Raw genomic sequence first — 54,524 nt, forward strand, 5'->3', positions numbered from 1 at the left:
GCTAAAACTATTATCGTTGGACACACTGTTCGAAACAAAGTGAATACCTCTTTTAACAGAAAAGTTATAGGTATAGATGTACAACATCCTAAAGATTACCATAAAAACTGGCCAAGTAAATCTTCTGAAGGTTTACTTATTGAAAATAACACTTATTATCGTGTTTTAGCAAGTGGTGAGAGAAAGGAAATCTAACAAGTAGATACTGGCTTTAGATAAACTAGACTAAAATCTTAATATTAGCATAGCTATTCTCTAAAGCCTTTTGAGTTTTCTTGTCGTCTAACCATTTTACTTTGGTGATACCCTCGCTTTTTTCCGGAGAAAGTTTCCCTTCAAAATCTGTTTTCATTTCATACCAATAGGTAACTTTTATTTTGTGCTTACCATTACGCTTAAAAATATGGTAAGTGGTAGATAATGGTTTTGTGATTTTTAGACCTTTAACACCAGTTTCCTCTTCTACTTCTCGTATAGCAGTTTCTTCAATCGATTCTTTACTTTCTGCCTTTCCCTTTGGTAAATCCCATTTATCATTTCTATAAATAAAGAGAATTTCGTTTTTAGAATTATAGACTTTTCCTCCACCAGCGACCACATTAGGTAAGAGTTTCAAAAACTTTTTCAGTAATTTATCTGGGTTTTTATCAATTAAATGCACACCTTCTAAGTCTGTCTTATTAAGTGTTTTAATAACTTTACCGATGTTTACAGATTTTAAAAGAAAAGATTTAAAATCGGTTTCTCTTTCAACCTCAGTAGTTAAAATAATAGGTTTATCACCTACATATATGGTGTACATAGATTAGATATGTTTCAACTTTACAGATGTAAAAGTATTATTTTTTATGACATCTGGTAAAAGTTGAAAAATTTAATTAAAATTAAAATTTATCAACTATCAAAAATCATTAATTTTGCAGCATGATCTTTAATAAGGAAACCGCTAAAAAAACTGCAGAAGTTTTATTGCAAATCAATGCGATAAAACTACAACCAAATGAACCATTTACTTGGGCTTCTGGCTGGAAATCACCGATTTATTGCGATAATCGTATTGTACTCTCTTATCCACTTATTAGAAATTATGTAAGAGAAACTATGGCACGAGAAATTGAGGAACTTTATGGTAAACCAGACGTTATTGCCGGCGTTGCTACTGGAGCAATTGGCATTGGTGCTTTAGTTGCAGACTACCTTAATCTCCCTTTTGTATATGTTAGACCCGAAGCAAAAAAACATGGTCGTCAAAACCAAGTAGAAGGATATATTGAAAAAGGACAAACTGTTGTGGTTGTTGAAGACCTTATTAGTACCGGTAAAAGTAGTCTTAATGCGGTAAAAACTCTTAACCAAGCCGAAGTCAATGTAAAAGGTATGGTTGCAATTTTTTCTTATGGATTTGATGTTGCTAAAAAGAATTTTGAAGATGCCAAAGTAGAATTACATACACTGGGTAATTACGAAAATCTTTTAGAACAAGCATTAGACACCAACTATATTACAGAAAAGCAACAAGACATATTAGCAAGATGGAATGCCAATCCTAGTGAATGGAACGCTAATTGATATACACATTTTATAAACAAAAAAATTATGAATTTAGAATCACCAAAGGTTACCTTAGATAAATCAGCAGAAGAAACATTCAACTTCTTATCTGATGTGAAAAATTTTGAAAGTTTAATGCCTGAAAATATAAGCAAGTTTGAAGTTTTAGAAAACGACAAATTTCTATTCGCATTAAAAGGTATGCCAGAAATTATCTTAAAAAAGAAAGAAGCCGCTCCAAATAGTAAAATTGTGTTAGGTGCAGCAGGCGGAAAATTAGATTTTTCTCTAACAGCAAATATTACTGAAGTCGAAACCAACAAAAGTGAAGTGAAATTAACTTTTGATGGCGAATTCAATGCCATGATGGCAATGATGATAAAAGGTCCTATTAGCAAATTTATTGAGACCCTTGCTACAAATATGAAAACTGTGGTTTAATACAGTAAAGTAACTTCTTTAAGATCGAAGGTTTTTATAATTTCATCTTCTGTCCAAACTTTTAATTTTCCTTTTTTAGTAACCCCTTGTATAATACCAGAAAAAGTAGCTAAATCATTGGTTTTAAATGTAGAAGGTCTATCTATTCTAAATAGAAGACTCTCGTATTCTGATTTAATTTCTGAAAACCGTTCAGCCTCTAACAATTCAAAATAAATTTCAAGATGTTTTAAGATTTCAGAGAGGACTTCATCTTTGTTATATATTATGCCTGTTAGTAAACTCATTGATGACGCTTGTGGTAAATCTTCAAAGTATTTTTGATTTACATTAAGTCCAAAGCCAACTATAGAACCTTGTACTTTGTTGCTTTTAACAATATTCTCTATTAGAATTCCACATATCTTTAATTTTGCTGACAAAATGTCGTTAGGCCATTTTATAACTAATTGAGGAATTTTAAATGCTTTTAACGCTTTGCAGATAGCTAAAGAAACTACCATACTTATATAAAACTGGTTTTCTAACTCAAACCCAGAAAGTTCTTTAAATACACTAACCGTCAAGTTTTTACCTCGTTCTGCTTGCCAATTTGTTCCCATTTGCCCGCGTCCATTAGTCTGTGATTCTGCAATAACTACGGTAAAATCTTTAGGTAATTTAGTAGCACACACCTCCTTTAAATACGAGTTTGTAGAGTCAATGGCATCAAGTTTGATTATATACATTGAAAAGGGAATTTTATTTTATAGTTTTCTTATGACAATTAGGACTTACAAGAACTAAAAAAATAATAACTTTGCATAAAATTAATTCAATTTAATGACGAAAGAAAAAACCAATGCGGACCAACTCATAACTACTATTATCGGAGGTATAGAGGAAGTCAAAGGAAAAGAGATTACAATTTTAGATTTAAGAGATATAGAAAATACAGTTTGTGATTATTTTATAGTTTGTGAAGGAACTTCAAATACTCAGGTTAACGCAATCGTCAATTCCATACAAAAACAAGTTAGCAAAACCCTTAAAGATAAGCCCTGGCATGTTGAAGGTACAGAAAATGCTGAGTGGATTTTACTAGATTATGTTAATGTTGTAGTACATGTTTTTCAAAAACATATAAGAGAATACTACGATATTGAAAGTCTTTGGGGAGATGCAAAAACAACCGTAATAGAAACAAGTTACTAAAAAGAGAAAAGCTACTAATGGCAAAAGACAATAAAAATTTAAATAAAAAACCTAAAGTAAATCCATATTGGATTTACGGAGTTATCATTGCTGTATTCTTATCAATACAGTTATTCTCTGGAGGTTTTGGAGACTCTTCTGGAAGTAAAACAACACCAACCGAATTTTTTAACTACTTGCAAAATGGTGATGTTAAAGAAGTTGAGATCATTAACAACCGTATTGCGAGAGTTTATTTGACAAAAGAAGCTCAAGAACAAGAAATTCATAAAAAGTCAAAACCAAAATCTATTCTTCCATCAGTTTCACCTGTTCCAAACTATACATTCGAGTTTGGTGATTTAAAGCTATTTCAAGAAGAAATTGCAAAGATTAAATTAGAGAATAACCTTGATACTCAAGTTGGTTTCGATACGGAACAAAATGTTTGGGGAGACTTTTTAATCACTTTACTTCCCTTTATACTAATCATTGGTGTTTGGATATTTATAATGCGTCGTATGTCATCTGGCGGTGGCGGAGGTGCTGGTGGACAGATTTTCAATATCGGAAAATCTAAGGCTAAACTTTTTGATGAGAAGTCTGATACTAAGACATCCTTCAAAGATGTTGCTGGTTTAGAAGGTGCAAAAGAGGAAGTACAAGAAATTGTAGATTTCTTAAAATTTCCAGAAAAATATACAGCACTAGGTGGTAAAATCCCTAAAGGTGCATTATTAGTAGGACCTCCAGGAACAGGTAAAACCTTATTAGCTAAAGCCGTTGCTGGTGAAGCTAAAGTCCCTTTCTTCTCTCTATCTGGTTCAGATTTTGTTGAGATGTTTGTAGGTGTTGGTGCTTCTCGTGTAAGAGATTTGTTCAAGCAAGCAAAAGAGAAATCGCCTTCAATAATATTCATTGATGAGATTGATGCGATTGGTAGAGCAAGAGGTAAAAATAATTTCTCAGGATCAAATGATGAGCGTGAAAACACCTTAAACCAACTACTAACAGAAATGGATGGTTTTGGCACCAATACCAATGTAATTGTGTTGGCTGCTACAAACAGAGCTGATGTTTTAGATAGCGCTTTAATGAGAGCTGGTCGTTTTGATAGACAAATTTATGTCGATTTACCTGATGTAAGAGAGCGTAAGGAAATTTTTGAAGTACACTTACGTCCACTTAAAAAAGAAGAGACTCTAGATATTGATTTCTTAGCTAAACAAACACCTGGTTTCTCAGGTGCAGATATAGCAAATGTTTGTAATGAAGCCGCCTTAATTGCTGCTAGAAAAGGTAAAAAAGCAGTCAACAAACAAGACTTTTTAGATGCGGTTGACAGAATTATTGGTGGACTAGAAAAGAAAAACAAAATTATAACACCAGACGAGAAGCGTGCTGTTGCTTTCCATGAGGCTGGCCATGCCACTGTAAGTTGGATGCTTGAACATGCTGCGCCACTGGTAAAAGTAACAATCGTTCCAAGAGGAAGATCTTTAGGTGCTGCGTGGTATTTACCTGAAGAACGCTTAATTGTGAGACCAGAACAAATGCTAGATGAAATGTGTGCTGCATTAGGTGGTAGAGCCGCTGAAAAAGTAATTTTTGATAAAATTTCCACAGGAGCATTAAGTGATTTAGAAAAAGTGACAAAACAAGCTAGAGCTATGGTCACTATATATGGTCTTAGTGATAAGGTAGGAAACTTAACTTATTATGATTCTTCTGGGCAGTCTGAATACGGGTTTACGAAACCTTACAGCGAACAAACAGCAGAACTAATTGATAAAGAGATCTCTGACATTATTGAAAAGCAATATCAACGTGCACTTGACTTATTAGAAAATAATAAAGATAAGCTTACTGAATTGGCTGAAGTACTGTTAGACAAAGAAGTGATTTTTAAAGATAATCTTGAAAAGATTTTTGGAAAACGTCCTTATGATAAGCCAGAATCTATATCAGAAATTATAACTGAAGAGGAAGAGTAGACCTTTTGAAAAACCTATAAAAAACTTAAATTGACCTTATGTTAATTTAAGTTTTTTTATATTTGAGAAAATCGCCTAAGTTAAGATTAACAGCAACAATTGAATGAGCTTATTTCGTAAATTCTTCGGGAAAAAATCTGATCAGCCTGAAGAACACATACCAAATCAAGAGCGAGGCAAATACATGCCCGAAGTTAAGTTACCTGCTGATGAACGTTTTACAATAAATTTTAAAGCCAATGGTGGAAAATTTTTGTATTGCGAAAATATGGAAGAGGTAAAGGACAGTTTCAATTCAATTCTTGCTGAAAACAAGTGGCACAACGATAAAGTTTTTCTAATTGATCAACGTTTATCAGAATTATTTAAGGATTTTAACCTCAACAGCACTAAAAAGGTATCAGAAAGCTCCTATTTTTTATCAACCTGTGAGTATTTAATATCCGATGATGGCTCATTATTAATCTCATCGAATCAAATTGCTGAAAAAAAGTTAATAGAATTACCAGATCATTTTATCATATATGCTACAACAAGTCAGTTTGTTGAAAATATTGGTGAAGGACTTAAAGGGATTAAAGAAAAAAGTAAATCTACAATACCTACAAATATTACTACGATTAAGCATTTTAAAACTGATGATGATAAGGACTTTCTAACCTATGGTAGTAGTTCTAAAAATCTATACTTACTTTTATTAGAAGATCTATAGTGAAAGAGTTAACCATAAGAGCCATTTCTGGCGTTATTTATGTTTTATTGCTAATAGGGTCCCTTTTTATACAAGAAGCCACAATAGCAATACTTGCATTATTTGGTATCATAAGCTTAATAGAGTTTTGCAGCCTTATAAAGCTCAAATCTTTTGTTCCCTATATTATTTTTGTTTTACTCTATGGCGCATTTGGTTATATATATTTACAAAATATTAATTTAGCTGATATTGATAAGGTTGTGCAAATTATATTGGTAATTACCATATTTGTTAATCTTATTTTAATGAAAGATTTATTTACAGTAAAGAAAATACCGCTTTTTGCATCGAAACGCTATATAGCAACCACATTCTATTTATCTACTGGGTTTGTTTTTATGTTGCTGATTGCTAACTTTCAAAACAAATTTACTCCACTATTACTTTTAGGAGTATTTATACTTATTTGGATTAACGATAGTGCTGCATATTTAGTAGGTAAGAATTTTGGCAAACAAAAACTCTTTCCAAGTGTATCACCAAAAAAAACTGTAGAAGGCTTTTTAGGAGGTTTATTTTTTGCATGTATTGCTAGCTTTTTCATAGCTAAATACACTGAAACACTCGTGTTTACATCTTGGTTAATTATTGCAATTATTGTAAGTGTTCTAGGTACTTTCGGTGATTTAATTGAATCTAAATTTAAACGTCAAGCGGATGTTAAAGATAGCGGAGTTATTATGCCTGGACACGGAGGGTTATTAGATAGATTAGATAGTATTATCTTTGCATCACCATTTATATACTTATTTTTAAGAATTATACAATTTTAATAATTACACTTCATGTTTCATAAAGAAGGTCATAAAATTATATTGATAACGTTAGTTATCGTAGTAGGTTCATTCTTTTTAATCGATGAATTTGTAGCAAATGAATGGATAAGAAAAGGTTTGCTAATAGCTGTTTTGATATTCTTTTTACTAATTCTACAATTTTTTAGAAACCCTAAACGAAACACGCATCCCAACGAAAAACAGGCTTTATCACCTGTAGATGGAAAAGTTGTGGTTATTGAAGAGGTCATGGAAAACGAAGTTTTTAAAGACAAACGTATTCAGGTCTCTGTATTTATGTCACCAATAAATGTTCATGTAACGCGTTATCCTATTAGCGGAAATATAAATTATAGCAAATACCATCCTGGTAAATATTTAGTGGCTTGGCATCCAAAAGCAAGTGAAGAAAATGAACGTACAACTGTTGTTGTAGAAAATGACCATTTTGGAAAAGTATTGTATCGTCAAATTGCAGGAGCACTTGCCAAACGAATTGTTAATTATGCTAAACCAAATACAACAGTAACCCAAGGAGCTGATTCTGGATTTATTAAATTTGGGTCTAGGGTTGATTTATTTTTACCTTTAGATGCAGATATAAAAGTAACACTGAATCAAAAAGTCCGTGGTGGAGAAAGCATCATTGCAGAAATGAAATGACATCTGAAGAGTTAGACATAGAGTTTAAGGCAGCTGTGGACCGTGTAAACGATCATACAGAACCATTTCCTGCAGATTTCTTATTACGTCTTTATGCTTACTATAAAAAAGCAACTAACGATTATGGTAGGCCTAGTAGTAAAAAGCAAATCATAAACGCATTTAAAACCAATGCGCTATTTCAGGTGCAACATATCAGTGAAGATGAAGCCAAACAAGAATATATTAATCTTGTGAATAATTACTTTTTGTATCGAAAGTAATCAGTCTCTAATCAAAGGCATTGTAGAACATCTTAGTAAACCTTCTTGCTTTGCAATCTCAGCATAAGGTACTTCTTCTACAGTAAAGCCATTTTCTCGTAACCAAGCATTTAATCTCGTAAAGTTTTTTTCAGAAATAACTACCTCTTCAGAAATAGAGAATACGTTACTATTCATATTGTACATTTCCTCTTTTGTGATTTCGAATATGTTCTCCTTTCCAAAGAAGTTTACTAACCATTCATATTCCTTTTCAATTAAAAATCCATTTTTATGAATTATGGCTTTATCTTTTCCAATAGGTTGAAAACAACAATCTAAATGCAAGGCATTCTCTTTAGCATTGGTATTAGACTTACGTAGCTCAAAGGACTTTACCGTTTTATGAGGAAATAATTCCTGAATCGCTATTACAGCATCCATGTTAGTTCTGGCTGTTATATAATCTGGATAATCTTCACCAGAATAGGTGCCTATAAAAATATAATCATTCCATGGCATTACGTCTCCACCTTCCACATGGCATTCATCAGGAAGAATGATTCTGTTTTTTTTGTCAACGTTTTCCCAAACATACTCTGTAGCTTCTACTTCGCGCTTTCGATCTGGTAAAATATTAGCAATGATAATTTTATCTTCAATGACAAACGATATATCTCTCGCAAAAATCTGGTTATAGTTTTCAATAACTTTAGGTCTATATACCTTAACGTCATATTTTTCTAAAACCCGTGCAACAGCTTCCATTTCAGCAATCATGTCGTCCTCTAAGGGATAAGTACCTGCCAAGACATGTTCTCGACTTTTTGGATCGTAGCAATCTTCTAATTTCGGTGTAGGACCATTACTTTCTGCAGTTCCTAAAACAACTGCTCTTAGTCGTGATGTTTCGTTTTGTATGTTTAGTTTCATTGATTTCGAAAATACAAAAAAAGCTTCATAAAATTTATGAAGCTTTTTCATTCTTATCAGTATAATTTATCTTTTATCTATAGTCTTAAATGCTCTGAAAGTTTCACCAGTATATAACTGTCTTGGTCTACCAATTGGCTCTTTGCGTAAACGCATTTCTCTCCATTGCGCTATCCAACCTGGTAAACGGCCTAAGGCGAACATAACCGTAAACATTTCTACAGGAATACCCATTGCTCTGTAAATTATACCAGAATAGAAATCAACGTTTGGATATAGTTTTCTATCCACAAAATACTGATCTTCCAAGGCTTCCTTTTCTAATCCTTTAGCAATATCTAAAATTGGATCTTCTACACCTAAATCGCTTAAAACTTCATCAGCAGCAACTTTAATAATTTTTGCTCTTGGGTCAAAGTTTTTATAAACGCGGTGACCAAAACCCATTAAACGGAAAGGATCTTCTTTGTCCTTTGCTTTTGCCATGTATTTTTTAGTATCACCACCATCTTCTTTAATAGCTTCAAGCATTTCTAAAACGGCTTGGTTAGCACCACCATGTAATGGTCCCCAAAGTGCAGAAATTCCCGCAGCAAGAGAAACAAATAAACCTGCATGAGATGAACCTGTAATTCTTACAGTAGATGTAGAACAATTTTGCTCGTGGTCTGCATGAAGGATCAATAATTTATCTAATGCATTAATCAAAATAGGGTTCTGTTCATAATCACTTGTTGGATTTTTAAACATCATCTTTAAGACGTTTTCCACATACCCAAGTGAATCATCACCATAATCTAGTGGTAATCCACGCTTCTTTCGCATTGTCCAAGCAACTAACACAGGGAATTTTCCTAATATTCTAACGATAGCGTTATACATTGCTTCTTCAGAATTAACATCTACTGATGTTGGGTTAAAAGCTGTAAGCGCACTTGTTAATGAAGATAAAACTCCCATTGGATGCGCTGATTTTGGAAACGCATCTAAAATCTTTTTAATATCATCATCTACTACAGCATGAGATTTTATATCTGAATGGAATTTATCTAATTCTTCTTGGGTAGGAAGTTCTCCAAAGATTAACAAATAAGCAACTTCTAAAAAGTCAGCCTTTTCGGCTAATTCTTCTATTGAGTATCCTCTATATCTCAATATGCCTTTTTCACCATCTAAGAATGTAATAGCACTTTCACAGCTTCCTGTGTTTTTGTATCCTGGATCTATAGTTATAACTCCACCTGTTGAACCTCTTAGGCTCTTAATATCGATTGCAACTTCATTTTCAGTTCCTACGACAATAGGAAATTCATACTTTTCACCATTAATTTCTAAGGTAGCTTTATCTGACATATGTATATATTATATTTTGAATTTTAAGGATTGTAAATTTACGAAATCTCAAACGATTTCGGAAGTGTATTTACAACCGTTTTAACATTTAGATAAATTATAGCAAGCAATAAAAAAAGCGATTACTTTTTACAGTAATCGCTTAAATTGAACATTAAAAATTCTTAATCTTATTTCACCTTAAAAGCATTCTCACCCGGAAAATAAGCCACATCTCCTAATTCTTCTTCAATACGTAATAACTGATTGTATTTTGCCATACGATCACTACGAGATGCAGAACCCGTTTTTATTTGACCAGTGTTTAATGCTACAGCTAAATCTGCAATAGTATTATCTTCCGTTTCACCAGACCTGTGTGACATTACAGAAGTATAACCTGCGTTGTGTGCCATATTAACCGCTGAAATCGTTTCAGTTAACGTACCGATTTGGTTGACTTTTATTAAAATAGAATTAGCAATACCCTCAGAGATACCTCTACCTAAACGCTCTACATTGGTTACAAACAAATCATCACCTACTAATTGTACTTTATCTCCGATTTGTTCAGTAAGATCTTTCCACCCATCCCAGTCGTTTTCATCCATTCCATCTTCTATAGAAATAATTGGATATTGAGATGCTAATTCAGCAAGGTATTTAGCCTGTTCTGCACTAGTTCTCACCACACCTTTATCTCCTTCAAAAAGTGTATAGTCATATTTTCCATCTTTATAGAATTCTGCTGCTGCACAGTCTAAAGCGATTTTTATATCCTCGCCAAATTTATAACCAGCTTTCTCAACTGCCATCTTAATAGTATCTAAAGCATCTTCCGTTCCACCAGGCAAGTTTGGTGCAAAACCTCCTTCATCTCCAACAGCAGTGCTTAAGTTTCTGTCGTGTAATACTTTTTTAAGGTTGTGGAAAATTTCAGTTCCCATTTGCATGGCATGCGTAAAGTTTTTCGCCTTTACTGGCATTACCATAAATTCTTGAAATGCAATTGGCGCATCACTATGAGAACCTCCATTAATGATATTCATCATTGGTAATGGTAACGTATTAGCAGAAACGCCTCCAACATATCTGTATAATGGCATACCCAATTCGTTAGCTGCTGCTTTAGCTACTGCTAAAGACACACCTAAAATTGCATTTGCGCCTAATTTAGATTTATTTTTTGTACCATCTAATTCTATCATTAACTGGTCAATTGCATTTTGCTCAAAAACAGAAACTCCAAGTAACTCTTGCGCAATGACTGCATTAACATTCTCAACCGCTTTTAAAACACCTTTTCCCATATAGGTGTCACCACCATCTCTTAACTCTACAGCTTCATGCTCTCCGGTTGAAGCACCAGAAGGAACTGCAGCTCTTCCCATAATTCCGCTTTCAGTTACTACATCGACTTCTACTGTAGGATTACCTCTTGAGTCTAAAATTTGTCTTGCGTGTACATTAATTATAATGCTCATTATTTTTGGTTTTAGTTAACTTTCTATAAAACTAACAAGGTTTTTAAAGCCTTGTAGGTCAGTCAAAATTACGAAAATCTGAAGCTTAAAACAGAACAAAAATCATATTTCTGATTAATATTTACGATAACGTTTTTGTAACTAAAAAAACGCAATAAAAGGATTGTTTTATTGCGTTTTCCGTATTAGTTATTCTTGATATTCTCTATAAATTGATCAAATAAATAGACCGAATCATTAGGACCTGGACTTGCTTCAGGATGATATTGAACCGAGAAACAGTTTTTGTCTTTAATTTTAATTCCTGCAACTGTATTATCATTGAGATGCACATGTGTAATTTCTACATTAGCATTAGCCTCAGTTTCTTCTCTATTAATAGCAAAACCATGATTCTGAGAAGTGATTTCACCTTTACCTGTTAATAAATTCTTTACAGGATGATTAATTCCTCTATGACCGTTATGCATTTTGTAAGTTGAAATTCCATTAGCCAGTGCAATTACCTGATGTCCTAAACAAATACCAAACAATGGTTTATTCTTTGCGATGATTTCTTTTGCCACAGCTTGTGCTTCTAATAAAGGTTCTGGGTCACCAGGACCATTAGATAAGAAATAACCATCTGGATTAAATGCCTCTAAATCTTGGAACTTAGAATTATATGGAAATACTTTGATATAAGCATCTCTCTTAGCTAGATTTCGCAGAATATTCTTTTTAATACCAATGTCTAAAGCGGCTATTTTATAAGTTGCGTTTTCATCACCAAAATAATAAGGCTCTTTAGTAGAGACTTTTGACGCTAATTCTAAGCCTTTCATTGAAGGTACTTCCGCTAATTGCTTCTTTAAACCTTCAATATTATCTACCTCAGTTGAAATTACCGCATTCATTGCACCATTGTCTCTTATGTAGCTTACCAAAGCTCTTGTATCTACATCTGCGATGGCTAGTGTGTTATGCTTTTCAAAATACGCTTCTAATGACGAATCTGCTGCTGGTCTTGAGTATTCGAAACTAAAATTTTTGCAAATTAAACCAGCAATTTTAACGCTATTAGATTCATCTTCGTCTTCTTTAGTTCCGTAGTTACCAATATGTGCATTGGTCGTTACCATTAACTGACCATAATACGAAGGATCAGTAAAAATTTCTTGATAACCAGTTGTACCAGTATTAAAACATACTTCGCCAAATGCTGACCCTTCTTTCCCTATGGATTTACCATGAAAGATTGTACCATCAGCTAATAAAATAAGAGCTTTTTTTCTTTGTTTGTATTTCATCTGTAGTAATTAAAAAGGTTTTACAAAATTCCAAAAAAAAAGGATAAACCGAAACAGTTTATCCTTGATATTTATTAATGCTTATTAACATTTATTCTTCTTCGTTAGAAGCGTTAGTATCCACTGGTGGAGTTATAGCCGCTTTTTTACCGCCTCTTCTACTTCTACGTGTTGTTTTCTTCTCTGGCTTACCAGCATTATAAAGTTCATTGTAATCAACTAACTCTATCATTGCCATATCAGCATTATCACCTAATCTATTTCCTAATTTGATGATACGAGTATATCCACCTGGACGATCACCAATCTTTGGTGCCACATCTCTAAACAATTCTGCTACTGCATCTTTTTGTCTAAGCTTAGCCATTACGATACGTCTGTTGTGAGTTGTATCTGTTTTAGACTTAGTAATCATTGGCTCTACAAACTGCTTTAAAGCTTTCGCTTTTGCAACAGTAGTGTTAATACGCTTATGCTCAATTAAAGAACAAGCCATATTAGCTAACATAGATTTTCTGTGTGCTGTTTGCCTTCCTAAGTGGTTGAATTTTTTTCCGTGTCTCATGACATTTGTTTTATCATCTTGCTACTAAACTCGTAAATCGAGGAGCAAAATATGATTAATTAATCTTTATCTAATTTATATTTACTTAAATCCATTCCGAAGTTAAGACCCTTTACATTTACTAGTTCTTCTAGCTCAGTTAAAGACTTCTTACCGAAGTTTCTGAATTTCATTAAATCATTTTTATTGAATGATACTAAGTCACCTAAAGTATCTACTTCTGCCGCTTTTAAACAGTTTAATGCACGTACAGAAAGATCCATATCAACTAATTTAGTCTTCAACAGTTGTCTCATGTGAAGAGATTCTTCATCATAAGTTTCAGTTTGTGCGATTTCATCAGCTTCAAGAGTAATACGCTCATCAGAGAATAACATGAAGTGGTGAATTAATATTTTAGCGGCTTCAGTTAAAGCATCTTTTGGATTAATAGATCCATCTGTTTGAATTTCAAAAACTAATTTTTCATAATCCGTCTTTTGTTCAACACGGAAGTTTTCAATACTATATTTTACATTCTTTATTGGAGTGTAAATAGAATCTGTAAAGATGGTTCCGATTGGTGCAGATGCCTTTTTGTTTTCTTCAGCAGGAACATAACCTCTACCTTTTTCGATAGTAAGTTCCATATTGATGTTTACTTTTGGATCTAAGTTACAGATTACTAAATCTGTATTTAATACTTGGAATCCAGAAATAAACTTCTGAAAATCACCAGCAGTGATTTGATTTTGACCTGAAATAGAAATTGTAACAGTTTCGTTATCAACTTCATCAATTTGACGCTTAAAGTTAACTTGTTTTAAGTTCAAAATCATTTCAGTAACATCCTCAACAACACCAGAAATTGTAGAAAACTCATGATCTACACCTTCTATTCTAACTGAAGTGATTGCGAAACCTTCTAAAGAAGATAATAATACTCTTCGTAAAGCATTACCTACTGTTAATCCGTATCCTGGTTCTAAAGGTCTGAATTCAAACTTACCTTCAAAATCAGTAGAATCAATCATGATTACTTTATCTGGTTTCTGAAAATTTAATATTGCCATATTTTCTTCGTTTTAATTGTTATTTAGTTGCGCGGTTTATAAGTTTGAAGAACACCAATAAACCCTTTGGCTAAATTCCAATATGATTAATTATTATTTAGAGTAAAGTTCAACGATAAATTGTTCGTTGATTTGTTCTGGAATTTGAATTCTAGCAGGAACAGAAACATAAGTTCCTTCCATAGTAGATGTATTCCAAGTAATCCATTCGTAAACATTACTAGAATTAGCTAATGAATTTTGAATAGCTTCTAATGATTTAGATTTTTCTCTAACACCAACAACATCACCGGCTTTTAATTGGTATGAAGGTATATTTACCTTTTGACCGTTTACTGTAATGTGTCTGTGAGAAACTAATTGTCTTGCACCACTTCTTGTAGGAGAGATTCCCATTCTGAAAACAACGTTATCTAAACGCGATTCACATAATTGTAATAAAACCTCACCAGTAATACCTTGAGCTGCAGTTGCTCTTTTAAACATATTTCTGAATTGACGCTCTAAGATACCATAAGTATATTTCGCTTTTTGCTTCTCCATTAACTGGATAGCATATTCAGATTTTTTTCCTCGACGACGGTTATTTCCGTGCTGTCCAGGAGGATAATTTCTTTTTTCGAAAGCTTTATCGTCTCCGAAGATAGCTTGACCAAATTTTCGAGCTATTTTAGTTTTAGGACCAGTATATCTTGCCATTTTTAATTGTTTTTAAGAGTGATTAATGAATTAAGGTCTTAATCTTATCCTTCAAAAATCGTTGATCTCTTTATGATACTTGTTAATTATTTTTTTCAGTTTGCAAATTTACGTATAAAAAAACTAATATCAACTGTCTAAAACAATTGATATTAATCTCTTAATTCGTAAAATTATACACGACGTCTTTTTGGTGGGCGACAACCATTGTGTGGTAATGGAGTAACATCAATAATTTCTGATACTTCAATACCTGCATTGTGTATAGATCTGATAGCAGATTCTCTACCATTACCAGGACCTTTTACATAAGCTTTTACTTTCTTTAATCCAGCTTCTTTAGCTACACCTGCAGCATCTTCTGCAGCTAACTGTGCAGCGTAAGGTGTATTCTTTTTAGAACCTCTAAAACCCATTTTACCTGCTGATGACCAAGAAATAACGTCACCTTTTTTATTTGTTAAAGAAATGATGATGTTATTAAAAGATGCTGTGATATGAGCTTCTCCAATTGCATCAACAATTACTTTACGCTTTTTAGTACTTGACTTTGCCATATTATTTTTTAGTTTTTAGTATTAGTAATAGTCGCTAGAATCCTAAACCGTTAAATTTCAAACAGATTCTTTCCAACGTCTAAAGACTAAAGACTATTTATTATTTAGTTACTTTTTTCTTGTTAGCAACCGTTTTTCTTCTACCTTTTCTTGTACGAGAGTTGTTTTTAGTACGTTGTCCTCTTAATGGAAGACCTGCTCTATGACGAATACCTCTGTAACATCCAATATCCATTAATCGCTTAATGTTCATTTGTGTTTCAGAACGTAACTCACCTTCGATTTTGAATGTACCAACAGCCTCACGAATCGCTCCGATTTCGTCATCAGTCCAATCTTCTACTTTAGTGCTTTCGTCAACTTTAGCAGTGGCTAAAATTTCTTTTGCTCTACTTCTACCTACTCCGTAGATATAAGTTAAAGAGATTACTCCTCTTTTTTGTTTTGGTATGTCTACACCTGCAATTCTTGCCATAATTACCCTTGTCTTTGTTTGAATCTAGGATTCTTTTTGTTAATGACGTAAAGTCTACCTTTTCTGCGCACTAATTTACAATCTGCGCTTCTTTTCTTTACTGATGCTCTTACTTTCATCTTGTGTTTCTATTTACAACTATTGTAAGATGGAACCATACGGTTTCATCGTATTAGTATCTATAAGTTATGCGAGCCTTAGTTAAATCGTAAGGACTCATTTCTAATTTTACCTTATCACCTGGTAATAGTTTTATATAATGCATACGCATTTTACCAGAGATATGTGCCGTCACAATGTGACCATTTTCTAATTCTACACGAAACATAGCATTTGATAATGCTTCTATAATTGTCCCGTCTTGTTCTATTGCTGCTTGTTTTGCCATAAATAATTTTTAGTATTTAATCTTCAATTAGCAAATATCTTGCCTAAATTTCATAGATTAAATTCTCTAAATTAGTTTTAAATTATGAGGTAACAGATTTTCTGTTTTTACCCGTTTTCATCAAGCCATCATAATGCTTATTTAATAAATAAGAATTGATCTGCTGCATTGTATCAATAGCCACACCAACCATAATTAATAATGATGTACCACCAAAAAATAGTGCCCAACCCGCTTGAACATTCATTAACTTCACAATGAATGCAGGAAAAATTGCAATCAATGCTAAGAAAATAGAACCTGGCAAGGTTATTTGAGACATTATCTTATCTAAATATTCAGAGGTTTCTGACCCTGGACGTATACCTGGAATAAATCCACCACTACGTTTTAAATCATCTGCCATTTTATTTGTTGGTACGGTAATCGCTGTATAAAAATACGTGAATATAATAATCAGTAAAGCAAATACTAAATTGTACCAAAATCCAAATATATTATTTCCAAATTCAGCCTGCATCCAAATACCAGCAGTTGTATCTTTTAACCAAGATGATTCACCAATAAGACCAGGAACAAACATAATAGCTTGTGCAAAGATAATTGGCATAACACCTGAAGCATTAAGCTTTAAAGGTAAGAACTGACGTGATCCAAACACATTCTTTTCATACCCACCTGAAGCAGTTCTTCTAGCATATTGCACAGCAATTTTTCTTACTGCCATTACCAAAAATACAGACGCTAATATAATTAAGAACCAGACTACTAATTCAATTAATATCATCATAAATCCACCATTACCACCTTCTAATCTGGATGCTGAGTTTAAAACAAATGACTGAGGTAATGTAGCAATAATACCAACCATAATTAATAATGAAATTCCATTACCAATACCTTTATCTGTGATTTTTTCACCTAACCACATGGCGAACACACAACCAGTTACCAAAATAACTACTGAAGAAAAATAAAATATATTTTCATTAAACCCTGGTAATAATAAAGCACTCATTGAAGTTGCCCCAGATAATCCTGGTACACTTGCCAAATAACCAGGCGCTTGAACCAAACATATACCTATAGTTAACCAACGTGTAATTTGAGTAATCTTCTTTTGACCACTAGCACCTTCTTTCTGAAGCTTCTGTAAATAAGGAATCGCAATACCCATTAACTGTACAACAATAGAAGCAGATATATAAGGCATAATACCCAGTGCAAATACTGATGCATTAGCAAACGCACCACCAGTAAAAGCATTTAACAAACCTAAAATTCCTTGTGCCGTTCCATCTTGTAGACCACCCAATGCATCAATATTGATTCCAGGTAAAGGTACCTGAGCACCAAAACGATAAACCAATAATAAACCTAGGGTTAGAATAATTCTATCCTTTAGTTCTGTGATTTTCCAAACGTTCTTTAATGTTTCTATTATCTTCATCCTTAAATCTAAATCTTATAAAGTTACAGCTTCACCACCAGCAGCTTCAATAGCAGCTTTTGCAGTAGCAGTAAATTTATGAGCAGTTACTGTTAATTTTGCTTTTAATTCACCTCTACCTAAGATTTTAACCAGATCATTTTTTCCAGCTTTTCCTAATGACATTAATGTTTCAAAATCAACACTACCTTTTATTTTTTTCTCATCTACTAACTGTTGTAAAGTATCAAGATTAATACCTTGATATTCCACACGGTTAATATTTGTAAACCCAAACTTAGGAACACGTCTTTGTAAAGGCATTTGCCCACCTTCAAATCCTAATTTCTTAGAATAACCAGAACGCGACTTCGCACCTTTATGTCCACGTGTTGCAGTACCACCTTTACCAGATCCTTGACCACGACCAATACGTTTACCTTGATTTTTTACTGAACCTTCTGCAGGTTTTAAATTACTTAAATCCATTTAAGTTATATTTTTAAGCTTCTTCTACAGAAACTAAATGTTCAACTTTCTTAACCATACCAAGGATATTTGGTGTGGCGTCATGCTCTACAACTTGTCCAATTTTTTTTAAACCTAAAGCTAATAATGTTAGCTTTTGCCTCTTTGTACGGTTGATTGCACTTTTAACTTTTTTTACTTTGATTTTTGCCATCTTGTCCTATCGATTATCCGTTAAATACTTTTTCAAGTGAAATTCCACGCTCTCTAGCCACAGATTTAGCATCTCTTAATTGTAATAAAGCATCGAATGTTGCTTTGACTACATTATGAGGGTTAGATGAACCTTGAGACTTAGATAATACATCATGTACACCTACTGCTTCAAGAACAGTTCTAACAGCTCCACCAGCAATAACTCCTGTACCAGGTGCAGCTGGGATTATGTTAACTCTAGCTCCACCAAATTTACCTTTTTGCTCGTGAGGTAATGTTCCTTTGATAATTGGAATTCTTACCAAGTTCTTCTTAGCATCTTCTACAGCTTTAGCAATAGCAGTAGCTACATCTTTAGATTTTCCTAAACCGTGTCCTACAACTCCTTCTTCGTCACCTACAACAACAATAGCAGAAAAACCAAATGCTCTACCACCTTTTGTTACTTTAGTTACACGCTGTACACCAACTAAGCGATCTTTTAATTCTAATCCGCCTGGTTTAACAAGCTCTGCGTTTTTATATTTTTGATACATAATGTCTTAAAATTTAAGTCCTGCTTCTCTAGCACCTTCTGCTAATGATTTTACTCTTCCATGATATAAATAACCACCTCTATCAAAAGAAATAGTTTCAACACCAGCTTTCATCGCTTTTTCTGCAACAGATTTACCAACTAAAGCAGCAACTTCTGTTTTATTACCTTTAGACTTTGCAATGTCTTTATCTCTTGAAGATGCAGCAGCTAAAGTTTTACCAGATACATCATCTACGACTTGAGCATAAATTTCTTTATTACTTCTAAAAACAGCTAATCTTGGTCTTGCTTCAGTACCAGATACTACCTTACGGATTCTGCTTTTAATTCTTGTTCTTCTTTCGTTCTTTGTCAATGCCATAACTTAATTATTAAGCTGATTTACCTGCTTTTCTTCTAATTTCTTCACCAACAAACTTGATACCTTTTCCTTTGTAAGGTTCTGGTTTTCTAAAGCCACGTATTTTTGCAGCTACTTGTCCTACCAATTGTTTGTCGAAAGACGTTAATTTAACTATTGGATTTTTACCTTTTTCAGAAATTGTCTCAACTTTTACTTCTGGAGCAATATCCAAAACAATGTTATGAGAAAATCCTACGGCTAAATCTAATTTTTGTCCTTGATTTGATGCTCTGTAACCTACACCAACTAATTCTAGTTCTTTGGTCCAGCCTTTAGAAACACCTTCTATCATATTAAAAATCAATGATCTGTACAGACCATGTTTTGCTCTTAAATCTTTCTTATCTGAAGCGCGCTCTAATGTAATAGTATCACCTTCATGCTTTATAGTAATCTCTGAATACTCTTGAGTCAATTCACCTAATTTACCTTTAGCGGTAATCATGTTATCCTTAATCTCAAGTGTTACACCTTCAGGAACTGTTATTGGATTTTTACCTATTCTTGACATAATTTCCTGTTTTTAGTAAACGTAACATAATACTTCGCCACCAACGTTTTCTCTTTGCGCTTGCTTACCTGTCATCACTCCGTGAGACGTAGATACAATTGCAACACCTAAACCATTTAAGATTCTTGGCATTTCGTTAGAACTAGCATACTTACGTAAACCTGGTTTACTGATTCTTTGAATTTTTTTGATTACAGACTCTTTAGTGTCTTTGTTATATTTCAAAGCAATTTTAATCGTACCTTGAACTGAAGAGTCATCAAACTTGTAACTTAAAATATATCCTTGGTTGAATAATATCTTAGTTATCTCTTTTTTTAAGTTAGATGCAGGAATTTCAACCACTCTGTGATTTGCCTTAACTGCATTTCTAACTCGCGTTAAATAATCCGCTATTGGATCTGTATACATATTTATTAATTTGCGGTAACGGTTTTTGACATTATTGTCAAACCTGAAACCAATTTATAATTTTACTGGATAATCGAGATTTACCAACTTGCTTTTTTAACACCAGGTATTAAACCTTGGTTAGCCATTTCTCTAAACATTACACGAGAAATTCCAAATTGTCTCATATAACCTTTTGGTCTTCCTGTAAGTTTACAACGGTTGTGCTGACGTATTGGTGAAGCATTTTTTGGTAACTTTTGTAATGCTTCATAATCTCCAGCTTCTTTTAAAGCCTTACGTTTTTCAGCATATTTAGCCACCATTTTTGCACGCTTTACCTCACGAGCTTTCATTGATTCTTTAGCCATAATTAATTCTTATTAAAAGGTAATCCTAATTCTGTTAAAAGAGACTTTGCTTCCTTATCTGTATCAGCAGAAGTCACAAATGTAATATCCATTCCTGAAATTTTATTGATTTTATCAATATCTATTTCTGGAAAAATGATCTGTTCTACAACACCTAAGTTATAATTTCCACGTCCATCAAAACCAGTAGCTTTGATACCGTTAAAGTCTCTAACTCGTGGTAAAGCCGAAGTTACCAAACGATCTAAGAATTCATACATTTGCTCCCCTCTCAAAGTTACTTTGGCACCAATTGGCATCCCTTTACGTAACTTAAATGAAGCAACATCTTTCTTAGACATTGTATGTATAGCTTTCTGTCCAGATATTTTTGTAAGTTCTTCTACTGCGTGATCGATCAATTTCTTATCCGCAACAGCAGCACCAACACCCTTAGATATTACTATCTTTTTAAGTTTAGGTACTTGCATTACATTTTTATATCCAAATTCTTCCGTAAGAGCAGGAATTACTTTGTCCTTGTACTCTTGTTTTAATCTTGCAACGTAAGCCATAATTAAATTACTTCATTAGATTTTTTAGAAAATCTCACTTTATTATCGCCATCCATTCTATAACCTACTCTTGTTGCTTCTCCTTTTGAAGTTAACAACGATAAGTTTGAAATATGAATTGATGCTTCTTTCTCTACAATTCCACCTTGAGGGCTTTGTGCACTTGGTTTAGTATGTTTCTTAACCATGTTTACACCTTCAACGATGGCTTTGTTCTTATCTGTTAATACTTTAAGTACTTTACCTTCTGAACCTTTATGGTCACCAGCAATTACTTGTACTGTATCTCCTGATTTTATTTTAAGCTTTGTCATCTTATTTATCAATTAAAGCACTTCTGGTGCTAATGATACAATTTTCATGAATTGTTTATCACGAAGTTCTCTAGCTACAGGACCAAAAACACGTGTTCCTCTCATTTCCCCTGTAGGATTTAATAGTACACATGCGTTGTCGTCAAATCTAATGTAAGATCCATCTGGACGTCTTACTTCTTTAGCTGTACGTACAACAACTGCTGTTGAAACAGCACCTTTCTTAATACTTCCATTTGGAGTAGCATCTTTAACAGACACAACAATTTTATCTCCTACAGAAGCGTACCTTCTTTTTGTTCCACCTAATACACGGATAGTTAAAACTTCCTTTGCACCAGTGTTATCAGCTACTTTTAATCTTGATTCTTGTTGTACCATAATTACTTCGCTCTTTCAATTATTTCTACTAATCTCCAACATTTAGATTTACTCAAAGGTCTTGTTTCCATGATCTTTACAGTATCTCCTTCGTTGCAGTCGTTTGTCTCATCGTGTGCGACATATTTCTTAGTCTTCAACACGAACTTTCCATACATAGGGTGTTTTACTTTTTTAACTTCAGCAACTACAATAGACTTCTCCATTTTGTTACTCGTTACGATCCCTATACGTTCTTTTCTTAAGTTTCTTTTTTCCATCTTTCAGCAGAATACAATTATTGTACTTCTCTATTGGTTAATTCTGTTGCCACTCTAGCTACTGTGCGACGCGCAACTCGTAACTGAATTGGATTTTCTAAAGGAGATATAGTGTGAGCCATTTTTAGGTCTGTATAACTCTTTTTAGTCTCACTAAGTTTCTCTTGTAACTCAGCTGTTGAAAGCTGTTTAATTTCTGATTGCTTCATAATATCTTTTTATTAAGCTTCGTAATCTCTAGCTATGATAAACTTAGTCTTCACTGGAAGTTTCTGTGCTGCTAAACGCAAAGCTTCTTGCGCTACGTCTAATGGCACGCCACTGATTTCAAATAACATACGTCCTGGTTTTACAACAGCTGCCCAATATTCAACGGCTCCTTTACCTTTACCCATACGTACTTCAAGAGGTTTCTTTGTGATAGGTTTGTCTGGAAATATCTTAATCCATAACGATCCTTCTCTTTTCATGTAACGAGTAGCGGCAATACGCGCTGCTTCTATTTGACGTGCAGTTATAAAAGACGAGTCTAATGATTTAATACCGAAGGTACCATTTGATAACAAATGACCTCTTCCAGCATTACCTTTCATACGACCTTTCTGCTGCTTACGAAATTTTGTTCTTTTAGGCTGTAACATTTTTTCTTTTCTTTAAAGAATTACTTTCTACGACGAGATTGGTTCTTATTTCCACCACGTCCACCTTTACCTTTTTGCTTAGATAGACCAACTAATGGAGAAAGCTCTCTTTTTCCATATACTTCGCCTTTCATAATCCAAACTTTGATACCCAATCTACCATAAGTAGTATGTGCTTCAACTAGAGCATAATCAATATCAGCTCTAAAAGTAGATAAAGGAATACGTCCTTCTTTATAGTGTTCTGAACGTGCCATTTCAGCACCATTCAAACGACCACTAATCTGAATTTTGATTCCCTCAGCATTCATACGTATTGCTGCTGCGATTGCCATTTTTATTGCACGTCTGTATGAAATTCGGCTTTCAATTTGACGAGCAACACTCGCTGCAACAAGGTATGCGTCTAGTTCAGGTCTTTTAATTTCAAAGATGTTCAATTGAACTTCCTTACCAGTAATCTTTTTAAGCTCTTCTTTTAACTTATCTACCTCTTGACCACCTTTACCGATAATAATACCAGGTCTAGCAGTAGTGATAGTAACGGTTACAAGTTTAAGTGTACGCTCAATAATTACTCTACTTACACTAGCTTTAGATAAACGTGCATGGATATACTTTCGGATTTTATCATCCTCAGCAAGTTTGTCACCATAATCGTTTCCTCCGTACCAGTTAGATTCCCATCCTCTGATAATTCCTAAGCGATTTCCGATTGGATTTGTCTTTTGTCCCATATCTCTATCTTAGCTTTGTGTTTTATTTAATGCATCTACAACCACAGTAACGTGATTAGATCTTTTTCTAATTCTATGTGCTCTACCTTGTGGAGCTGGACGCAATCTTTTTAACATAGATCCGCCATCTACTCTAATTTCTTTAATATAAAGCTTTGCTTCTTCAACGTCTGCATCTTCGTTTTTTGCTTGCCAGTTTGCTATTGCAGACATAACTAATTTCTCTAAACGACGAGACGCTTCCTTAGGGCTAAATCTAAGAATCTGAAGCGCTTTATCTGCCTTTTGACCTCTTACTAAATCCGCTACTAAACGCATTTTTCTTGGAGATGTAGGACAGTTATTTAGCTTAGCAAAAGCAACTTGCTTTTTCTCAGCCTTAATAGCTTCCGCCATTTGTTTTTTACGACTTCCCATGATTCTTATTTTTTACCTTTATTCTTAGCACCTGCATGACCTCTAAACGATCGTGTTGGTGAAAATTCTCCTAATTTATGACCTACCATATTCTCAGTAACATATACTGGAACAAATTGACGACCATTGTGAACAGCTATTGTCTGCCCTACAAAATCTGGAGAAATCATTGATGCTCTAGACCAAGTTTTGATAACCGTCTTTTTGTTTGAAGCTACATTTTCTGCAACTTTCTTTTCCAATTTATAATGGATATAAGGTCCTTTTTTTAATGAACGTGCCATACTATCTTAATTATTTCTTTCTACGTTCTACAATATACTTATTACTCGCTTTCGTCTTAGAACGTGTTCTGTAACCTTTAGCAGGAATACCGTTTCTAGATCTTGGATGACCACCTGAAGATTTTCCTTCACCACCACCCATTGGGTGATCGACTGGATTCATTACTACTGGCCTAACTCTTGGACGTCTTCCTAACCATCTGCTTCTACCTGCTTTACCAGACACTAACAATTGATGATCTGAATTAGATACAACTCCAATGGTTGCCAAACAAGTTGACAAAATCAGTCTTGTTTCGCCGGAAGGTAGCTTAACTGTAGCAAACTTACCATCTCTTGCCATTAATTGAGCAAATGCACCTGCACTACGCGCCATAACAGCACCTTGACCAGGACGTAACTCAATACAAGAAATGATTGTACCTAAAGGTATTTCGCTAAGTGGCATTGCATTTCCAATTTCTGGAGCGATACCAGTTTCACCAGACACTATATTTTGACCTACTTGCAAACCATTCTGAGCGATAACATAACGTTTCTCACCATCTTGGTAATTAAGTAAAGCAATAAATGCTGTTCTGTTTGGATCGTACTCAATTGACTTAACTTCAGCTGGAATACCTGCTTTGTTACGTTTGAAATCGATAATACGATACCTTTTCTTATGACCACCACCTAACTGGCGCATAGTCATTTTTCCTTGACTGTTTCTACCACCAGATCTTTTTTTCGGAGCAAGCAAGCTTTTCTCCGGCTTATCAGTAGTGATGGCGTCAAATCCATTTACTACTCTAAATCGCTGAGCTGATGTGATTGGTTTTAATTTTCTTACTGACATAAGTCTAATTACATGTTAGCGTATAAATCTATTGTTTCACCTTCCGCCAGTTGTACAATTGCTTTTTTAACAGCATTTGTTTTACCATGTTGAACACCCGTTTTTGTAAAACGAGTTCTTCTTTCTGGACGGACATTTATCGTACGAACTTTTTCAACAGAAACTCCATAAGCAGCTTCAACCGCTTTTTTGATTTCTACCTTGTTCGCCTTTGTATTCACTTCAAATGCATATGCATTTAACAACTCACTTTGCATGGTTGCCTTTTCTGTGATTATAGGTTTTATTAAGATACTCATCTGTTCTATTTACTTAAATTCGATTCAATTCCTTCTAAAGCACCTTCTAATAGAATAACTTTATTAGCATTCATTATTTTATAAGTGCTTAATTCTGAGGCTGTTACAACTTCAGAGTCTTTAAAATTGCGTGATGACAAATATACATTATTATTTAAGCCACCCAACACAATAAGAGATTTTTTGTTTTCAACCTCTAGGGCCTTTAAAACATTGACAAAATTTTTGGTTTTTGGAGCCTCAAAATTGAAGTCTTCTAATACCATTATTGACTTATCATTTGCCTTAATGCTTAATGCAGATTTACGTGCTAATCGCTTTACGTTTTTATTTAATTTAAAACCGTAATTTCTTGGTCTAGGACCAAACATACGACCACCACCTCTAAATACACCAGACTTAATACTACCTGCTCTTGCAGTACCAGTACCTTTTTGTTTTTTAATCTTACGTGTACTTCCGGTAATTTCTGCTCTTTCTTTTGCCTTATGCGTTCCTTGTCTTTGATTTGCTAAGTATTGCTTAACATCTAAATAGACTGCATGATTATTAGGCTCTATAGCGAATACGTCTTTAGAAAGCTCAGCTTTTCTACCCGTATCTTTTCCGTTTATATCTAAAACTGCTACCTTCATTACTTCTCAATGATTACATAAGAATTCTTGTGACCAGGAACACATCCTTTTACCACTAGTAAGTTCTTTTCTGGAACTACTTTGTAAACTCTTAAATTTTGAACTTTAACTGTTTCACCACCCATTCTTCCGGCCATCTTCATTCCTTTGAATACTCTCGCAGGATAAGAAGCTGCACCAATTGAACCTGGAGCTCTTAAACGGTTATGTTGACCGTGTGTTGCTTGACCTACACCAGCAAATCCATGACGCTTTACAACACCTTGAAAACCTTTACCTTTTGACGTTCCTGCAACATCCACAAATTCACCTTCGATGAATTGCTCTACTGTGATTGAATCACCTAATTTGTACTCCGCATCAAAACCTTTGAATTCAACAACTTTGCGTTTTACAGAAGTACCCGCTTTTTTAGCATGACCAATGTCAGCTTTAGTAGCGCTTTTTTCTGTCGCGTCATCGAAACCTAATTGAAGTGCATTATAACCATCCACTTCTTCAGTTCTGACTTGGGTAACGATACATGGTCCAGCTTCGATTACTGTACATGGAATATTCTTTCCATTTTCATCGAAAATGCTGGTCATACCGATTTTTTTTCCAATTAACCCAGACATATTTATTATTTATTAATTATTATTCGTTATTTAAAATTCAAGGCTGAAAATACGTTTCAGCCTTGAATTGTATTTTTTACCGTTTTTCCTTCGCTCGCAGCTCTGGACATGTCTTTGAGCAATACGCTCAATTACTAATTACACCTTAATCTCTACTTCAACTCCACTCGGCAATTCAAGCTTCATTAACGCATCAATAGTTTTAGAAGATGAAGAGTAAATATCTAATAATCTCTTGTAAGAGCTTAATTGAAATTGTTCTCTAGACTTCTTATTAACGTGAGGTGAACGTAACACAGTGAAAATTTTCTTGTGAGTTGGTAATGGAATTGGACCCGTTACTACAGCACCCGTACTTTTTACTGTTTTTACAATCTTATCAGCAGACTTGTCAACTAAATTATGATCGTAAGACTTTAATTTTATTCTAATTTTCTGACTCATTTTCTTTTAGTTTTAAGCTTCTACGCCTTTAGCCGCTTTGATTACTTCTTCTGATATGTTTGATGGAGTTTCAGCATAATGTGAAAATTCCATTGTTGATGTTGCTCTACCTGAAGATAATGTTCTTAATGTTGTAACATATCCAAACATTTCAGATAAAGGTACAGTCGCTTTGACAGTTTTTGCACCAGCTCTATCTCCCATGTCACTTACTTGTCCTCTTCTTCTATTTAAATCACCAACGATATCACCCATATTCTCTTCTGGTGTAATTACTTCCAATTTCATAATTGGCTCCATAATTACAGCTTTAGCAGCTTTAGCAGAATTCTTAAAACCTAACTTTGCGGCTAATTCGAAAGATAATTGATCTGAATCAACATCATGATAAGACCCATCCTTTAAAGTGACTTTCATAGCATCAACTTCGTATCCTGCAAGAGGACCGTTTTGCATAGCCATTTTAAATCCTTTTTCAATTGAAGGGATAAATTCCTTAGGAACATTACCACCTTTAATTATAGATTCAAACTGCAATCCTACTTGACCTTCATCAGCAGGTTCTATAGTAAATACAATATCAGCAAACTTACCGCGACCACCAGATTGTTTTTTGTAAACTTCTCTATGATCAGCAGGTTGTGTAATTGCTTCTTTATATTCTACTTGTGGTTGACCTTGGTTAACCTCAACTTTAAATTCTCTTTTAAGTCGATCTACAATTACATCTAAGTGCAACTCACCCATTCCAGAAATAATAGTCTGACCTGAAGCTTCGTCTGAACGCACAGTAAATGTTGGATCTTCTTCAGCTAATTTAGCTAAGCCCATACCTAATTTATCTACATCTGCTTTAGTCTTAGGCTCAACTGCGATACCAATTACTGGATCAGGAAAATCCATAGATTCTAAAACTATAGGATGTTTTTCAGATGTTAATGTATCTCCCGTTTTGATAGATTTAAATCCAACAGCAGCTCCGATATCACCAGCTTCGATAAAATCAATTGCATTTTGCTTGTTAGCATGCATTTGGTAGATACGAGAAATACGTTCTTTTTTACCAGAACGATTATTTAATACGTAAGAACCTGCATCTAAACGACCAGAATATGCTCTAAAGAATGCTAAACGACCAACGAAAGGATCCGTAGCAATTTTAAATGCTAAAGCAGCAAATGGCTCATTAACACTTGGCTTACGAATTTCTTCTTGCTCTGTATCTGGATTCATACCAACGATACCTTCCTTATCCACTGGAGAAGGCAAGTAACGACATACAGCGTCTAATAAGAATTGTACACCTTTATTTTTAAAAGCTGAACCACAGATCATAGGAATGATTGCCATATCCATAACAGCAGCTCTAAGTGCAGCGTGCACTTCGTCTTCTGTAATTGAATCTTCATCTTCCATGAACTTCTCAAGTAAGTTCTCATCGTAGCTAGCTACTTCTTCAATTAATAAAGCTCTATATTTTCTAGCTTCCTCCTTAAGCTCTTCTGGAATCTCAATAACATCAAAAGTTGCCCCTTGCGTTTCATCATGCCAAACAATAGCTCTGTTCTTAACTAAATCTATAATACCTTTAAAATCTATCTCATCACCAATGTTTAAAACGATTGGTACTGCGTTAGATTTCAACATGTCTTTAACTTGTTGACAAACTCCCAAAAAGTTAGATCCTTGACGGTCCATTTTATTAACGAAACCAATTCTTGGAACTTTATAGTTGTCAGCTAGCCTCCAGTTAGTTTCAGATTGTGGCTCAACACCATCAACTGCACTAAATAAGAAAACTAATCCATCTAATACACGTAATGAACGGTTTACTTCAACCGTAAAATCTACGTGACCAGGAGTATCAATAATATTAAAATGGTACCCTTTAGTATCTGGAGTTGGCTTTCCATTTTCAATTGGAAACTCCCATGTACAAGTTGTAGCAGCAGAAGTAATTGTAATACCTCTTTCTTGCTCTTGCTCCATCCAGTCCATTGTTGCAGCACCATCATGTACTTCACCAATTTTGTGAGAAACACCTGTATAATAAAGAATACGTTCTGTAGTTGTAGTTTTTCCAGCATCAATATGTGCTGCAATACCTATATTTCTTGTGAATTTTAAATCTCTTGCCATTTCTAATTAAAATCTAAAGTGAGAGAATGCTTTGTTTGCTTCTGCCATTTTGTGAGTATCAACTCTTTTCTTAACAGCTGCACCTTCTTCTTTAGCAGCAGCTAATACTTCTGAAGCTAAACGTTGTGCCATAGATTTTTCGTTTCTTTTACGAGAATAGCTAATTAACCATTTCATCGCAGTTGAAACTTTACGATCCGGACGAATCTGCATTGGAATTTGGAATGTTGCACCACCAACACGACGACTACGTACTTCTACGTGAGGCATCACATTAGACAAAGCGTCTTTCCAAACTTCTAAAGCTGTTTTTTCTTCGTCATTCTTTTTCTCCTCAACAATATCAATTGCATCGTAGAATACTTTAAAAGCCACAGACTTCTTACCATCCCACATCATCATGTTAACAAAACGTGTTACTAACTGATCGTTAAACTTTGGATCTGGTAAAAGCGGTCTCTTTTTTGCTGCTCTTTTTCTCATGTCTTCTTCTTAAAGTTTTAAATTACTTTTTAGGGCGTTTTGCACCATACTTAGATCTACGTTGTGTTCTTCCAGATACACCTGCTGTATCTAAAGCACCACGAACGATGTGATATCTAACTCCTGGCAAATCTTTTACCCTTCCACCTCTAACCAATACTATCGAGTGCTCCTGTAGATTATGACCCTCTCCACCAATGTATGCATTAACCTCGTTTCCGTTTGTTAAACGAACCCTTGCCACCTTACGCATTGCTGAGTTAGGTTTTTTAGGTGTTGTTGTATAAACACGAGTACATACACCACGTCTCTGAGGACACGAATCTAAAGCAGCCGATTTACTCTTCTTGGTTATTTTGGCTCTTCCTTTTCGTACTAATTGTGAAATTGTTGGCATATATTTCTATATAAAATTTTATTAACCCTCACTTTTGAGGGCTGCAAAGGTAGGAATTAATATTAATTATTCAAATAGATGAGAATTTATTTTTTAAAGAAATTTTATGATTCATTTTATACATATATATAATGGTCTATTTTTACGTTACATTATATCTATGTTCCAATTTTTATTAATGACCAAATTGCGTTTTTTTTCTTTATCTCTTTTACTACTAGTTTATTCTAATGAGCTAATAGCGCAATCGATTAATTTAGAACTTAAAGCTGAAACTGAATCAAAAACAAAAACTATAGACTCTGTAGGTTATAAATATAATTTTGATAATTATAAAAGTCTTGAAGTAGAATTACAGTCATTAAAAAAGAAACTGACAAGACGTGGCTATATTGATGCTTTCATTGAAAATATTAACAAAAAAAACGATACCGTTTTTACAGCTAAATTTTTCCTTGGAAAAAAAGTAAAATCTATAAGGATATATTATGACTCAAGTTTTAAAACTAAATTCTTAAATCTAATTGACCATACAACTGGAAATGGTTTTTTTGAGCTTGAAATAAATCAGCTTGAAAATTCTCTAGACAAATTGAACTCTTTAATAGCAGAGCAAGGTGATCCATTTTCTACATTACAATTAATAAACATTTCGAAATTGAATTCCGATTTAATTTCAGCAGAATTAAAAATTGTAAACAATCAAAAACGACGCATTGATAAAATAATAGTTAAAGGCTATGAAAAATTTCCGCAATCTTTTGTAAAAAGATTTCTCAAATTAAGAACTGGAAAATCTTTTAACTTAAATGACATAAAAGAGAAAGTTGAATTATTAGAAGATTTGCGTTTTGCAAGCAAAATTAAAGATCCTGAGGTTCTTTTTACAAAAGACTCTACTACACTATATATATATGTAGAAAAAATAAGAACTAATAACTTTGATGGTTTTCTTGGTTTTGGTACTAACGAAAACACTAATAAAATTGAATTTGACGGTTACTTAGATTTAAGACTAATCAATAACCTCAATTTTGGTGAGACTTTAAATCTATTTTATAAAAGCGACGAAATAGATCAACAAACATTTTTAGTGGATGCTGATTTACCTTATTTGTTTGGCTCTCCTATTGGGCTTCAAATCGGTCTTAAAATTTTTAGAAAGGATTCAACTTTTTTAAATGCCAATCAGTATGCGAAATTAAATTATCAAATAAATGCGCAACATAGAATTGGTTTTGGAATTTCTTCGACTAATTCAACAAATTTGCTTGAAAATGACACCGCTACTTTAAATGATTATAAATCTAATTATTACACTGTAAATTATAATTACAGTAAGCCTCAATTTTACGACCCTTTGTTTCCAATTAATTTTTGGTTCGATTTATCATCTGGTTTTGGTGATAGAGATAATAACTTTGGGAAACAAAACCAAAATGTATTTAATTTAGATACTTATAAAATATTCAACCTTAATAATAAGAATAGTATATACACTAGACTTAATGGTGCAGTATTAACTTCTGATGATTACTTGGATAATGAGTTGTTTCGTTTTGGTGGCATCAATTCCATTCGTGGGTTTGAAGAGAATAGTTTAGTGGCTAACCTATATGGACTAATTAACACTGAATATCGTTACCGTTTAAGTAATAGCATATATGTACATTCGGTTATTGATGCAGCTTATTTTGAAAATCAACTTACAAATAGCAAAGAAAAACTTTTTGGATTTGGATTTGGTTTAGGGTTGCTAACCAATGCTGGATTATTTCGTCTGAATTACTCTAGTGGAAAGACAGAAAACAGACAATTTAAATTATCTGATTCTAAAGTTCATGTGAGTTTAACAGCTACTTTTTAATAAATGTAAATTAATATGGTAAATTTGCGGTGCTATAAAAAAGAAAGGCTTCTATGGTTAGAAAATTACTTTTTATTCTATTACTAGTAATCAACTTTACTCATTCTCAAAACACTGTTGGTACAACGGGAATATCTCAAGGTTTTTTTGAAGGTTTCACTTTATTTACTACATCTACTGAGACTTATCTTATCAATAATTGTGGTGAATTAATAAATCAATGGTCTAGTAGTTTCCCACCTGGAAATGCTGTTTATTTGTTAGAGAATGGCAGTATTTTAAGAGCTGGCAGAACTTCTAGTTCTGATATCACATTTGGAGGACAAGGTGGAGTTATAGAAATTTATGATTGGGATGGTAACCTAACTTGGCAATATTTTTATGATACACCAATGATGAGACAACATCATGATATATTTCCAATGCCAAATGGAAATGTTCTCATTTTAGCAGCTACAAGAATGACAAACGCTGAGGCTATTCAGGCTGGTCGAAACCCTAGTTTACTAACGGAAACTGATCTATACAATGAGCAAATCATTGAAGTGACACCTGTTGGAGCTAGTAATGCTACTATTGTATGGGAATGGAACATAAAGGATCATCTTGTTCAAAATTTTGATGCTACAAAGGATAACTTTGGAGATGTAAGTTTAAGCCCAGAAAAATTAGATATCAATTTTTTAAACGGTGGAAATGGTGGTTCTAACTGGCTTCATTTTAATTCTATTCAGTTCAATCCTGTTTTGGACCAAATTGTTATAAGCTCAAGGAATTTGAGTGAAATTTACATTATAGATCATTCTACGACATCTGGAGAAGCCGCAACAAATTCTGGAGGAATATATGGCAAAGGCGGTGACTTTTTATACCGTTGGGGAAATCCTCAATCTTATAATCAAGGTGGCGAAACAGATAGAAAACTATATGGACAACACTACCCTTATGTTATTGAAACTGGCTTTGTAGATGAAGGTAAAATAATATTGTTTAATAACGGTAATGGCAGAAGCCCTATGTTTTCTGAAGTTTATATACTTAATCCACAAACAGATAGTCCCGGAGTTTATTCATATACAACTGATACTGCTTACGGCCCTACAGCTCCCGATTATACATATGAAGATCCTTTATCACCTATTGAATTTTTCTCAGCAATTTTAAGTAGTGCACAACGTCTTCCGAATGGAAATACTTTAATTTGTGAAGGAATTAATGGTCGGTTTTTTGAAATCACACCGAACGAAGATATTGTTTGGGAATATGTAAGCCCAGTACGATCTGACAACGGAGGAATATTAACTCAAGGTGATGACCCTTCTACTTTTTCTAATACTACATTTAGAGGTATCAAATATGCGCCTGATTATGCTGCATTTACAGGACGCGATTTAACACCAGGCACACCAATTGAATTGAATCCAGATTTAACGCCTTGTAATAATTTGAGTGTTATAGATTTTAATCAGATGGCAATAAATTTATATCCAAATCCAACCAAGAGCAGAATTCATATCAACTCAAATGTGACAATAGACAAAATTGAAGTTTATAATGTATTAGGGACTAAAGTAAATGAGTTTTACACAAAAACTATAGATTTATTAGAACAACCTAATGGAATATACTTCTTGAGAATTCATTCAGAATCTCGAATATTCAGTGAAAAAGTAGTAAAAAATTAAATTAAGTTGATAGAATATATTTAATAAACCATCTAATAATCAGGATGGTTTATTTATACCTTTACACCATGAAAAATGAAACTACAATTTTTGGAATAAGAGCTATTATAGAGGCTATTAAATCTGGAGAAACCATAGACAAAGTTTTTGTTCAAAAAGGGCTGCGAGGTGAATTATTTCAAGAACTTGAGCAATTGTTGCGTACTGAAGGCATAAACTTTTCTTATGTGCCAATTGAAAAGCTAAACCGATTAACTAGAGGTAACCACCAAGGTGCAGTAGCACAGATTTCACCTATTGAATTTCATAATATAGATGATTTAGTATTGCAAGTCATTGAGTCTGGCAAAACACCTTTATTTTTACTTCTTGATCAACTAAGCGATGTTAGAAATTTTGGAGCCATTGTCCGTACCGCAGAATGCACTGGAGTAAATGGAATCATCATTCAGAAAAAAGGTGGAGCTCCAATAAATGGTGACACAATAAAAACAAGTGCTGGAGCCATTTTTAAAATACCAATTTGCAAAGTAGATCATATAAAAGATGCAGTTTTTCACATGCAGTCCTCAGGAATAAAGGTAATAGCAGCTACAGAAAAAGCTGATGACTTTTTATATAATGTATCTTTTAAAGAACCATGCGCTATAATTATGGGCTCAGAGGGCAGAGGTATTAATCCTTCGGTTTTAAAAGTGGTGGACGACCAAGCTAAGCTTCCTATTTTAGGTGAAATAGAATCTTTAAATGTTTCCGTGGCTTGTGGTGCTTTTTTGTATGAAGTTGTTAGACAACGTAGTTAGTCTTCTCTTTCCCTAAAAATATATTTAATTTTTGTGGTATTTTTTAATTCAGATTCTAGTTCAATTTCAACATCCACTTCTGGTTCTGGTTCAAACTCAATAAAGTTTCCATTTTCATCAAAATGGCGCATAAATAGATCATCCTCTTCATCGTAATCTGATTGTTCCCATTTATAGCGTTCTGGTTTGGCCACCTGTTTTCTAAATATTAAAGCAAAGACAAGTCCTGTAATCAACCCACTTAAATGTCCTTCCCAAGACATGCCTGCTTTTATAGGAAACACATACCAAATCATACTTCCGTATAAGAATATTACAATTAAAGATAAGGCAATTAGCCTATAATGTTTTGCAAAAATACCTTTAAAAAAAACAAAGCTTACCAGCACATATATCAATCCACTTGCACCAATATGATTACCATTACTAGCAATTAACCAAGTCAAAAATCCTGATATAAGAATACCATACAAAATAACTTTCCAAGCGATTTTTTTATAGAAATAAAACAGCGCTAAAGACAAGACAAAAAGAGGTATTGAATTATTGTAAATATGACCTATATCTCCATGCAAAAATGGACTTGTAAAAATTCCCAGTAAACCTTCAAGCTTTTGTGGTCTTATTCCAAACGCCTTAATACTATAATCTATACGCACTTGATACCAAAATACCAACCAAATTGAGAATAGAATCATCAAAGGATATAAGATGACGTTATTGGAATATTTGAATTGCTCTGATGACATATTGTAAATTTAATAAGCTTTCTTCAAATTTACAGCCAAAAGTTAATTGTATGAAATATTGTCAGAAGTGTTTCTTTTATCCTCTAAATTATCAACCACATTTTGTAATTTTGAAATATGAATACTCCGTTAGCTGAAAGACTTCGTCCAAAAACATTAAATGACTACTTAAGTCAACAACATTTGGTGGGAAAAGATGGTATGCTCTACCAGCAAATTAAAAGTGGAGTTATTCCTTCTCTTATACTTTGGGGACCACCAGGCATTGGTAAAACAACGTTAGCCAATGTAATTGCCAATGAATCTGAGCGCCCATTTTTTAAACTCAGTGCTATTAACTCTGGTGTAAAAGATATTAGAGAAGTAATTGATAAAGCTAAGAAAAGTGGTGGATTATTTACGGCAAAAAACCCCATTTTGTTTATTGATGAAATTCATCGTTTTAGCAAATCACAGCAAGATTCACTTTTAGAAGCTGTGGAGAAAGGTTGGGTAACTTTGATTGGTGCAACTACTGAAAATCCCAGTTTCGAAGTTATTTCCGCATTATTATCTAGATGCCAAGTTTACACCTTAAATGCTTTCAGCAAAGCTGATTTAGAAGCACTATTACAACGTGCTTTGAAGGAAGATGAAAAGATTTCAAAATTAAATATTGAATTAAAAGAAACTGAGGCCTTATTGAGATTATCTGGTGGAGATGCAAGAAAATTGCTTAATATTTTTGAATTACTTGTTACGGCTTTCGAAGAAGAGCCTATCATTATTACTAACGATTTAGTAATGAAACAGGTACAAAATAAAGCGGCACGATACGATAAAACTGGCGAGCAACACTACGATATTATTTCGGCTTTTATAAAATCGATTCGTGGAAGTGATCCAAATGCTGCTGTTTACTATTTAGCTCGTATGATTGAAGGTGGAGAAGATGTAAAATTTATTGCCAGGCGTCTTTTAATTTTAGCTAGTGAAGATGTTGGTAATGCTAACCCAACAGCTTTGGTGATTGCAAATAATACATTTCAGGCGGTTTCTGTAATTGGTAATCCTGAATCTAGGATTATTCTAAGCCAATGTGCCACCTATTTAGCGAGTTCTCCTAAAAGCAATGCAGCTTACGAAGCCATAAACAAGGCTCAACAATTAGTAAAAGAAACAGGTGATTTGTCTGTTCCGCTTTCCATTAGAAATGCCCCAACCAAACTGATGAAAGAATTAGGATATGGTGACCAATATAAATACGCTCATAGCTATAAAAATAACTTTGCCGAACAAGAGTTCCTTCCTGAGGATATAAAGAATATCAAACTTTATGAACCTGGAAGTAACGCTAGAGAACAAGCACAGCGTAATTATTTAAAATCACTTTGGAAAGAAAAATATGGATATTAAAATATAATACTTAAAAATTTTCTTGACATAACATCACCATCATTTTCTGAATACACCCATTTACCATTTTCCTTGAATACTATAGCGTCTTTTCCTTTGACAATAAAGACATTTTCTGCTGCTGTACTCAGCAATATCATAACATCTTTATTACTCTGATCTACTATTTGATAACCATTATCAATTGTTGTAGCCAATAAAAGGTTCTCTTTTTCCTTAATTACTGGTTGTTTTTCTGATTTAGTACTAGGAGTTTCAATTTTGTTCTCGGACTCAATAATCTCTTCTGGTTTTGACTCAACAATTTCTTCTACTTTCTTCAACTCCTTAGCTTTCTCTGTCGTTTTAGATTCATCTTTTAAAATCGGATGGTACTTATAATTTAGTGTTTCGATAGATTTAAAAGCACTCCTTAAGGCAATCTGATGTCTTTTTTCATGATTATTCTCGCCAGATTGACCTACATCAGATTTAAAAATTAGCTCACCTTTACAATCCCTTAGCGTGATTTCAAGTCTTGTTTTTCTAAATCCTCCGTCTACATTTTTAACATCAACATATAAAGCCATACATCTATCCTTAAATAAATCTTCTGGAAACTCTTGCTTTTCAAAATAAACATCAAATTTACTTTTCTTAAATAAAAATTTGGTCAGTGTGTTTAATCTATAAACATCTTGTCCTTTCAAAAAATCGTATTGTAAGGGCACAACTACGTATTTATAGTTATTTAAATCTGTTTGACATTCAGCTTTAAACGCGAAGCAAAACAAAATACTAAGTATTATTAAATTTCTCATCATCTAATATTTTCCTTTTGAATTAAAACTTTATATCAAGTTCTTTTCTAATTTTCTTGTTATCGTTATGCTCATAGTAAATCCACAAATCACCTTCCTTATAGACAATTGCATTCTTATCTTTAACTATAAAAACATCTTTAGCACTAGTATTAAATAAAATCATAATTACTTTAGGCTCTGAATCCACTAATTGATAGCCATCCACTATTATCTGAGCGTAATAAAGTCCTTTACTATCTTCTTTAATATTTATTTTTTTTACTTCTTGCTTTTTGTCTTTCACTTTAGTTTCAACTTCTGGCTCTTTTACCTCTTCAACTTTAGGTTCTTCTATTTTATCTTTTACTCCAGAGACTTCAACAGAATCTTTCATTGGTGCATATTCATAATCTAAATTCTGAAACGTCACAAAAGCATCTCTCAAAGCTTCATTATAGGCTTTGTCATATTCTTTCAATCGAGACTCACCAATTTGTGAGATCATAATTACTGAACCAAAGCAATCTTTGAGTTTAAATTCTAACTTCGTTTTAAACATACCGCCTTTTTGTTTAAAAATTTCAGATGTCAGTGCCAAACACCTGTCTTTTTGTAAATCTTCGGGTAAATCATCATCAACAAAGTAGGCTTCAAAACCATATTTATTGAATAAAAATTTAGTCAATGAATTCAATTGATATTCATCTTCGCTATTTGAAAAATCAAATTTCTTAGGTACAATAATATACTTGTAATTATGAATATCTTTTTGGGCAGTTGCACAAAAACTTACAATAAGGAATAAAACTGTAAATATTATTTTTTTCAACATGTCTTTTAATTAAAGATGGTTTACAATAGCTCTTAAATTAGTAATTCTTTTATAATTATGGTCGTTGTGGACGTCTTTATAATCAAAATGAATGGTGTCCATACCTATCTTATGAGCTCCTTCAATATCCGCTTCTACACTATCGCCTATCATTATGCTTTCACTAGTCTTTGCATTTGCAATATGTAGTGCATGATTAAAAATTTTTGGATTTGGCTTTTTTACTCCAACCATTTCAGAATTAGTAATAGTTTTAAAATAATTTCTAATATTTGAAGACCTCATTTTACGTTCTTGAGCTTCCTCAAATCCATTTGTAATAATATGTAAATGGTATTTATCTTTAAGATAGTCTAAAATTTCAAAAGTACCTTCAAACAAATGATTGAAGCTAGTTAGATGTTCAATATATTCCTCAGATAAATGATTAATCATATCATCTTCAATAGCAATATTTATAGCATCAAACGCTTCTTTCAACCTCCCATATCTCAAAGCTGATTTTGTGACTTTTTCCTCTCTATACAATTTCCAATAGTTAAGATTTATAGGCTCATAAACTTCTAAGAAATCGTCAAGATTTGTATTTATATTATTGATTTTGAAAATTTTATCGAAAGTTAATCCTGAATTTTTATCAAAATCCCAAAGGGTATGATCTAAATCAAAAAACACATGTTTTATTGTGTAACTCATTCCGCTGATTCTAAAATTAAATTAAAAAGAGATCTAAAGCCCCTCCAGTTACTTAAATCACTGAAAGTATAATTGTGAAATACTGGTGTAAAAGTTCCGTTAACTGCTTTTACTTCATCAATTAGTTTTTGTAAATGTTCTGTTTTATCTAATTCTGATTGGTATTTCAAAAGTGCAAAATCCAAACAATGATAAGGGTTAATCTGCAACGGTGTTTGCACTTCGTAATCTAGGTCATAAAACTGAAAAGGTGTACAAGTGCCTGCTCTAAAACCAAGCGTATCTATATAACCCATTGTAAAATCTTGATTGATTTCTAATTCAACTAAATTTCTGTAAGAGGTTGGTAAATTCAACTTAGAAAACGAATGCCTAATTGCTTTTAAATCTGTATTTATTATAGATTCCATTTTAAGCTTTTCTTTCTTCAAAATTGACACATCATCCAAAGCAAAATAGGAAGCCTTTATTCCAACATTACAATAATCTGCAATTGATTTTATAAGTGAAACGAATTCCTTTTTATTTGTGTTTACATTTTTATCGTAAGTAGAATAATCTCCAATTAAAAATAATACTACAAACTTAAAGTTGCATTGTTTTTGCTTGGTTATAATCCACTTAAATGTATCGTAAGGATCGCGTTTAAAACCCATAAGCACTGAATAGCGCTGATAAAGTTGCTTTAATTTAAAACGCACTAAATCGTTGAGAGTACCTCCAACGGTTCTTAAGAGTCCTTTTTTTCTGAAATAGAAAGCCGTAGGCACGTCTACCACTGGTTGAATCTGGTACTGTCGCTTTGTAAATTGAAACTTAGGAAAGCGTTCTTGTAAAACATCACGGAGTTTATAAGACCAAATGTCTATGACTGGTTGATTTAAAAATCGATGGTTATAGGCTAAACTTTCTGTCGCCATAAACCTACCAAAACTATCATTTACATGAGGCAAATACTCTTCATAACGACTTAGTAAATAAAATGATGACGCAAAAATATCAAAAGGTAAATGACTGCGTTCTCCGGTCGCAAAAAAACCTTTTGTATTATCCCATTGATGAACATTAATATCTAAATCTGACAAGCCTTGTTCAAACAATAACTCGTTACTTCTTACAAATAACTCATTGCTCAAAGGTTGTTTTGTATATGACATTTTAAGGCTATCGTGTGCAATAAAATCTTCTATTTTAGAAGTAAAACTAACTTCTAAACCGAGGATACGTTTGCAAATATGCTTAAACGTATAGGTTAAACGTGGTGTGATTTTATGCGTGTAAACTAGTAGCATTATAATATTTCTTCGTCTGCGAAACTAAAATACGCTTTATGAGTAACAATGAGGTGGTCTAGTACTTTTATATCTAAACTTTTCGCAGCAGTTTTTAACTTTTGAGTAATGTCTTTATCCGCCTGACTTGGTTTTAACGTGCCCGAAGGGTGATTATGACACAGAATCAAAGCTGTAGCTCCAACCTCTAAAGCATTCTTAAGTACCAAACGTACATCAACTAAAGTACCTGTAATTCCACCTTTACTCAATTGGCTTTTATGAATCACTTTATTTGAATTGTTGAGATATAGAATCCAAAATTCTTCATGAGGTAAATCTCCTAAGATGGGTTGCATAATATCAAAAACTGAACGACTAGATGTTATTTTTTCTAATTGACGTGCATCTTCGATTCGTCTTCTTCGCCCTAATTCTAATGCAGCAGCTATCGTAATTGCTTTGGCTTCGCCAATACCCTTAAAAGTCATTAATTGCTGAATGGACAATTTACCTAAGGCATTTAGATTGTTTTCTACACTCGCAAAAATACGTTTACACAAGGCAACCGCACTCTCTTCTCTATTACCAGATCCTATCAAAATTGCGATGAGTTCAGCATCGCTCAAAGCAGTTCTGCCTTTATCTCGCAACTTTTCTCTTGGCTGGTCGTCTTGCGACCAGTTTTTAATCGAAAATGAAGTCGGTTTTTCTGACATGCGTTAAAGATAAAAAATTGTAAATTTAAGCATCTAATAAAAGTAATTAATTTGAAGAGCTATGAAATCATTTTTTGAGGATGGAGTTTATGAAGAAATTACATCTCGTGTAAGCAAACTAAATAAAGATACTTCACCTATCTGGGGCAAAATGAAAGTAGGACAAATGCTTTATCATTGCCAAATGCCACTAAACATTATTTTAAAAAAAGAAGATTATGGTGTAAAGCCCAACTGGCTTGTCAATTTACTTTTCAAAAAATCAATGTATAATGATAAACTATGGAGAAAAAATTTGCCAACTGCTCCAGGTTTTAAAATTACTGATGACAAAGATTTTGAAAGAGAGAAAACAAAAATCACTAATCTAATCAATGAACTTAATGCACAGCGCGCGAAGGAAGAATGGCATCCGCATCCAGCCTTTGGGGAATTGACTAAAGACCAATGGGGAAAAATGCAATACAAACATTTAGACCACCATTTGAGACAATTTGGAGTTTAATTTTGAAGTCATTTTAAGCACAGGTAAAAGCAAATAAAATACATACGTAATACATGAGATTCTGAAACTTTCGAAATTTCAAGACAGGATGACAAAATATGAACTACCCACCAAAGCATCATCAAGACGATAACATCAATCATATGATTGACGTTATTAAGACTTATCCCTTGGCAACTTTAATTTCCGTAAAAGATAATGTACCATTAATTACGCATTTACCATTGATTTATGAAGACGGAAAACTAATTGGTCATATTGATATTTTTAATCCACAAGCCAAGCTTCTAAAGGACAATAATGATGTAACACTCATTTTTGCTGGACCAGAATGTTATATTTCTCCAAGTGTCTACTCAACAACTCAATTACCAACTTGGAACTATATAAAAGTGCATCTTAAAGGTAAAGTAAGAGCCATTGAAAGTAAAGAAGCTCTAAAACAATCATTAATTACTATGACTGAGTTTTTAGAAGCTCCGGATCATAAATATATTTTAGAACCAGACAATCCTCGTTTAGACAAAAATTTAGGCTACATAGAGATGTTTGAAATTGAGATTACCAATTGGGAAGGTAAATTTAAACTCTCACAAGATAAAAAACCGAGTGATACCAAAGCCGCAAGAGAAGAATTAGTAAGAGCTAATCAAGAGAGTATTCGGTTATTTTTAGATAAGGTCTTTGAATGAAAATTATATTAATCATACATATTGTTACAACTATATTCATGACTGGTTTATGTTGGTTCGTTCAAATTGTACATTACCCGCTCTTCAGAGTCATAGAAAATAATAAGTTTCCTACCTATGAGAAAAAAAATGCAATTACAGGTTTTATTACAGTACCTATAATGACGATTGAGCTCATAACAGGATGCATTTTATTGTATAATTATCAAGAAAGTTTATACTTACTAAATATACTTTTATTGGTTATCATTTGGTTAAGCACGATTATTTTTCAGGTTCCAATTCATCTAAAACTTATGCATGAAGGTTCCCCAAAACTCATTAACAGAGTGATTAGAACAAACTGGATTAGAACATTGAGTTGGACAATTAGAACCCTATTTATAGCTTACTTAATGTGGAGACTCTTTCAATTTTGATAGATGTCTAAAAAAAGAGTATTACTGTAAAATCAAAACCAAGAAAGTATAAAACAATTTTTAAATTTAGACACATGAAATATTTATTTACCTTTTTTATTATTCCTTTATTAATTAACTCTACAAACCAAAAAGAAGACTTCATCGGTAAATGGAAGGGAGACGACAATGGTGAAATTGGCTATATTATTTTTGATGAAGAAGGCTATGCTGCCTTTGAAATAGAAGGGCAGATTATGGGAGGAAAAGAATTTGTTATGAATGATCAAAAAGGCAAAATGACTTACAGCATAAATGACAAAGTCAATCCTATTGAAGTAGACTTTATACTTACAAAAATAGAATCTGGAGAATCCAAAACTTTATTAGGTATCGCAGAATTTATAGATGAAAATACTTTAACTTTTGATATAAGTTTTGGTTCTATAAGACCTTCTGAATTCGGTGAAAATTCAATAACACTGAACCGTGTTAAATAATCATGAAAACTAAGTTATGATTTTTAAAATTTATAACTTAACACACTGATATACTACAAATTAAAGCACTGAACTTATGAAAGACTTAAAAAAAGAAGATATCAAACAAGAAGTATTTGACCTTTATGATGATTATGCTCACAACAAACTCAATCGAAGACAATTTGTTGAAAAACTTGGAATATATGCTGTAGGTGGTTTAACCGTTTCTTCACTTTTGAGTTTTATGTCACCAGATTATGTCAACAGTTTAATGGTACAACCAGACGATCCAACTTTAGATTCAGAATATATCTCTTATGAATCTCCTAAAGGTGGTGGTACCATAAAAGGTTTGTTATCCCAACCAAAAGATAATACAACGAAATTACCCGGAGTTATTGTTATCCATGAAAATAGAGGATTAAATCCATACATTGAAGATGTTGGAAGAAGAACCGCAAAAGAAGGCTTTATCTCACTAGCTCCAGATGCCTTATCACCACTTGGAGGTTATCCTGGTAATGATGATGATGGAAGAGCTATGCAAAAAAAGCGCGATAGAAATGAAATGCTCGAAGATTTTATTGCTGCATACAACCATTTAAAAAATCACGAAAACTGCGATGGCAATGTTGGTGTTGTAGGCTTTTGTTTTGGAGGTTATATCTCTAATATGATGGCAGTTCGCTTACCAGATTTAGGTGCAGCAGTACCCTATTATGGCAGACAACCTTCTGATGAAGATGCGGCAAAAATTAAAGCTCCACTTCTACTCCAATATGGAGAATTAGACACCAGAGTTAATGCTGGTTGGCCAGCATTTGAAAAAGTATTAAAGGCTAATAACATAGAACACCAAGCCTATATTTATCCTGGAGTTAATCACGGGTTTCATAATAATACAACTCCACGTTACGATAAAGAAGCCGCTAATTTATCTTGGGAGCGTACCATAGCTTTTTTTAGAAAACATTTGAAAAATTAATTGAAATTTTCAATATTTTAAACGACCTTCGTTACAGTCCTTACAACTGGACTTTATCAGAATATCAAGACATTTTAACTTTGGTATGTCGACATATCAAATGACTAATAAATACAATGAAAAAGTTAAATATAGTAGTGTCTGGAATTTTAGTGTTTTTGCTATTTTCCTGCTCAACAGATTCCAATACTAACACCATTCCTCCACCAACTGTTAATGCAAAGTTATTAAGACAAATGAGTGATAGCGATGGCTACTGGAGTAAATTCTTCTATAACGACAATAATGAGCTCACTCTTATCACTAGAACGAGCAATCAAATAGATCTCGACTCTACTTACTTAGAATATGATGAAGGAGTTTTAATAAGATCTTTACAAAGAAAATATGAGCCTGTAACTGGCATTGTAAATATAGAGTTTAATTACAATACTTTTAATTCTACTAATGCAAATGGCACTTACAAAACTTACCTCGATGATGGTACAATTCTTCAGGATTTAACTTTTGAACATAGTTATTTAAACAACCTCATTAAAACTATAAAGTTTTTTAATTTAGACGGCACCTTATCAGAAGAGAGAACATACAATCATGATGTAGTTGGAAACCTCACCAGTCTGAGGCAAATCTGGTATAATTCTGATGGCACAATTGATACCGATAGACAAGCTACATTCTCAGAATGGGATACTAATGGGTTTAGAACAAAAAGTTTATTCTATTGGAATTATAAAATAGATGATTTACCTAACATATTTTTATCAAACAATAATTGCTTAAACCGTATCGAAGAAGGTGAGACCTACAACTACTCATTTGAATATGATGATGATGGTAACGTAACAAGATACAATTCTTTAAATGACCAAAAATTTGTAACGTTAGAGTATTACGAGTAAACCATTAATCACTTCGATTATAAAATTCTTTACAGTACATAAATACACATTAAGAGTTAAATTATCTCCTGAATTTAGCTAGAAATACACTTTAATATTTTAATAAAAAGTGAACTACTGTATCTTTGCACAACATTAGAAAGGAAAAGAAAATGCAAGACTCTAAAATAGTTAATTATATAAAAGATGTATTAGAAAACATCCCAAAAGATTGGCTAAATCTAACAACACACAGACTAGATATCTACAACGAAGCTCTGGCCAAAACTCAATTTTTAGAACAATTTGAAACCTTATATAAAAGCGGTAATTCAAAAACTTCTTCGCTTAATATATTACCAACAGCTTACGATTATATTCGATTAGGACATCCTCTGTCTTGTGTATTAGAATGGACTATATCAAACTTGCATCAGCTACAACCAGAACAAGTCATTAGTTTTTCATCACAAACCACTCCGATTTTAGCAATTCTTAGAAAAAATTTACTCGATAATAAAAATACTCAAATCCTCTATACTGATGAGCTACCAGAATCTTTTGATGCTGAAGTTGTAAAGGGTGTATATGGTTATAATTTTGAATTAAAGAAAGTTGAAAACATCCATTCGATTTCTAAGTTTGATGGCAGTGTAATTTTCATTGCAGGTAACGGTAATATTAAAACTATAGAACTCAACCCAAATGTTGACTTTTATATTAATCTATATTCAGAGCTAGGAAGTGTTATTTTAATTCATGGTGAGCATAATGACAGTTACATTTCGGAAATTCAGCATGTGCGACGAAGAGAGACAATTGCAATGACTCCAGCTAATTGTGTTATTGCTTTAAAGACTTTGGCAGAACAAACTTCTATTAATACTCAAAAGAGCAATTACGAGACTAACAAAACTAGTGTTTTAAATTCCATCAAAGCTTTTACTGGCACAACGTCTAAGCCCTTAGTGGGTTCTAGTGGACTTTCTGTGCAGTATGCCATTATGATGGGACTTATTCATGATGCGCTAGAAAATCACGAAGGAAAAGCCATTAAATTTATAGTACCCACAAATTGTTATGGTGGTACAAATGACCAAGCCAGACGTGTTGCCGCATGCTTAAATAATGTAGATGTGGTAGATTTAGAAGTAGACGGTGATAATAATATGGTGACCAGTTTAGAAACTGTTTTAGTCAAAATCGCTAACGAAGACGCTATTCCATATATCATTGCAGAAATACCAACCAATCCACGTGTAGAAGTTCCAGATCTCGAAGCATTAAAAGCCACTTTAAATAAAACACGTAAAACTGCAACTGGTGCAACTGCTATTGATCCTGTTTTTATTTTAGACCAAACCTTTTGTCCTAATATTCAATTTTTGAGTGAAAGAGAAATCCTTTCAACAGTTAGATCTATTTCTTATGCGAGTGGCTCAAAATTTCCGAGTGGCGGAAAATGTACTGCTGGTTATTGCGTAGGAAATCAAAAAGTGGATGCATTGATGGAAAAGATCGAACTGCATCTCAACCTTTGCGACAATGAAGCAACGGCTTTACAATACGAGATTTTAGCAAAGCAAATGCCATCAATGAATCAAAGGATTTCGGACGCTTATATAAACACCCGCGAATTTGTAAACTTTATCCATCAGACCTTACCAGAAGCAAAAATCAACTTTGTATCAGAGGAATTAGCTCAACAAGGCTTTACACCTTCTGTATTTTCATTAGATCTTCCTACAAAAGGTAATAGTCCTGAAGAAAGAGAAGCCTACAAACGACAATTGAATCATAAATTAATCAATTTAATGATTACAGAAATCCCAAATGAAAGTAAGTATTGTGTGAGCTACGGACAATTAAAAGGCTGTTATTGGACTATACCTGCAACTTCTACACAAGGAACCACTAAAGAAGGTGATAAAGATTATATTGCTCGTGTTGCCCTATCTCCTGACATGGATTTAGAACGTCATACGGACGTGTTTCTAGAATTCACTAAAGGAATTAAAAAATCCTAATTACTAATTAGCGAAAACGCAAAAAAGTAATTAGGACTTAATTAAATTTTATCAACTCTAAGAAGGTATTTAATCTTCTATTTCGATTTGAATAACGCTACGCATTTTTAATTTTTTACCCCCTAATCTTGCTTGAGAGAAAAATTCTTTAGCTATTTGTTGTTCGTTCATAAGCTCGGCAATCCTACCATTGTCATAAACACATTCATCTTTATCATTCCCTTCAGTGATAGATAAACGTTGAAATTTATGAAAGTTTATTTTTACTTTTAGTACAGAATTAATGATATCTGAAGCTTCTGAAGCCGTGAATGAACCATTAATTAAATCTATTTTTTGAGTTGTTTTAAGTTGTTCTAACGTTTCCATAATTTTTAATTACTTTAAGTTTATTTATTGCAAAATTGCGTATTTATTTTAATATATTTTTATTTATATAATTTATATTAGTTATTAATTTATTTTATGTAATATTTATGATACATAAATACAATGGCATTCCTAAGGTGATATTAAACGGAAATGTTATTGCCAAGGCCATTGGTATATATAAACTTGGATTTGCCTTTGGAGCCGCAATCTTCATTGCTGCAGGAACCGCTATGTAAGATGCACTTGCCGCAAGTATTGCGAAAAGCAATCTATTACCCACGCTTTCGGTTAAAACACCACTCATAACAGCTACCAAGCAGCCGTTTATAACAGGAATAATAATAGCAAATAGTAATGCGAACCATCCTTTTTTAATAAAATCCGATAATTTGCGCCCACTTGTTATACCCATATCTAATAAGAATACTGCAAGAAATCCTTTGAAAATATCTGTAGTAAAGGGTTTAATGCCTTCTGCTTGCGCTTCACTAGCCATAAAACCTATAAAAAGACTTCCGATAATAATTAGTACACTCCCATTAGTAAGTGCATGATGAATCACCTTTTTCATCGGTACAGTTTCTTCCCCTTTTTTACTCTTCTTGTAAAAAGTCATAAGCAGCAAACCAACCATAATAGATGGCGCCTCCATGAGCGCCATTACAGCGACCATATGTCCGCTAAACGCAATCTGCTCTAACTCTAAAAATGATATGGTTGTTACAAACGTTACTGCACTAACAGATCCGTAAGCCGCAGCAATAGCCCCAGAATTTTGCACATTAAACTTTCTTCTAAGAATGAAATAAGTATACAAAGGAACAACTACGGCTAATGTGAGTCCAAAGAGTAATGACCACAATATTTCCATAGAAAAATCACTATGAGAAAGCTCTTGACCTCCTTTAAAACCTATTGCTAAAAGCAAGTATAAAGAAATAAATTTTGAAGAATTTTCTGGGATACAAAGATCACTCTTTAACTGAACCGCAATGACACCTAGAAAGAAAAATAGCAATGCAGGATTAGTTAAATTATCAATTAATAAATGTAAATCCATTTAACTAAGTGATTGTTTTTTAGATTGAAGTTTCAAACTATCGATTAGATAAAATATGAATAAAAAATACCAGAGATAAAATGCCACCAGAAACTAAAATCTCATTGAGCATCAAATTATTACTACTAATTAACATATAAATAAGCCCTGAAAAGGCAGCTATAAAAAGCACAGTCTTTAAGACAAAACCAAATTCTTTTCTAGTTAGTTTTACAGAAGATAACGTCTTAACCTTAGACGTTCTTTGTTCTTTTTTACGAATTACAAAATCACTCATACCTTTACGTTTTAATATTTTGTGCAAATATCTCATCTATTATTCATAAATTTTTATTTATTTTTGTAATGAATTATATTAATATTCTTTATGAAATATACATTGCATCAATTAGAAATCTTCCATAAGGTCAGTGAACTTAAGAGTGTTACTAAAGCATCGGAAGAATTATTTTTAACTCAACCTGCGGTTTCTATACAGTTAAAAAATTTTCAAGATCAATTTCAAATTCCTCTATTTGAAGTTGTAGGACGCAAAATGTATATCACTGAGTTTGGAGAAGAGATAGCTAGGACTGCTGAAAATATTTTAAATGAAGTAAAAACCATAAATTATAAGGCTTTGTCATTTCAAGGCGAATTAGCAGGCAAACTTAAAATCGCAATTGTGTCCACAGCAAAGTATGTTATGCCCTATTTTTTAACTGACTTCATTAATCAAAATAAGGGTGTTGACCTCTCTATGGATGTTACCAATAAGGCAGAAGTAGTGAGATCATTAGAAAACAATGAGATTGATTTTGCCATGGTATCCACTATACCGAAGCACCTAAAAATTAACCGTATACAACTCATGGATAATAAACTTTATCTCGTTGGTGGCAAGCACTATAAATTAACCGAAAAATATCTTACTACTAGAGAATTTGAACAACTGCCTCTCATCTACCGAGAGCAAGGTTCGGCCACACGAAATAAGATGGAATATTTTATTGCTTCTAATAATATTTCAACCTATAAAAAAATGGAGTTAAAATCTAATGAAGCCTTAAAACAAGCTGTAGTTGCAGGCTTAGGCTACTCAATAATGCCTTTAATAGGAATTAAAAATGAACTTAAAAATGGCGACTTACAAGTTATTCCGGTTAAGAAACTCCCAATGACAACCAATTGGAATTTAATCTGGTTAAAATCAAAAAATCTATCCTCAATAGCTAAAAGTTTCATTGAAAACATCAACGAAAACAAAGATGATATCATAAAAAAGCACTTTGATTGGTTTGAAAATTATCATTTAGCGTAAACACAAAAAATAAATGGAAATCTTAAACTGAATACAAGATTGGCTCAAACAACAGTGAGATGGTGAATGGAGAAAATGAAGTCATTCAAATCACAACTTTGGATCCTCTTGGATGGGAAGTTGAAATGAACATCTCCCAAACCTCTATAGCCAATTTAGAAATAAAGTGGATTCTTAATAGTATAAATAGACAAGATTGTTATAGTCCAAGAGTAGTTTTGATATAACTTCGTTTGACAAATCATCAATTTAAATTTCTGAAAAACAAAACTAGGTTATATATTACATGAGTTAAGAATTATGGAACAATTCATTGGTATATTTTATATCCAAAATCTTAATATTTTATAACCCTAGACAACTAAATAAATGGAAGTTACACCCAAAAAAGGCTTTAAGGGCTTAATTGAAAATTGGAAAAGTGATTTAATTGCAGCAGTGAGTGTTTCACTCATTGCCTTACCGCTTTCGTTAGGTATAGCGCTAGCAGCTGGTGCTCCTGCAATGTCAGGTATCATTTCAGCAATTGTTGGTGGTGTTGTAACAACCCTTTATCGTGGTGGACATATCTCAGTTAACGGACCTGCCAAAGGTGTCATTGCGGTCATACTTTTAGGGATTGCATTGATGGATGATGGTTCAGGGCAAGCATTTAATTATGTATTGGCAGCAGTGGTTGTTTCAGGTGCAATTCAAGTCGTATTAGGATTATTGAAATTGGGTCGATTAGCTGATATCTTTCATTCTTCTGTGATTCATGGTATTTTGGCAGCCATCGGAATCATCATCTTTGCAAAACAAATTCACGTTGCCTTAGGTACGCATTCTGATAGTCCTAGCATTATACAAAACCTTGTAGATGCTGTTTTACAGCTACCGCAAGCGAATCCATTTGTGGTAATCATTGCTCTAGTAGGCTTACTTTTACTATTGTTTCATTCCAAAATCAGTAATAGAATTTTTCATATTTTACCAACTCCAATGTGGGTCGTTGGGCTTTCTATTCCATTTGTGTATATTTTTAATTTCTTTGATCCACATACACTTTCATTTTTTGGAAAAGCATACGAAGTTGGACCTGAATTACTGTTAGATATTCCAGATAATATTATGGATTCAATAATGCATCCAAATTTTGGTAAAATTAATACGATTGAATTCTGGACAACTGTAATATCCATCTTAATCATAACTAGTATTGAGTCATTAGCCATTGCGAAAGCAGTTGACAAAATCGACCCTTATAAACGAAAGACAGATTTAAATAAGGATTTGACAGGTATTGGATTAAGTACGATAGCAGCAGGTATGATTGGAGGTTTGCCAATTATTGCTGTGATTATTCGAAGTACAGTCAATATTCATAATGGAGCAAAGACAAAGTGGTCTAATATGTATCAGGGACTTTTGTTGCTACTTTTTATTGTGGTACTGAGCCCAATAATGAGACAAGTACCACTATGTGCATTTGCCATTTTATTAGTTTACACTGGGTTTAAATTAGCCTCTCCTGCCGTCTTTAAACAAATTTATAGTCAAGGCATTGAACAATTAATATTTTTTACTGGTACAATGGTTTTAACCCTTTACACTAATTTACTAATAGGATTACTTGGAGGATTATTATTAGCTATGGTTAGTCATATGCTGTTAGCGAATGTGTCCATACCTCAATTTTTTAAAATGGTATATCGCTCGGGTTCTAATTTAACTATGAAACCAGATGGCAGTTATGATATAAATATTAAAGGGATTGCTAATTTTTTAGGCATCTTAAAAATTGATAAAATGGTAGCTCAGATTCCTTCTGGCGCAAATGTGAATATTGATTTATCAGAAACAAGATTGGTTGGTATTACCTATATGGATTATATAGTGGACTATCTAAAAATGCAAAAGAATACAGGTGGTGAAGTGATAATCAAAGGACTAGATTCGCATGTGTCGTCCTCTACGCATAATAGAGCTTTAAAAATTGCTTTAAATAATCAAGAAGTAAAATTATCACCAAGGCAAATTCGATTACAAAATTTAGCCAATGAAAGAGATTATCAATATACTAATCGCATAGATTGGAATACGACTTATCTAAAGAAATTTCACTTTTTTGAAATTAGACCCATTGAACGTAAATCTAATTGTCTCAAAGGAACATTTAAAAATTTAGATGTGTCTTGGGAAATTGCGGATGTGACTTTCAGTGAAGGTTCAGCTTTTACAGCTGAGACATTTAATATGACGCTAATGGTCTTAAAATTGCCTAAAAAACTGCCTGTTTTTACAATGGAAAAAGAAGGAGTATTAGAAAAATTATTTGACCGTGTAATGGCATATACAGGCTATAAAGATATTGACTTTGAAATGTATCCAGATTTTTCTAAGAAGTTTCTCATTATGGGAAATAAGGAATCTGAAATTAGATCATTTTTTACAGATGAAATCATTCGCTTTTTCGAAAATCATCAGATTTATCATTTAGAAAGTAATGGTGAAGCACTAGTTATTTTTGATAAAATCAAATTAGCAAGGACAGACGAAACCATTGCATTTATAGATTATGGTAAAGAATTAGCCACGCTTTTAGATAAAAAATAAATGGAAATTTTAAACTGGATACAAGATTGGTTCAAACAACAATGTGATGGTGAATGGGAAAAAAATGAAGTGATTCAGATTACGACATTAGATACTCCAGGATGGGAAGTTGAAATTGATATCTCAAACACCTCCGTAGCCCATTTAGAAATAAAGTGGATTCTTAATGAAATCAATAGACAAGATTGGTATGGGGTTAAAGTTGAAAACCAAAGGTTTTTAGCAGCTGGTGATGCCGGAAAACTGATTTTCATATTAGACTTGTTTAAGCAAATGATTGATAAGATTGAGAATGAGTAAGCTACTTAAGCCCATTCTAATCAAGTCAAAAACGAAACACCAAAACTTAAGAATTTAGTCAAAACATTAAGCTAACTGCTTAATATTCTTCTTTATACAACTATAAAATTTATAACATACAATAAATCATTGTATTGAGTAGTTATTAACCACTAGTATTATAGAATTTTATTAACTTTAAAAATCGCATGGTAAAACATTGCATTGTCTTTTTCATATTCCTATACATTAATACCACCATAGGCCAATCGGTTACTAAAACTGTGATTGCTAAACCTGGAGATGGCATTTATTCACTTTTAAGAGACAACGATATTGCACTCTCATATCTTGATGAGTTTATAAAACTCAATAAAACAAAATTAACTTCTGACAATAAATTAATTTTAGGCAAAACCTATGCACTGCCTATTATAAAAAAGGATTCTGTCACTAATTTAAAAACAATTAAATTAGATAGTATTTCTATTAAGCCTGAAGTAAAAAGAGAAATTTCTTTATTTGGAAAAGATTACAGCACTGTTGTTATTGAAAATGACACGCTTAAAAACGCTGTGTATTATTTAATTTCTGGGCATGGAGGTCCTGACCCTGGAGCGATAACAACCTACAAATCTAAATTAATTTCTGAGGATGAATATGCCTATGATGTCACTTTACGACTAGCCAGAAAATTAATATCTAGAGGAGCTAAGGTGTATATTATTATACAAGACAAGAACGATGGTATAAGAGATCAGCGTATTTTAGAAGTCGATTATGACGAAGTTTCTTATCCTAACAATAAAATTCCACGAAGTCAAAAATTGCGATTGCAGCAACGGACAAATGCCGTTAATAATCTATACTTAAAGCACAAAGGTGCTTATCAAAGACTTATAGTAACACATGTTGATAGTAGAAGTATTAGTAAAAATATAGATGTATTCTTCTACCATCATAAAAACAGTGAAAACGGAAAACGTTTGGCAGAACATATTCATACGTCATTTACAGAAAAATATGCAAAACATCAACCCAATCGCGTCTATTCTGGTACCGTGAGCTCTAGAAGCGGGCTGTATTTAATTAAGAATACCTTACCTGCTATGGTATATATAGAATTAGGAAATATTAAAAACAAAAAAGATCAAAAACGGATATTGAATTATGAAAACAGAGAAGCTTTAGCGAATTGGATTTACAATGGGCTTTTAATAGATTATCAAGATCATAATTGATAAGGTTGAGAATATTAATGCAACAACTCATCCAACAGCACTCTTGTCTTATCAAATGAAGGTCTTGGTGCTTCTGGGTCAACTATTTTACCTTCAGGATCTATCAAAATAAATCGTGGTATGGAATTCACCGCATAAGCATTCATAAAATCACTATCAAAAGACTTGTCTGCAAAAAGTTGCAATCCGCCAAGTTCTTTATCAGCAATCATTTGTTTCCAAGTATCTTTCACTTTTTCTTTATCTACTGAAATACTTACAAAAACAATATTCTTATTATGATAACGCTCTTCTAACTGCTTTAGATATGGTACTTGCTTAATACAAGGCGCACACCAAGTAGCCCAAACATCAATGTAGACATATTTCCCCTTTAAATCGTTTAAGCTTATTATTTTTCCATCGATAGTCTCATAACTAAATTCTGGTGAAGCATCACCTTTACTCAAGCCTTTTGACTTCATAACCTCTTGATATTGCTTCTCTGCTGCTTCTATAAATGGTTGATGTGTTGTCACCATCTTTATTAGGTCGAGATAGTCTTTTGCACGTTCCTTATTAGAGGATATTTTAGAATAAAATCCATTGATTAAGCTAATTATAATAGGTTGGGATTTTACTTCACGAAGCACATTAAGCATACTTTCTGCATCTGGCGCAGCATCTATCTTTTTATTCCAAACCGAATTGACTAAGTAGCGATAATAAGGTTGTCTTTTATAATCATCTTCATTTCTGACATCTATCTTTTCTACAGGTTTGTAAAAGCCTTTA

General features: G+C 33.1%; 73 protein-coding genes (2 of these 73 cut by a window edge). 25 read left to right on the forward strand and 48 right to left on the reverse strand.

Going from position 1 to position 54,524, the window contains the following annotated elements:
- Positions 1–195: the end of a metallophosphoesterase gene (locus Q0822_RS15660; protein WP_299125423.1), read on the forward strand. It extends 981 nt beyond the left edge of the window; 195 of the gene's 1,176 nt are visible here — the last part of the coding sequence; the start codon falls outside the window, past its left edge; the stop codon is at positions 193–195.
- 25 nt (positions 196–220) lie between these two features.
- On the opposite strand, the gene Q0822_RS15665 is transcribed toward Q0822_RS15660, so the two are convergent.
- On the reverse strand, positions 221–802 hold the full coding sequence (locus tag Q0822_RS15665; protein WP_299125426.1) for an NUDIX domain-containing protein: 582 nt from the start codon (positions 800–802) through the stop codon (positions 221–223).
- Between the two features lie 122 nt (positions 803–924).
- On the opposite strand from Q0822_RS15665, the gene pyrE reads away from it, so the two are divergent.
- Both pyrE and Q0822_RS15675 read left to right on the forward strand, forming a co-directional pair.
- Positions 925–1,569 (forward strand): orotate phosphoribosyltransferase, encoded by a 645-nt coding sequence (gene pyrE, locus Q0822_RS15670; protein ID WP_299125428.1) that lies wholly within the window; start codon positions 925–927, stop codon positions 1,567–1,569.
- A 27-nt stretch (positions 1,570–1,596) separates the two neighbouring features.
- Positions 1,597–1,992, forward strand: coding sequence for an SRPBCC family protein (locus Q0822_RS15675; protein ID WP_299125429.1), 396 nt, complete (start codon positions 1,597–1,599; stop codon positions 1,990–1,992).
- Here Q0822_RS15675 and Q0822_RS15680 read toward each other — a convergent pair.
- Positions 1,989–2,720 carry a biotin--[acetyl-CoA-carboxylase] ligase gene (locus tag Q0822_RS15680; protein ID WP_299125430.1) on the reverse strand — a complete coding sequence of 244 codons (732 nt, stop codon included), beginning with the start codon at positions 2,718–2,720 and terminating at the stop codon, positions 1,989–1,991. The genes Q0822_RS15675 and Q0822_RS15680 overlap by 4 nt on opposite strands.
- A 94-nt stretch (positions 2,721–2,814) precedes the next feature.
- Between Q0822_RS15680 and rsfS the strand changes: the two genes are divergently transcribed.
- From rsfS to Q0822_RS15710, 6 genes are all read left to right on the forward strand, one after another.
- Positions 2,815–3,186: a ribosome silencing factor gene (gene rsfS / locus Q0822_RS15685; RefSeq protein ID WP_299125431.1), complete on the forward strand. Its 372-nt coding sequence runs from the start codon at positions 2,815–2,817 to the stop codon at positions 3,184–3,186.
- Between the two features lie 17 nt (positions 3,187–3,203).
- Complete coding sequence (gene ftsH, locus Q0822_RS15690; RefSeq protein WP_299125434.1) at positions 3,204–5,159, forward strand: ATP-dependent zinc metalloprotease FtsH; 1,956 nt, start codon at positions 3,204–3,206, stop codon at positions 5,157–5,159.
- Positions 5,160–5,262: 103 nt separating this feature from the next.
- Positions 5,263–5,871 (forward strand): LUD domain-containing protein, encoded by a 609-nt coding sequence (locus Q0822_RS15695; protein WP_299125437.1) that lies wholly within the window; start codon positions 5,263–5,265, stop codon positions 5,869–5,871.
- Positions 5,871–6,686, forward strand: coding sequence for a phosphatidate cytidylyltransferase (locus Q0822_RS15700; protein ID WP_299125439.1), 816 nt, complete (start codon positions 5,871–5,873; stop codon positions 6,684–6,686). The genes Q0822_RS15695 and Q0822_RS15700 overlap by 1 nt, the downstream gene beginning before the upstream one ends.
- Before the next feature lie 12 nt (positions 6,687–6,698).
- Complete coding sequence (locus Q0822_RS15705; RefSeq protein ID WP_299125441.1) at positions 6,699–7,352, forward strand: phosphatidylserine decarboxylase family protein; 654 nt, start codon at positions 6,699–6,701, stop codon at positions 7,350–7,352.
- The gene (locus Q0822_RS15710; RefSeq protein ID WP_299125443.1) at positions 7,349–7,615 is read left to right on the forward strand and encodes an acyl-CoA-binding protein; all 267 of its coding nucleotides are present in this window, start codon (positions 7,349–7,351) and stop codon (positions 7,613–7,615) included. The genes Q0822_RS15705 and Q0822_RS15710 overlap by 4 nt, the downstream gene beginning before the upstream one ends.
- Here Q0822_RS15710 and Q0822_RS15715 read toward each other — a convergent pair whose 3' ends face one another.
- From Q0822_RS15715 to rpsL, 36 genes are all read right to left on the reverse strand, one after another.
- Positions 7,616–8,527 (reverse strand): arginine deiminase family protein, encoded by a 912-nt coding sequence (locus Q0822_RS15715; RefSeq protein WP_299125445.1) that lies wholly within the window; start codon positions 8,525–8,527, stop codon positions 7,616–7,618.
- Between the two features lie 66 nt (positions 8,528–8,593).
- Positions 8,594–9,880 carry a citrate synthase gene (locus Q0822_RS15720; protein WP_299125447.1) on the reverse strand — a complete coding sequence of 429 codons (1,287 nt, stop codon included), beginning with the start codon at positions 9,878–9,880 and terminating at the stop codon, positions 8,594–8,596.
- A gap of 170 nt (positions 9,881–10,050) precedes the next feature.
- Entirely contained in the window at positions 10,051–11,343 is a 1,293-nt protein-coding gene (gene eno / locus Q0822_RS15725) for a phosphopyruvate hydratase (protein WP_299125450.1), read from the reverse strand.
- A gap of 185 nt (positions 11,344–11,528) precedes the next feature.
- Positions 11,529–12,632: a glutamine-hydrolyzing carbamoyl-phosphate synthase small subunit gene (carA, locus tag Q0822_RS15730; protein WP_299125452.1), complete on the reverse strand. Its 1,104-nt coding sequence runs from the start codon at positions 12,630–12,632 to the stop codon at positions 11,529–11,531.
- 91 nt (positions 12,633–12,723) lie between these two features.
- Entirely contained in the window at positions 12,724–13,197 is a 474-nt protein-coding gene (gene rplQ, locus Q0822_RS15735) for a 50S ribosomal protein L17 (protein WP_299125455.1), read from the reverse strand.
- Between the two features lie 59 nt (positions 13,198–13,256).
- On the reverse strand, positions 13,257–14,249 hold the full coding sequence (locus Q0822_RS15740) for a DNA-directed RNA polymerase subunit alpha (protein ID WP_299125458.1): 993 nt from the start codon (positions 14,247–14,249) through the stop codon (positions 13,257–13,259).
- Positions 14,250–14,342: 93 nt separating this feature from the next.
- Positions 14,343–14,948, reverse strand: coding sequence for a 30S ribosomal protein S4 (gene rpsD / locus Q0822_RS15745; protein ID WP_299125460.1), 606 nt, complete (start codon positions 14,946–14,948; stop codon positions 14,343–14,345).
- A 173-nt stretch (positions 14,949–15,121) separates the two neighbouring features.
- On the reverse strand, positions 15,122–15,505 hold the full coding sequence (gene rpsK, locus Q0822_RS15750) for a 30S ribosomal protein S11 (RefSeq protein WP_299125463.1): 384 nt from the start codon (positions 15,503–15,505) through the stop codon (positions 15,122–15,124).
- A 100-nt stretch (positions 15,506–15,605) separates the two neighbouring features.
- On the reverse strand, positions 15,606–15,980 hold the full coding sequence (gene rpsM, locus Q0822_RS15755; protein ID WP_299125466.1) for a 30S ribosomal protein S13: 375 nt from the start codon (positions 15,978–15,980) through the stop codon (positions 15,606–15,608).
- A gap of 2 nt (positions 15,981–15,982) precedes the next feature.
- Entirely contained in the window at positions 15,983–16,099 is a 117-nt protein-coding gene (ykgO, locus tag Q0822_RS15760) for a type B 50S ribosomal protein L36 (protein ID WP_008269159.1), read from the reverse strand.
- A gap of 53 nt (positions 16,100–16,152) precedes the next feature.
- Entirely contained in the window at positions 16,153–16,368 is a 216-nt protein-coding gene (gene infA, locus Q0822_RS15765; protein WP_007094967.1) for a translation initiation factor IF-1, read from the reverse strand.
- A gap of 82 nt (positions 16,369–16,450) precedes the next feature.
- Entirely contained in the window at positions 16,451–17,818 is a 1,368-nt protein-coding gene (gene secY / locus Q0822_RS15770) for a preprotein translocase subunit SecY (protein ID WP_299125468.1), read from the reverse strand.
- Positions 17,819–17,833: 15 nt separating this feature from the next.
- A complete protein-coding gene (rplO, locus tag Q0822_RS15775) occupies positions 17,834–18,286 on the reverse strand; it encodes a 50S ribosomal protein L15 (RefSeq protein ID WP_299125471.1) in 453 nt (150 codons plus the stop codon).
- Positions 18,287–18,299: 13 nt separating this feature from the next.
- Positions 18,300–18,479 carry a 50S ribosomal protein L30 gene (rpmD, locus tag Q0822_RS15780; RefSeq protein ID WP_008269164.1) on the reverse strand — a complete coding sequence of 60 codons (180 nt, stop codon included), beginning with the start codon at positions 18,477–18,479 and terminating at the stop codon, positions 18,300–18,302.
- A gap of 13 nt (positions 18,480–18,492) precedes the next feature.
- Positions 18,493–19,017: a 30S ribosomal protein S5 gene (gene rpsE / locus Q0822_RS15785; RefSeq protein ID WP_299125474.1), complete on the reverse strand. Its 525-nt coding sequence runs from the start codon at positions 19,015–19,017 to the stop codon at positions 18,493–18,495.
- A gap of 6 nt (positions 19,018–19,023) precedes the next feature.
- Positions 19,024–19,380 (reverse strand): 50S ribosomal protein L18, encoded by a 357-nt coding sequence (rplR, locus tag Q0822_RS15790; protein WP_299125476.1) that lies wholly within the window; start codon positions 19,378–19,380, stop codon positions 19,024–19,026.
- Between the two features lie 10 nt (positions 19,381–19,390).
- A complete protein-coding gene (gene rplF / locus Q0822_RS15795) occupies positions 19,391–19,933 on the reverse strand; it encodes a 50S ribosomal protein L6 (protein ID WP_299125479.1) in 543 nt (180 codons plus the stop codon).
- Between the two features lie 12 nt (positions 19,934–19,945).
- Positions 19,946–20,344: a 30S ribosomal protein S8 gene (rpsH, locus tag Q0822_RS15800; RefSeq protein WP_299125481.1), complete on the reverse strand. Its 399-nt coding sequence runs from the start codon at positions 20,342–20,344 to the stop codon at positions 19,946–19,948.
- Between the two features lie 80 nt (positions 20,345–20,424).
- Complete coding sequence (gene rpsN, locus Q0822_RS15805) at positions 20,425–20,694, reverse strand: 30S ribosomal protein S14 (protein ID WP_132702467.1); 270 nt, start codon at positions 20,692–20,694, stop codon at positions 20,425–20,427.
- Positions 20,695–20,696: 2 nt separating this feature from the next.
- Complete coding sequence (gene rplE / locus Q0822_RS15810) at positions 20,697–21,248, reverse strand: 50S ribosomal protein L5 (RefSeq protein ID WP_299125484.1); 552 nt, start codon at positions 21,246–21,248, stop codon at positions 20,697–20,699.
- 2 nt (positions 21,249–21,250) lie between these two features.
- Positions 21,251–21,562, reverse strand: coding sequence for a 50S ribosomal protein L24 (rplX, locus tag Q0822_RS15815; RefSeq protein WP_299125486.1), 312 nt, complete (start codon positions 21,560–21,562; stop codon positions 21,251–21,253).
- Positions 21,563–21,574: 12 nt separating this feature from the next.
- The gene (gene rplN / locus Q0822_RS15820; RefSeq protein ID WP_299125488.1) at positions 21,575–21,943 is read right to left on the reverse strand and encodes a 50S ribosomal protein L14; all 369 of its coding nucleotides are present in this window, start codon (positions 21,941–21,943) and stop codon (positions 21,575–21,577) included.
- Between the two features lie 2 nt (positions 21,944–21,945).
- A complete protein-coding gene (rpsQ, locus tag Q0822_RS15825; RefSeq protein ID WP_092469501.1) occupies positions 21,946–22,203 on the reverse strand; it encodes a 30S ribosomal protein S17 in 258 nt (85 codons plus the stop codon).
- Positions 22,204–22,220: 17 nt separating this feature from the next.
- Positions 22,221–22,412: a 50S ribosomal protein L29 gene (gene rpmC / locus Q0822_RS15830; RefSeq protein ID WP_299125490.1), complete on the reverse strand. Its 192-nt coding sequence runs from the start codon at positions 22,410–22,412 to the stop codon at positions 22,221–22,223.
- 12 nt (positions 22,413–22,424) lie between these two features.
- Positions 22,425–22,844, reverse strand: coding sequence for a 50S ribosomal protein L16 (rplP, locus tag Q0822_RS15835; RefSeq protein WP_299125493.1), 420 nt, complete (start codon positions 22,842–22,844; stop codon positions 22,425–22,427).
- A gap of 20 nt (positions 22,845–22,864) precedes the next feature.
- On the reverse strand, positions 22,865–23,581 hold the full coding sequence (gene rpsC / locus Q0822_RS15840) for a 30S ribosomal protein S3 (RefSeq protein WP_299125496.1): 717 nt from the start codon (positions 23,579–23,581) through the stop codon (positions 22,865–22,867).
- Between the two features lie 9 nt (positions 23,582–23,590).
- Positions 23,591–23,998: a 50S ribosomal protein L22 gene (gene rplV / locus Q0822_RS15845; RefSeq protein ID WP_299125499.1), complete on the reverse strand. Its 408-nt coding sequence runs from the start codon at positions 23,996–23,998 to the stop codon at positions 23,591–23,593.
- A gap of 5 nt (positions 23,999–24,003) precedes the next feature.
- Complete coding sequence (gene rpsS / locus Q0822_RS15850; RefSeq protein ID WP_008269180.1) at positions 24,004–24,282, reverse strand: 30S ribosomal protein S19; 279 nt, start codon at positions 24,280–24,282, stop codon at positions 24,004–24,006.
- Between the two features lie 10 nt (positions 24,283–24,292).
- Positions 24,293–25,120, reverse strand: coding sequence for a 50S ribosomal protein L2 (rplB, locus tag Q0822_RS15855; protein WP_299125501.1), 828 nt, complete (start codon positions 25,118–25,120; stop codon positions 24,293–24,295).
- A gap of 8 nt (positions 25,121–25,128) precedes the next feature.
- Positions 25,129–25,419, reverse strand: a complete 291-nt coding sequence (rplW, locus tag Q0822_RS15860; protein ID WP_008269182.1) for a 50S ribosomal protein L23 — start codon at positions 25,417–25,419, stop codon at positions 25,129–25,131.
- Positions 25,420–25,424: 5 nt separating this feature from the next.
- Positions 25,425–26,054: a 50S ribosomal protein L4 gene (gene rplD / locus Q0822_RS15865; RefSeq protein ID WP_299125505.1), complete on the reverse strand. Its 630-nt coding sequence runs from the start codon at positions 26,052–26,054 to the stop codon at positions 25,425–25,427.
- Positions 26,054–26,671, reverse strand: a complete 618-nt coding sequence (rplC, locus tag Q0822_RS15870) for a 50S ribosomal protein L3 (RefSeq protein WP_299125508.1) — start codon at positions 26,669–26,671, stop codon at positions 26,054–26,056. Before rplC ends, rplD begins: the two co-directional genes overlap by 1 nt.
- Before the next feature lie 138 nt (positions 26,672–26,809).
- On the reverse strand, positions 26,810–27,115 hold the full coding sequence (gene rpsJ, locus Q0822_RS15875) for a 30S ribosomal protein S10 (protein ID WP_007650482.1): 306 nt from the start codon (positions 27,113–27,115) through the stop codon (positions 26,810–26,812).
- 12 nt (positions 27,116–27,127) lie between these two features.
- Positions 27,128–29,254 carry an elongation factor G gene (gene fusA / locus Q0822_RS15880; protein WP_299125511.1) on the reverse strand — a complete coding sequence of 709 codons (2,127 nt, stop codon included), beginning with the start codon at positions 29,252–29,254 and terminating at the stop codon, positions 27,128–27,130.
- A 6-nt stretch (positions 29,255–29,260) separates the two neighbouring features.
- Complete coding sequence (rpsG, locus tag Q0822_RS15885) at positions 29,261–29,737, reverse strand: 30S ribosomal protein S7 (protein WP_045469020.1); 477 nt, start codon at positions 29,735–29,737, stop codon at positions 29,261–29,263.
- A 22-nt stretch (positions 29,738–29,759) separates the two neighbouring features.
- Positions 29,760–30,134 carry a 30S ribosomal protein S12 gene (gene rpsL, locus Q0822_RS15890; protein ID WP_019386263.1) on the reverse strand — a complete coding sequence of 125 codons (375 nt, stop codon included), beginning with the start codon at positions 30,132–30,134 and terminating at the stop codon, positions 29,760–29,762.
- Positions 30,135–30,312: 178 nt separating this feature from the next.
- Between rpsL and Q0822_RS15895 the strand changes: the two genes are divergently transcribed.
- The 3 genes from Q0822_RS15895 (at position 30,313) to rlmB (ending at position 34,489) form a co-directional block, all read left to right on the forward strand.
- Entirely contained in the window at positions 30,313–32,001 is a 1,689-nt protein-coding gene (locus Q0822_RS15895) for a POTRA domain-containing protein (RefSeq protein ID WP_299125519.1), read from the forward strand.
- A 53-nt stretch (positions 32,002–32,054) separates the two neighbouring features.
- Positions 32,055–33,686, forward strand: a complete 1,632-nt coding sequence (locus Q0822_RS15900) for an aryl-sulfate sulfotransferase (protein ID WP_299125522.1) — start codon at positions 32,055–32,057, stop codon at positions 33,684–33,686.
- 68 nt (positions 33,687–33,754) lie between these two features.
- Positions 33,755–34,489 (forward strand): 23S rRNA (guanosine(2251)-2'-O)-methyltransferase RlmB, encoded by a 735-nt coding sequence (rlmB, locus tag Q0822_RS15905; protein WP_299125525.1) that lies wholly within the window; start codon positions 33,755–33,757, stop codon positions 34,487–34,489.
- Here rlmB and Q0822_RS15910 read toward each other — a convergent pair.
- Positions 34,486–35,238, reverse strand: a complete 753-nt coding sequence (locus tag Q0822_RS15910) for a rhomboid family intramembrane serine protease (protein ID WP_299125528.1) — start codon at positions 35,236–35,238, stop codon at positions 34,486–34,488. The genes rlmB and Q0822_RS15910 overlap by 4 nt on opposite strands.
- A gap of 117 nt (positions 35,239–35,355) precedes the next feature.
- Between Q0822_RS15910 and Q0822_RS15915 the strand changes: the two genes are divergently transcribed.
- The gene (locus tag Q0822_RS15915; protein WP_299125530.1) at positions 35,356–36,633 is read left to right on the forward strand and encodes a replication-associated recombination protein A; all 1,278 of its coding nucleotides are present in this window, start codon (positions 35,356–35,358) and stop codon (positions 36,631–36,633) included.
- On the opposite strand, the gene Q0822_RS15920 is transcribed toward Q0822_RS15915, so the two are convergent.
- From Q0822_RS15920 to radC, 5 genes are read right to left on the reverse strand one after another with little or no spacing between them, the layout of a single operon-like run.
- Positions 36,630–37,433, reverse strand: coding sequence for a hypothetical protein (locus tag Q0822_RS15920; protein ID WP_299125533.1), 804 nt, complete (start codon positions 37,431–37,433; stop codon positions 36,630–36,632). The genes Q0822_RS15915 and Q0822_RS15920 overlap by 4 nt on opposite strands.
- A 22-nt stretch (positions 37,434–37,455) precedes the next feature.
- A complete protein-coding gene (locus Q0822_RS15925; RefSeq protein WP_299125534.1) occupies positions 37,456–38,247 on the reverse strand; it encodes a hypothetical protein in 792 nt (263 codons plus the stop codon).
- A gap of 9 nt (positions 38,248–38,256) precedes the next feature.
- Positions 38,257–38,943 carry a YjjG family noncanonical pyrimidine nucleotidase gene (locus Q0822_RS15930; protein WP_299125536.1) on the reverse strand — a complete coding sequence of 229 codons (687 nt, stop codon included), beginning with the start codon at positions 38,941–38,943 and terminating at the stop codon, positions 38,257–38,259.
- Entirely contained in the window at positions 38,940–40,235 is a 1,296-nt protein-coding gene (locus Q0822_RS15935) for a polysaccharide deacetylase family protein (protein ID WP_299125538.1), read from the reverse strand. The genes Q0822_RS15930 and Q0822_RS15935 overlap by 4 nt, the downstream gene beginning before the upstream one ends.
- Positions 40,235–40,933: a DNA repair protein RadC gene (radC, locus tag Q0822_RS15940; RefSeq protein WP_299125540.1), complete on the reverse strand. Its 699-nt coding sequence runs from the start codon at positions 40,931–40,933 to the stop codon at positions 40,235–40,237. Before radC ends, Q0822_RS15935 begins: the two co-directional genes overlap by 1 nt.
- Before the next feature lie 61 nt (positions 40,934–40,994).
- Between radC and Q0822_RS15945 the strand changes: the two genes are divergently transcribed.
- The 7 genes from Q0822_RS15945 (at position 40,995) to Q0822_RS15975 (ending at position 46,903) form a co-directional block, all read left to right on the forward strand.
- Positions 40,995–41,438, forward strand: coding sequence for a DUF1569 domain-containing protein (locus Q0822_RS15945; protein WP_299125542.1), 444 nt, complete (start codon positions 40,995–40,997; stop codon positions 41,436–41,438).
- A gap of 98 nt (positions 41,439–41,536) precedes the next feature.
- Entirely contained in the window at positions 41,537–42,130 is a 594-nt protein-coding gene (locus Q0822_RS15950; protein ID WP_299125545.1) for an FMN-binding negative transcriptional regulator, read from the forward strand.
- Positions 42,127–42,549 carry a hypothetical protein gene (locus tag Q0822_RS15955; protein WP_299125548.1) on the forward strand — a complete coding sequence of 141 codons (423 nt, stop codon included), beginning with the start codon at positions 42,127–42,129 and terminating at the stop codon, positions 42,547–42,549. The genes Q0822_RS15950 and Q0822_RS15955 overlap by 4 nt, the downstream gene beginning before the upstream one ends.
- 74 nt (positions 42,550–42,623) lie before the next feature.
- A complete protein-coding gene (locus Q0822_RS15960; RefSeq protein WP_299125551.1) occupies positions 42,624–43,028 on the forward strand; it encodes a hypothetical protein in 405 nt (134 codons plus the stop codon).
- A 76-nt stretch (positions 43,029–43,104) separates the two neighbouring features.
- Complete coding sequence (locus Q0822_RS15965) at positions 43,105–43,995, forward strand: dienelactone hydrolase family protein (RefSeq protein ID WP_299125554.1); 891 nt, start codon at positions 43,105–43,107, stop codon at positions 43,993–43,995.
- 116 nt (positions 43,996–44,111) lie between these two features.
- Positions 44,112–44,897, forward strand: coding sequence for a hypothetical protein (locus Q0822_RS15970; RefSeq protein WP_299125556.1), 786 nt, complete (start codon positions 44,112–44,114; stop codon positions 44,895–44,897).
- A 152-nt stretch (positions 44,898–45,049) separates the two neighbouring features.
- Positions 45,050–46,903 carry a PLP-dependent transferase gene (locus tag Q0822_RS15975; protein ID WP_299125558.1) on the forward strand — a complete coding sequence of 618 codons (1,854 nt, stop codon included), beginning with the start codon at positions 45,050–45,052 and terminating at the stop codon, positions 46,901–46,903.
- Between the two features lie 69 nt (positions 46,904–46,972).
- On the opposite strand, the gene Q0822_RS15980 is transcribed toward Q0822_RS15975, so the two are convergent.
- The 3 genes from Q0822_RS15980 to Q0822_RS15990 form a co-directional block, all read right to left on the reverse strand.
- The gene (locus Q0822_RS15980; RefSeq protein WP_299125559.1) at positions 46,973–47,272 is read right to left on the reverse strand and encodes a hypothetical protein; all 300 of its coding nucleotides are present in this window, start codon (positions 47,270–47,272) and stop codon (positions 46,973–46,975) included.
- A 94-nt stretch (positions 47,273–47,366) separates the two neighbouring features.
- Positions 47,367–48,335 (reverse strand): sodium-dependent bicarbonate transport family permease, encoded by a 969-nt coding sequence (locus Q0822_RS15985; protein WP_299125560.1) that lies wholly within the window; start codon positions 48,333–48,335, stop codon positions 47,367–47,369.
- A 37-nt stretch (positions 48,336–48,372) separates the two neighbouring features.
- Entirely contained in the window at positions 48,373–48,612 is a 240-nt protein-coding gene (locus tag Q0822_RS15990) for a hypothetical protein (RefSeq protein ID WP_299125561.1), read from the reverse strand.
- Positions 48,613–48,702: 90 nt separating this feature from the next.
- On the opposite strand from Q0822_RS15990, the gene Q0822_RS15995 reads away from it, so the two are divergent.
- The 5 genes from Q0822_RS15995 (at position 48,703) to Q0822_RS16015 (ending at position 53,750) form a co-directional block, all read left to right on the forward strand.
- On the forward strand, positions 48,703–49,635 hold the full coding sequence (locus Q0822_RS15995) for a LysR family transcriptional regulator (protein WP_299125563.1): 933 nt from the start codon (positions 48,703–48,705) through the stop codon (positions 49,633–49,635).
- 59 nt (positions 49,636–49,694) lie between these two features.
- Positions 49,695–49,862 (forward strand): Imm53 family immunity protein, encoded by a 168-nt coding sequence (locus Q0822_RS16000; RefSeq protein WP_299125564.1) that lies wholly within the window; start codon positions 49,695–49,697, stop codon positions 49,860–49,862.
- 142 nt (positions 49,863–50,004) lie between these two features.
- The gene (locus Q0822_RS16005) at positions 50,005–52,230 is read left to right on the forward strand and encodes a SulP family inorganic anion transporter (RefSeq protein ID WP_299125565.1); all 2,226 of its coding nucleotides are present in this window, start codon (positions 50,005–50,007) and stop codon (positions 52,228–52,230) included.
- Positions 52,231–52,530, forward strand: coding sequence for an immunity 53 family protein (locus Q0822_RS16010; RefSeq protein WP_299125567.1), 300 nt, complete (start codon positions 52,231–52,233; stop codon positions 52,528–52,530).
- Positions 52,531–52,718: 188 nt separating this feature from the next.
- Positions 52,719–53,750 carry an N-acetylmuramoyl-L-alanine amidase gene (locus Q0822_RS16015; protein ID WP_299125569.1) on the forward strand — a complete coding sequence of 344 codons (1,032 nt, stop codon included), beginning with the start codon at positions 52,719–52,721 and terminating at the stop codon, positions 53,748–53,750.
- 14 nt (positions 53,751–53,764) lie between these two features.
- Here Q0822_RS16015 and Q0822_RS16020 read toward each other — a convergent pair whose 3' ends face one another.
- Positions 53,765–54,524: the 3' portion of a TlpA disulfide reductase family protein gene (locus Q0822_RS16020; protein WP_299125572.1), read on the reverse strand. The gene runs 593 nt beyond the window's last position; 760 of the gene's 1,353 nt are visible here — the last part of the coding sequence; the start codon falls outside the window, past its right edge; it ends in the stop codon at positions 53,765–53,767.

It is taken from the genome of uncultured Winogradskyella sp. (assembly GCF_947496485.1).
Taxonomy (GTDB): Bacteria; Bacteroidota; Bacteroidia; order Flavobacteriales; family Flavobacteriaceae; genus Winogradskyella.

What these genes read in the sequence shown, in the direction of transcription:
- Q0822_RS16000 (WP_299125564.1), top strand. Translation starts at nt 49,695, where the DNA reads ATGGTGAATGGAGAAAATGAAGTCATTCAAATCACAACTTTGGATCCT.
- rplE (WP_299125484.1), bottom strand. Translation starts at nt 21,248, where the DNA reads ATGGCTTACGTTGCAAGATTAAAACAAGAGTACAAGGACAAAGTAATT.
- Q0822_RS15680 (WP_299125430.1), bottom strand. Translation starts at nt 2,720, where the DNA reads ATGTATATAATCAAACTTGATGCCATTGACTCTACAAACTCGTATTTA.
- rplC (WP_299125508.1), bottom strand. Translation starts at nt 26,671, where the DNA reads ATGTCTGGGTTAATTGGAAAAAAAATCGGTATGACCAGCATTTTCGAT.
- Q0822_RS15930 (WP_299125536.1), bottom strand. Translation starts at nt 38,943, where the DNA reads ATGAGTTACACAATAAAACATGTGTTTTTTGATTTAGATCATACCCTT.
- Q0822_RS15985 (WP_299125560.1), bottom strand. Translation starts at nt 48,335, where the DNA reads ATGGATTTACATTTATTAATTGATAATTTAACTAATCCTGCATTGCTA.
- rpmC (WP_299125490.1), bottom strand. Translation starts at nt 22,412, where the DNA reads ATGAAGCAATCAGAAATTAAACAGCTTTCAACAGCTGAGTTACAAGAG.
- Q0822_RS15740 (WP_299125458.1), bottom strand. Translation starts at nt 14,249, where the DNA reads ATGGCAATATTAAATTTTCAGAAACCAGATAAAGTAATCATGATTGAT.
- rpsL (WP_019386263.1), bottom strand. Translation starts at nt 30,134, where the DNA reads ATGCCAACAATTTCACAATTAGTACGAAAAGGAAGAGCCAAAATAACC.
- Q0822_RS15950 (WP_299125545.1), top strand. Translation starts at nt 41,537, where the DNA reads ATGAACTACCCACCAAAGCATCATCAAGACGATAACATCAATCATATG.
- rpsH (WP_299125481.1), bottom strand. Translation starts at nt 20,344, where the DNA reads ATGTATACAGATCCAATAGCGGATTATTTAACGCGAGTTAGAAATGCA.
- Q0822_RS15665 (WP_299125426.1), bottom strand. Translation starts at nt 802, where the DNA reads ATGTACACCATATATGTAGGTGATAAACCTATTATTTTAACTACTGAG.
- Q0822_RS15945 (WP_299125542.1), top strand. Translation starts at nt 40,995, where the DNA reads ATGAAATCATTTTTTGAGGATGGAGTTTATGAAGAAATTACATCTCGT.
- Q0822_RS15895 (WP_299125519.1), top strand. Translation starts at nt 30,313, where the DNA reads ATGACCAAATTGCGTTTTTTTTCTTTATCTCTTTTACTACTAGTTTAT.
- Q0822_RS15695 (WP_299125437.1), top strand. Translation starts at nt 5,263, where the DNA reads ATGAGCTTATTTCGTAAATTCTTCGGGAAAAAATCTGATCAGCCTGAA.
- Q0822_RS15715 (WP_299125445.1), bottom strand. Translation starts at nt 8,527, where the DNA reads ATGAAACTAAACATACAAAACGAAACATCACGACTAAGAGCAGTTGTT.
- Q0822_RS15975 (WP_299125558.1), top strand. Translation starts at nt 45,050, where the DNA reads ATGCAAGACTCTAAAATAGTTAATTATATAAAAGATGTATTAGAAAAC.
- Q0822_RS15980 (WP_299125559.1), bottom strand. Translation starts at nt 47,272, where the DNA reads ATGGAAACGTTAGAACAACTTAAAACAACTCAAAAAATAGATTTAATT.
- rpsD (WP_299125460.1), bottom strand. Translation starts at nt 14,948, where the DNA reads ATGGCAAGATATACTGGTCCTAAAACTAAAATAGCTCGAAAATTTGGT.
- Q0822_RS15910 (WP_299125528.1), bottom strand. Translation starts at nt 35,238, where the DNA reads ATGTCATCAGAGCAATTCAAATATTCCAATAACGTCATCTTATATCCT.
- Q0822_RS15675 (WP_299125429.1), top strand. Translation starts at nt 1,597, where the DNA reads ATGAATTTAGAATCACCAAAGGTTACCTTAGATAAATCAGCAGAAGAA.
- rpsQ (WP_092469501.1), bottom strand. Translation starts at nt 22,203, where the DNA reads ATGGAAAAAAGAAACTTAAGAAAAGAACGTATAGGGATCGTAACGAGT.
- pyrE (WP_299125428.1), top strand. Translation starts at nt 925, where the DNA reads ATGATCTTTAATAAGGAAACCGCTAAAAAAACTGCAGAAGTTTTATTG.
- rpsG (WP_045469020.1), bottom strand. Translation starts at nt 29,737, where the DNA reads ATGAGAAAAAGAGCAGCAAAAAAGAGACCGCTTTTACCAGATCCAAAG.
- rplX (WP_299125486.1), bottom strand. Translation starts at nt 21,562, where the DNA reads ATGACAAAGCTTAAAATAAAATCAGGAGATACAGTACAAGTAATTGCT.
- Q0822_RS15960 (WP_299125551.1), top strand. Translation starts at nt 42,624, where the DNA reads ATGAAATATTTATTTACCTTTTTTATTATTCCTTTATTAATTAACTCT.
- secY (WP_299125468.1), bottom strand. Translation starts at nt 17,818, where the DNA reads ATGAAGATAATAGAAACATTAAAGAACGTTTGGAAAATCACAGAACTA.
- Q0822_RS15990 (WP_299125561.1), bottom strand. Translation starts at nt 48,612, where the DNA reads ATGAGTGATTTTGTAATTCGTAAAAAAGAACAAAGAACGTCTAAGGTT.
- Q0822_RS16005 (WP_299125565.1), top strand. Translation starts at nt 50,005, where the DNA reads ATGGAAGTTACACCCAAAAAAGGCTTTAAGGGCTTAATTGAAAATTGG.
- Q0822_RS16010 (WP_299125567.1), top strand. Translation starts at nt 52,231, where the DNA reads ATGGAAATTTTAAACTGGATACAAGATTGGTTCAAACAACAATGTGAT.
- rplP (WP_299125493.1), bottom strand. Translation starts at nt 22,844, where the DNA reads ATGTTACAGCCTAAAAGAACAAAATTTCGTAAGCAGCAGAAAGGTCGT.
- rplD (WP_299125505.1), bottom strand. Translation starts at nt 26,054, where the DNA reads ATGAAGGTAGCAGTTTTAGATATAAACGGAAAAGATACGGGTAGAAAA.
- radC (WP_299125540.1), bottom strand. Translation starts at nt 40,933, where the DNA reads ATGTCAGAAAAACCGACTTCATTTTCGATTAAAAACTGGTCGCAAGAC.
- Q0822_RS15710 (WP_299125443.1), top strand. Translation starts at nt 7,349, where the DNA reads ATGACATCTGAAGAGTTAGACATAGAGTTTAAGGCAGCTGTGGACCGT.
- rpsS (WP_008269180.1), bottom strand. Translation starts at nt 24,282, where the DNA reads ATGGCACGTTCATTAAAAAAAGGACCTTATATCCATTATAAATTGGAA.
- rpsM (WP_299125466.1), bottom strand. Translation starts at nt 15,980, where the DNA reads ATGGCAAGAATTGCAGGTGTAGACATACCAAAACAAAAAAGAGGAGTA.
- Q0822_RS15995 (WP_299125563.1), top strand. Translation starts at nt 48,703, where the DNA reads ATGAAATATACATTGCATCAATTAGAAATCTTCCATAAGGTCAGTGAA.
- Q0822_RS15970 (WP_299125556.1), top strand. Translation starts at nt 44,112, where the DNA reads ATGAAAAAGTTAAATATAGTAGTGTCTGGAATTTTAGTGTTTTTGCTA.
- Q0822_RS15935 (WP_299125538.1), bottom strand. Translation starts at nt 40,235, where the DNA reads ATGCTACTAGTTTACACGCATAAAATCACACCACGTTTAACCTATACG.
- Q0822_RS15720 (WP_299125447.1), bottom strand. Translation starts at nt 9,880, where the DNA reads ATGTCAGATAAAGCTACCTTAGAAATTAATGGTGAAAAGTATGAATTT.
- rplV (WP_299125499.1), bottom strand. Translation starts at nt 23,998, where the DNA reads ATGGGAAGTCGTAAAAAACAAATGGCGGAAGCTATTAAGGCTGAGAAA.
- rpsK (WP_299125463.1), bottom strand. Translation starts at nt 15,505, where the DNA reads ATGGCAAAGTCAAGTACTAAAAAGCGTAAAGTAATTGTTGATGCAATT.
- Q0822_RS15920 (WP_299125533.1), bottom strand. Translation starts at nt 37,433, where the DNA reads ATGAGAAATTTAATAATACTTAGTATTTTGTTTTGCTTCGCGTTTAAA.
- Q0822_RS15900 (WP_299125522.1), top strand. Translation starts at nt 32,055, where the DNA reads ATGGTTAGAAAATTACTTTTTATTCTATTACTAGTAATCAACTTTACT.
- infA (WP_007094967.1), bottom strand. Translation starts at nt 16,368, where the DNA reads ATGGCAAAACAAGCAGCAATAGAACAAGACGGGACAATTATAGAAGCA.
- rplB (WP_299125501.1), bottom strand. Translation starts at nt 25,120, where the DNA reads ATGTCAGTAAGAAAATTAAAACCAATCACATCAGCTCAGCGATTTAGA.
- Q0822_RS15955 (WP_299125548.1), top strand. Translation starts at nt 42,127, where the DNA reads ATGAAAATTATATTAATCATACATATTGTTACAACTATATTCATGACT.
- fusA (WP_299125511.1), bottom strand. Translation starts at nt 29,254, where the DNA reads ATGGCAAGAGATTTAAAATTCACAAGAAATATAGGTATTGCAGCACAT.
- Q0822_RS15965 (WP_299125554.1), top strand. Translation starts at nt 43,105, where the DNA reads ATGAAAGACTTAAAAAAAGAAGATATCAAACAAGAAGTATTTGACCTT.
- Q0822_RS16015 (WP_299125569.1), top strand. Translation starts at nt 52,719, where the DNA reads ATGGTAAAACATTGCATTGTCTTTTTCATATTCCTATACATTAATACC.
- rlmB (WP_299125525.1), top strand. Translation starts at nt 33,755, where the DNA reads ATGAAAAATGAAACTACAATTTTTGGAATAAGAGCTATTATAGAGGCT.
- rpsC (WP_299125496.1), bottom strand. Translation starts at nt 23,581, where the DNA reads ATGGGACAAAAGACAAATCCAATCGGAAATCGCTTAGGAATTATCAGA.
- rpsJ (WP_007650482.1), bottom strand. Translation starts at nt 27,115, where the DNA reads ATGAGTCAGAAAATTAGAATAAAATTAAAGTCTTACGATCATAATTTA.
- rpmD (WP_008269164.1), bottom strand. Translation starts at nt 18,479, where the DNA reads ATGGCAAAAATCAAAGTAAAAAAAGTTAAAAGTGCAATCAACCGTACA.
- rplO (WP_299125471.1), bottom strand. Translation starts at nt 18,286, where the DNA reads ATGGATTTAAGTAATTTAAAACCTGCAGAAGGTTCAGTAAAAAATCAA.
- rplF (WP_299125479.1), bottom strand. Translation starts at nt 19,933, where the DNA reads ATGTCAAGAATAGGTAAAAATCCAATAACAGTTCCTGAAGGTGTAACA.
- rplW (WP_008269182.1), bottom strand. Translation starts at nt 25,419, where the DNA reads ATGAGTATCTTAATAAAACCTATAATCACAGAAAAGGCAACCATGCAA.
- Q0822_RS15705 (WP_299125441.1), top strand. Translation starts at nt 6,699, where the DNA reads ATGTTTCATAAAGAAGGTCATAAAATTATATTGATAACGTTAGTTATC.
- rsfS (WP_299125431.1), top strand. Translation starts at nt 2,815, where the DNA reads ATGACGAAAGAAAAAACCAATGCGGACCAACTCATAACTACTATTATC.
- rpsN (WP_132702467.1), bottom strand. Translation starts at nt 20,694, where the DNA reads ATGGCTAAAGAATCAATGAAAGCTCGTGAGGTAAAGCGTGCAAAAATG.
- rplR (WP_299125476.1), bottom strand. Translation starts at nt 19,380, where the DNA reads ATGGCATTGACAAAGAACGAAAGAAGAACAAGAATTAAAAGCAGAATC.
- Q0822_RS15925 (WP_299125534.1), bottom strand. Translation starts at nt 38,247, where the DNA reads ATGTTGAAAAAAATAATATTTACAGTTTTATTCCTTATTGTAAGTTTT.
- rplQ (WP_299125455.1), bottom strand. Translation starts at nt 13,197, where the DNA reads ATGAGACACGGAAAAAAATTCAACCACTTAGGAAGGCAAACAGCACAC.
- ftsH (WP_299125434.1), top strand. Translation starts at nt 3,204, where the DNA reads ATGGCAAAAGACAATAAAAATTTAAATAAAAAACCTAAAGTAAATCCA.
- eno (WP_299125450.1), bottom strand. Translation starts at nt 11,343, where the DNA reads ATGAGCATTATAATTAATGTACACGCAAGACAAATTTTAGACTCAAGA.
- rpsE (WP_299125474.1), bottom strand. Translation starts at nt 19,017, where the DNA reads ATGTATCAAAAATATAAAAACGCAGAGCTTGTTAAACCAGGCGGATTA.
- ykgO (WP_008269159.1), bottom strand. Translation starts at nt 16,099, where the DNA reads ATGAAAGTAAGAGCATCAGTAAAGAAAAGAAGCGCAGATTGTAAATTA.
- carA (WP_299125452.1), bottom strand. Translation starts at nt 12,632, where the DNA reads ATGAAATACAAACAAAGAAAAAAAGCTCTTATTTTATTAGCTGATGGT.
- Q0822_RS15915 (WP_299125530.1), top strand. Translation starts at nt 35,356, where the DNA reads ATGAATACTCCGTTAGCTGAAAGACTTCGTCCAAAAACATTAAATGAC.
- rplN (WP_299125488.1), bottom strand. Translation starts at nt 21,943, where the DNA reads ATGGTACAACAAGAATCAAGATTAAAAGTAGCTGATAACACTGGTGCA.